The sequence below is a fragment of the Streptomyces sp. HNM0645 genome (assembly GCF_030056615.1).
In the GTDB taxonomy this organism is placed as follows: Bacteria; Actinomycetota; Actinomycetes; order Streptomycetales; family Streptomycetaceae; genus Streptomyces; species Streptomyces marianii.
Map to the genome: position 1 here is coordinate 115,344 of NZ_JASHLT010000004.1, position 56,376 is coordinate 171,719.

The following is a 56,376-nucleotide window of genomic DNA, read 5'->3' on the forward strand; positions in this document are numbered from 1 at the left end:
CCGGGATCAGCGGTCCCAGCAGGCGGGCGAACCGGCTCAACTGGGACAGGTCCGAAAGCAGAGCCGCTCCGGCCCCGGGGTACTGGACCTTCACCGCGACCTCGCGCCCGTCGTGCCAGACGGCGCGGTGGACCTGGCCGATGGACGCGGCCGCCGCCGGCTTGTCCTCGAACTGCAGGAAGAGTTCACGCCAGTCCTCGCCCAGCCGCTCGGCCAGTGCCTCGTGGACCGTGTGCGTCGGCATCGGGGGAGCGGCGTCCTGGAGTCTGGTCAGTGCGGCCCGGTAGGGCCCGGCCACCTCCTCGGGCAGGGCCGACTCGAAGACGGACAGGGCCTGCCCGAACTTCATCGCGCCGCCCTTCAGTTCGCCGAGCACCTTGAACAACTGTTCCGCCGTGCGCTGTTGCAGCTCGCGAGCCACGATCTCCGCGGACTTGCCGCCGATCCGCTTGCCCAGGCCCCAGGTGGCACGGCCGGCGAAACTCAGCGGCAGAGCAGCCAGCTTGGCCGTACGGGTGACCGCCTTCCGGGGAAGATCAGACATGTGCCCCTCCATTTCCCAGCTGCCGTGCCGTGTCGGCCATCTGGCACTCCGTCGACGCCGCTGCCCCGGCCATTGTGTCGTGTGTCGTCCCCGCCCCAGAGGCGCGCTCCCCCTCAGTCTGCCCAGCCGCCCCGCAAGGGCAGTCACGGTGGGCCTCGATGCGTCTCGAGCGCCACTCGAGCAGCGGCAGCGACACCTCCCACCGGGTCCCCGTGCTGGCGGGCAGTTCACCGTCCAGGAACGACAGGGCATGTGAGGCGGTCATACCCGCTACCGTCGTGGCGAGTCCGAGGTCACACGGCCCCGGGCCCGTCTCCCGGTGGCGGGGCGTGCGCCACTGGGCCGCCATCCGCGGCCACACCGGATCCCGGTCGGCCCGGCGCAGCGCCAGGCAGCCGGCGCACGCCGTGCCCCCGGGCAGCACCAGTGGACCCACCACGCCGGACGCCTCGGCAACACCCGCGTACAGATGGGGAGTCCCGGTGGCCAGCCAGTCCTCGGCGGTCGCCGGATCCGGCACATACGCCGCGAGGCCGTCGCGCGGTGCGACGATCACCAGCGAGAGCGGCGGTGGCTCCGCCGGCCCGCCGTCGGACCGGCGGGGAGCGCGCGGCGCTCTGCCCGGGGCGGACCGGCGCACGACCTGTTGAGCGGACACGGCCCTGCGCTCGCCCACCGCCTCCGCGGGCACCCCGCCCGGCGCCACGTCCCACGGCTCCACGCGGCCCCCGTCCAGCACCTCCACCTGCCCCACCCCGGAGGCGGACAGCACGGCCGCCACCGCCGCGCCCACCCGTCCCGCACCCCGCACCTGCACCCGCACGGCGCCCCGGGCGGCCAACCGGGCCGCACCGCCGCCCGGTTCGGGATGGACCACCGAGAGCGACGCCAGGTCGGGGCGCAGCCGGTCGTAGGCTCCCGTCCGCTTCCGCAGTGCTGCGGCCGCCGGGCCGCCGCCCGTCGCGTCGTCCACCAGGCCCGCCTCCGCCAGCCGCTCCAGCAGGGCGTCCACATGGCCGTCGGGAAGTCCTATCGCCCGGGCCTCTTCACACAGCCGGGGCAGCCCCCGCGTGCCGTCGAACAGCGACAGCAGACTTCCGGTCGCCGTGTCCACCGGCCCCAGCACCACGGCATGCGCCGCCGTCACTCCGAACTGCACATTTCGCAGGTCCCGCCATGCCTGCCGCAGCGCAGGCTTCACCACCGGATGCACATCCGCCCCCGTTCGCACGCCGTTCCGTACGCGCTCGGTTCATGCTCCGTGCGCGCTCCGTTCGCCCGTCCCGCCGGTGCCGAGTCCGGCGGGATCCATCTCGTACGGCATCAGAATGCACGTCCGTACCGTGCGGCGGAAAAAGTTGTCCACAGGTGTGGGGCATTAGTCATCCAAATGAGGCGTCCCATATTGTTGATCAAGCTTGGGTCGTTCCGACGGCCGGCCCCGAACCGCCCGGGGGCGGGACTTCCCCTGCTCCAACGGGTACCGTCGGGGCGTGTCCGCCGACCGACCGCTCCGTGCCCGGAGCCAGCAGCGCAGCACGACCGCCCAGCCGCCCCACCACTCCGCGACGAGCGCGGTCGAGGTCCGCCGGAGCGCCAGGCGCCGCAGAACGGTCTCCGCCTACCGGGACGGCGACCGGACCGTGGTGCTGATCCCGGCCCGGATGTCCGAGGCGGAGGAACAGCGCTGGGTGACGCTGATGCTGGACAAGCTCGCCGCCCAGGAGAGCAAGCGGACACTCGGCGACGGGGAACTCGCCGAGCGCGCCCGGCGGCTGTCGGAGCAGTACCTGGATGGCCGCGCAGGACCGGCGTCGGTGCGCTGGGTCACCAACCAGAACACCCGCTGGGGATCCTGCACCCCCGCGGAGGGCAGCATCCGCCTCTCGCACCGGCTGAAGGGCATGCCCGAGTACGTCGTGGACTACGTGCTCCTCCACGAACTGGCCCACCTCCTCGTGCCCGGCCACGGGCCCCGCTTCTGGCGGCTCCTGGAGTCGTACCCGCGCACCGAGCGGGCCCGCGGCTACCTGGAAGGCGTGGTCGCCGCGGACCGTCTGCCCCATCTCCCTGTCGCCCGCGGAGAGTGAGTCCCGCCGATCCTGTACCGAACGCGTCCCGGCTTGGCTCAATGTCGCCGCAAGCGGTTAGCCTGGCGCGACGCAATCGCATTTCGTCGGGATGGGGGACGGTCGTTACGCATGGCCAGGGAATTCCAACGCGGCCACAAGGCCAAGATCAGTGACCTGACGGCGGGGACCGATCTGTACGTGGGTGTGCAGATCTCCGCTCCCGGGCTGTCCTTCGACATCAGCTGCTTCGGTCTCGACGCCAACGAGCAGCTGTCGGACGACCGTTATTTCGTCTTTTTCAACCAGCCGAAAACGCCCGAGGAGTCCGTCCAGCTGCTCGGCTCGCAGGCCGGCGACACGGAGTCGTTCCGCGTCACGCTCGACCGGGTTCCGGCGCACATCCACAAGCTGTCGTTCACCGCGACGGTCGACGGCACCGGTCAGATGTCGCAGATCGGCCCCGGTTACATCCGGATCGTGGCGGGCGGGGAGGAGGTCGTCCGGTACTCCTTCACCGGCTCGGAGTTCTCCACCGAGCGCGCCGTGATGCTGGGCGACTTCTACCTCAAGGACGTATGGCGGTTCGCGGCCGTCGGCCAGGGCTTCGACGGCGGTCTCGACGCGCTGCTGAAGAACTTCGGCGGTGAGGTGGCCGAGGAGGAGCCCGCTGCGCAGCAGGGCGTGCCCGGGTTCGCCCCGCCGGCCGCTCCCGCTCCCGCCCCGTCGTTCGGTGTCCCCGCAGGCCCCCCGGCCCCGCAGGCTCCCCAGGCGCCGCAGCCCGGGCCCGCGTTCGGCGCGCCGGCGGCTCCCGCACCCACCGCGGCGAACCCGCAGATGCACGCGGCGCCGACGATCGCGGCCCCGATGACTCCGCCCGCCGGCACGGTACCGCCCCAGGCGCCACCGTCCCCGTACGGACAGCCCCCGCAGCAGCCGCAGTTCGGGCACGTCCCGGGGCCGCCGCCGGCCCAGGTGCCCGGAGCGCCGGCCCCCTACGGGCAGCAGCCCGCAGCCCCGTACGGTCAGCCTGGTGCACCCCAGGGCGTCCCGCAGACCGGCGCGGGCCTCCAGGCGGCCCTCCAGCCCTACAAGGAGCTGCCCACCGGTCAGCGGTGGACCCCGCAGAACCAGCAGCTCATGCGCGTCGACCTGGGCATGGGCGGCACGCCCGTGCTCGCCCGCCAGGGCAGCATGGTCATGTACCAGGGCAAGGTCGACTTCGGCTACAAGGGCGCCGGCTTCTCCGGCCGGATCGTCGGCAACGCCACGGGCCAGGAGATGCAGCTGATGCGCTGCAGCGGCCGCGGCCAGGTCTTCCTCGCCGAGGAGGGCGCGCATCTGCACCCCATCGAGCTCCAGGGGGACGCGATCTGCGTCTCCGCGGAGAACGTGCTCGCCTTCGACGAGTCGCTGCAGCACGAGGTCCGCCGCATCGAGGGACACGGCATCCCCGGCGGGGCGCTGTTCACGATGCAGTTCCAGGGCACCGGAACTGTCGTCGTCAAGACCCACGGCATCCCGGTGGTCCTCCCGGTCACGCCCACCACGTTCGCCGACTCCAACGCCGTCGTGGCCTGGTCGGCGGCCTCCCAGGTGATCCTCTCCAGCCAGGTGCGACTGCGTCGCAACGCCTACCCGGGCCACAGCGGGGAGACCGTGAACCTCCAGTTCCGGGGCGCCCCCGGCAACTTCATCGTCGTCCAGCCCTACGAGGTCTGAGGGAGCCCGGAGAATGAACCAGCAACTCGCGGGCTTCGCCCCGACACCCGTGGCGGCCCGGATGGAGAACCACGGCCGCACCATGCTCAAGGTCGCGATGGCCTCGGGCCAGGACCTGTTCGCCCGTGCCGGCTCGATGGTCGCCTACGAGGGCTTCGTCCAGTACGAGCCGAACCCGGCCGCCGTCCGGCAGGTCGCCGGCCAGTGGGTCACCGGCGAGGGCGCGCCCATCATGAAGTGCTCCGGTGACGGGCTGCTCTACCTGGCCGATTACGGCGCGGACGTCGTGGTCGTCAACCTCGACAACGACTCGATCTCGGTCAACGGCACCAACCTGCTCGCCTTCGACGCGCATCTGCAGTGGGGCGTCGAGCGGGTCAAGGGCCTCGCCAAGTTCGCAGGCCAGGGGCTGTGGAACGTCACGGTCGCCGGCACCGGGTGGGTCGCGATCACCTCGCGCGGCACACCGATCGTCGTCGACTGCGGCAGCGGCGAGGACGAGACCTACGTCGACCCGGACGCCCTCGTCGCCTGGTCACCGAACCTGAAGGTGAAGGGCAAGCGCAGCTTCAAGGCCTCCTCCCTCATCGGGCGGGGCAGTGGGGAGGCCTACCAGATGGCCTTCTCGGGCCAGGGCATGGTCGTCGTACAGCCGAGTGAGGACAGCACCGACCGACTGCGGGTCCGGGGCTGAGGGGGAGCGAGAACACATCATGCAGAGCCCGCTTTTCAGCCACGCGGAACAGCAGTCCCAGGAGCGCTACGTCGTCCAGAACCCGCAGCTCCTGCGGGTCGCGCTCACCGGGCACGACGACGTCCTCGCCCGCAAGGGCGCGATGGTCGCCTACCAGGGACTGATCGACTTCGACGGCGAGTACGAGTCGAGGAACCAGCGCAACGCCCGTGCGCGCACCGGCGAGGGCCTCGACCTCATGCGCTGCTCGGGGCAGGGCACGGTCTACTTCGCCAACCTCGCCCAGTACGTCCACGTGGTGGACGTCGATCAGGACGGCATGACGGTCGACAGCGCCTACGTGCTGGCGCTGGACTCCACGCTGAACACGGAGGTCATCGCCGTGGACAGTCAGTACGGCATCTCCGGTTCCGGGAAGTACCAGCTCAACATCTCGGGGCGGGGCAAGGTCGCGCTGATGACCTCGGGACAGCCGCTCATGATGCAGGTCACCCCGGACAAGTACGTCAACGTGGACGCCGACGCGATCGTCGCCTGGTCGTCCTCGCTGCGGGTGCAGATGCAGGCTCAGACCCACTCCACCGGCGTCTGGCGGCGGCGGGGCAGCACGGGAGAGGGCTGGGAACTGAGCTTCCTCGGTCAGGGGTTCGCCCTCGTCCAGCCCAGTGAGGTCCTGCCGCCGCAGCACTCCCAGGTCGGCCAGGGTGCACGGGCCCAGTTCGGTATGGGCCAGCACGGATCCCACAGCCAGAACCAAAGCAACGTCTGGAACTGAGCACGGCGACCGGCCGGAGCGGTCCGCGAGGACGACAGCCCCGGCCGGTCGGACACCGATCCGTCCGGTCTCGGTCCGTCCGCCTCGGTCCAGCGGCGGCCGGTCGCATCCCGACCTGCCCGGGCCCCGGCGCGACGGCATGCTCGCGGACCGGTACCGCGCCGTCCCGATCCCCGGCCCCGGGGAGCGGGACCGGTGGGCAGACGGTCTCCGGAGCCGGGCCCTGGTCAGAGCCGCGCCCGGGTCCGCTCCAGGAGGTGTAGGACCGACGCGTCGGCGACGCTCGCCACTTCCTCGTAGCCGAACCACCGCAGATCGAGCGACTCGTCACTGATCGCCGGAGCCGCGCCGGGCGGCGCCAGCGCCGCGTACTGCACGTCCAGGTGCCAGTGGCACGGCGCCGGGATCGCATGCCGGTCCAACGTCACGGGGCCGCCCGGCAGCAGGGTCAGCCCGGGGATGCCCGACTCCTCGGTCGCCTCGCGCAGTGCCGCGTCCGCGAGCGTGGCGTCCCCCGGCTCGCAGTGGCCGCCCATCTGCAGCCACCTGCCCAGCTTCCTGTGCAGGGTCAGCAGCACCCGCTCCCGCGCCGGGTCCACGACCAGAGCGCTGGCCGTGAGATGCCCGGCGCCGCACGCCTTCCACATGCCGTCGGGATGGTTTGCCAGATGGTCCAGGTACGTCCGGCGCAGCTCTTCCCCGCCGTCGTACTCCTCGAGCACACGGACGGCGTCGTCGTACAGGCTCACTTGTCGGTGTCGTCCCCGTCCCGGCCCTCGGCCGCCTCGCCGAGCATCTTGTCGAGCTCCGAGAAGTCGAGCTGCTCACGGTGGACGAACCCGTCCGGATCGTCGAGGTCCGTGGCCGTCGGCAGCATGTCCGGGTGCGCCCAGAGGCCGTCGCGGCCGTCCATGCCGCGGGCGTCGGTGAGCGAAGCCCACAGCCGGGAGGCGTCCCGCAGTCGGCGCGGACGCAGCTGGAGACCGATGAGCGTGGCGAACGTCTGCTCGGCGGGGCCACCCGAGGCGCGGCGCCGGCGAAGGGTCTCGCGCAGGGCGCCCGCCGACGTCAGCCTGTTCTTGGCCGCGTCGTGCACCACGGCGTCCACCCACCCCTCCACCAGGGCGAGCGCGGTCTCCAGACGGGCGAGCGCGGCCTTCTGCTCGGGGGTCTCCTCCGGCTGGAACATGCCTTGCTGGAGCGCCTCCTGCACCTGCTCGGGGTGCGCGGGGTCGAACTGCCCCACCACGTCCTCGAGCTTGGACGTGTCGACCTTGATCCCGCGGGCGTACCCCTCGACCGCGCCGAAGAGGTGCGAGCGCAGCCACGGAACATGGGCGAAGAGCCGCTGGTGGGCGGCCTCGCGCAGCGCCAGGTACAGCCGGATCTCGTCCTTGGGGACGCCCAGGTCCCTGCCGAACGCCTCGATGTTCAGCGGGAGGAGCGCGGCCTTCCCGGCCGGCCCCAGCGGCAGGCCGATGTCCGTCGAGCCCACCACCTCGCCCGCCAGCACGCCGATGGCCTGGCCGATCTGCTGGCCGAACATGGCGCCGCCCATGGAGCGCATCATGCCGATCAGCGGTCCGGCCATGGCCTGCATCTCCTCGGGCAGCACATCGCCCATGGCGACGCCGACGCGCTCGGCGACGGGGTCGACGAGCTGCTGCCACGCGGGAAGCGTCGCCTCGACCCACTCCGCGCGGCTCCACGCCACGGCGCTGCCGGCGCCGGAGGGCAGGGACGTCGCACCGTCGAGCCACAGATCGGCGAGGCGTACGGCCTCCTCGACCGCGGCGCGCTCACCGGGGCCGACGCTGGAGTCCTTCGTGCCCTCCTGCGTGCCCTGGGAGACCGTCTGCCGGGCGATCTGCTTCGCCATGTCCCAGTTCACCGGACCGCCCTCGTAGCTCAGCATCTGGCCGAGCTGCTGGAAGGCCGCTCCGAGGTCGGTCGGGTTCAGCGAGCCGAACATCGCGGCGAACGGATTGTCCGCGCCGCCGCCCGGGCCGCCCGGGAACCCGAACCCGAAGGGGTTGGCCGGGCCGCCCTGGCCGCCGGAGCCCTGCCCACCTCCGGCGGGGTCCTTCTTCTTGCCCTCGTCGCCGTTCTCCGGCTCCTCCGGCGGAAGGCCGAATCCGAATGGGGTGTCACTCACGGGTTTCCTCGGCTCGTAGGGCCACCGGCTTCCCGCCGGCGGCGAATGCCCGACAACACCACCAGCCTAAGCGGCGCCCGGCCGGCGGCGGAGGCGTCGACATGTGAAGCCGGACATGGACTGGATGCTCCACTGGCTCACGGCCTGCGGCAGGATGGACGCCACCTCGTACGTACACGTCTGTCCGCGCACGTACTGAAGACAACCGCTGGAGACGCCCGGTGAGTTCCCCAGATCCGCAGGTTCGCGCTACGCGAAACCCTTCGACCCCGGTCACGGGACGCGGCCCCGTGGTCGCGGTGACCGGCGCCGCCTCCGGCGTCGGTGACCTGCTGACCAGGCGCCTCGTCGCGTCGGACGACATCGGCCGGGTCATCGCGGTCGACGAACGCCGGGGCGACGTGCCCGAGGCGCACTGGCACGTCCTGGACGTGCGCGACCCGGCGATCGCCGAGAAGTTCCGCGGCGCCGACGTCGTCGTGCACCTGGCGCTCGACCTGGACCTCGAGACCGACGCGGCGGCACGGAGCGCGTACAACGTACGCGGTACCCAGACCGTGCTCACCGCCGCCGCGGCCGCGGGCGTCCACCGGGTCGTGCTGTGCACCTCGGCGATGGTCTACGGGGCGCTGTCCGACAACGACGTCCCGCTCTCGGAGGACGCGGAACTGCGCGCCACGGCGGAGGCCACGGGCGTCGGCGACCTCCTGGAGATCGAGCGCCTGGGCCGCCGCGCCCCGCGCGCGCATCCCGGCCTGAACGTCACGGTCGCCAGGCCCACCGTGCTGGTCGGTGGCACCGACACGGCGCTCACCCGCTACTTCGAGTCGCCGAGGCTCCTCGTCGTCGCAGGATCCCGCCCCACCTGGCAGTTCTGCCATGTCGAGGACCTGGTGAGCGCGCTGGAGTACGCCGCCCTGGAGAAGGTCGACGGGGAGTTCGCGGTCGGCTGCGACGGCTGGCTGGAGCAGGAGGAGATCGAGGAACTCAGCGGCATCCGGCGCATGGAGCTGCCCTCGGCGGTCGCCCTCGGGGCCGCGGCGCGGCTGCACCGGATCGGCCTCACCCCCTCGCCGGCGGGCGACCTCGCGTACACCATGCACCCGTGGGTCGTCAGCGTCGGCAGGCTGCACGACGCCGGCTGGCGTCCCCAGTGGACCAACGAGGAGGTGCTCGCCGCGCTGCTGGAGGAGGTCCAGGGCCGGCACACCGTCGCGGGCCGCCGTCTCGGCCGCAAGGACGCCACCGCCGCGGCGGGCGCCGCGGGCGCGACCGTCGCCCTGCTGGGCACGGCGGCCCTGGTACGCCGCGCCCGCAAGCGCCGGGGGCTCTAGCGGCTGCCGCCCCGGGCCGGGCTCCTGCTGTAGGAGGCTCCAACCCCCGTCGCCGCCCGCCGGTCGAAAGCGCTATTCCGCCTTGTCGGCGGTGTACGGCACGATGGCTGCATGGGACGCACGAACGATCACCCGGGCGAGCAGGCGGCGGAGGACCCGATCCGGCTGCTGGCGATCAGGGACACCCCGCTCTCCGTCGACGAGGTGTTCCGCGCCGTGGCCGATGCGGCTGCCGGTGGCACGGCGCTCTTCGTGGGCACCGTGCGCAACCACGACGGCGGCGCGGACGTCGACGCGCTGGGCTATTCGTGCCACCCCACCGCCGAGGCCGAGATGCGCCGTGTCGCGGAGAAGGTCGTCACCGAATACCCTGTCCGGGCCCTGGCGGCCGTCCACCGCGTCGGCGACCTGGAGATCGGGGACCTGGCCGTGGTCGTCGCCGTCTCGTGCCCGCACCGGGGGGAGGCGTTCGAGGCGTGCCGGAAGCTGATCGACGACCTCAAGCACGAGGTCCCGATCTGGAAGCACCAGCAGTTCTCGGACGGCACGGAGGAGTGGGTCGGCGCGTAATCGCGCCGTTCAGCGGCCCCGGGCCCGATTTGCGCAACCACCCCCCCGGCACGAGCGTTGAAGCGACAAACGGTTAATCTGCTGATCGGTCGGCTGTACGGGCAGTTGTTCCAGCTCATGGGGTAGGGAGGTCGTGATGGCGGCACTCGCTTGGTTGCTGATCCCGCTTTTCGCTGCCATCGGCGCGGCGATATGGGGAAGCTGGGCATCGAGGAACCGGACCACCGGCGATGTCGCGGAACTCGCCGGCTACGCACGGTTCCGGGACGCGATGGAGAAGTCCCATTCCGGGACGGACCCCGTCTGACGCCACCGATCCCCGGGGGCCTCGCCGGCCGCCCCGTCGCGAGTCCGCGTCGGGCCCCGTACGGACCGGCCCGACGGGTGCACTGACGGACCGGTCCCGTACTGTCGTTCCATGCCACGCCGCACAGCGACGATGCTCGCCTCCACCCTGGTCCTCATCGTGCTGCTCTGCGTGGGCGTGCTCATGACCCCGCCCTACTCGGAGATGACACCCGGTCCCACCGTGAACACCCTCGGTGACTCCGGTGGCGAGCCGGTGCTGCAGATCTCCGGCCGCAAGACCCATCCGACCTCCGGACACCTCAACATGACGACGGTCCGGGTCACGGGCGCGGACTACCGGATGAACCTGGCCGAGGTCGTGTACGGCTGGCTGGCCCATGACAACGTCGTGGTGCCGCACGAGACGCTCTATCCGGACGGCAAGACCGAGGAGCAGTCGAACCAGGAGAACGCGGAGGAGTTCAGCCAGTCCCAGGAGAGCGCCAAGGTCGCGGCCCTGCGCGAGCTGGGGATCCCGGTGGAGTCCCGTGTCGTCGTCTCCTCGATCCGCAAGGACAGCCCGGCGCAGGGCACGCTGCACGCGGGCGATGTGATCAAGGCCGTCGACGGCACGCCGGTGAAGAAGCCGGACGACGTCTCGAAGGCCGTCGTCAAGCACGAACCCGGCGACAAGGTGACCTTCACGATCGTCCCGGCCAAGGAGGCGGCCGCGGCCGAGAAGGCCGGCAAGGAGCCGACGGGATCCCAGGACGTGCAGGTCGGAACGGTGCGTTCGAAGCAGGCCAAGCGCACGATCGTGGGCATCACGGCCGGTACGGACCACACCTTCCCGTTCGCCATCGACATCAAGCTGGCGGACGTGGGCGGCCCGAGCGCCGGGCTGATGTTCGCGCTCGGCATCGTCGACAAGCTCACCCCGGCCGACCTCACGGGAGGCAAGTTCATCGCCGGCACGGGCACGATCGACGACCAGGGCGTGGTCGGCCCCATCGGCGGCATCGAGATGAAGCTCGTCGGCGCGCGGAACGCGGGTGCGGAGTACTTCCTGACGCCCAGCGACAACTGCGCCGCGGCTGCCTCCGACATCCCCGAGGGTCTGACGCTGGTCAGGGTGAAGACCATCGACGACGCGACGAAGTCCCTGAAGAAGATCCGCAGCGGGAGGACCGCCGGTCTGCCCAGTTGCTCCAAGAGCTGAGAAGAGCCCCTGGAACTCGCCCGGGGACGGGGTACCGCGGGACCGGGTTCCGCGGGGACGGAACGCGCAAGGAGGGAGGGGGCGTGCCGCGACCACGGCGCGCCCCCTCCGCGCTGCTACGCCTCGAACGTGGCCGAGAGGGCGTCCGCCAGCCCCGGCACCAGGTCCGCACCGGTCAGCACCTCGGTTGCGGAGTCCTTCTCCCGCAGCCGCAGTGCCGACTCACGGGCGCCGTCCCGCAGCACCGCCACGGTCATCCGGACTTCCTGGCGGTCCGGATGCGCGGCCACCCACTGGGCCAGGCCCGCCTCGTCGAGGCCCTCGGGGACGGAGGTCTCCGCCGACGGCGGCAGCATCAGTCGCTCCACGGTGAGTGCGCATCCCGCCACCGCGTCGGGCCAGGCGATCGTTCCGAGGAACTCGTCGAGCGGGGCGCCGGAGGGGATCTCGTCCTGCTCGACCGGGGTCAGCGGAGCGGCCGCTTCCCCGTCGTCGAGACCGAGCTGGGCGGCGAGGTCCGGCTCCTGGGTGCGCAGCTGTGCGGTGTCGACGAGGGCGAAGAGCCGGGCCGGCTGGTCCCAGCCGAGGCCGGACGCGTACTCGTCGATTTCGAGCACCGCGCGGGTCAGCGGGCTCGCGGCCATCGGGGGGCCGCCGGGGGAAACATTGGACATGCTCAATATCCTGCCTCCTTCGGCCCCGGAGTCGGGAACTAGGTAAAGCCTCAGTAAGTTGCATGAGTGGGCTCTACGATCGCGTGGGCCTACCGCACAGGGTGCCGGACGCATGGGACGGCACCCGGACAACGCATTACACGACCGCGACTTCGAGGGGCGCACGTTGGCTTTCCAGATGCCGGACCGCGGCGGAGGCCCGACCGGGCCACGGATCAGAGTGGGCCGGCCGTCCCGGCGCGTACGGACGCTGCTGATGACGCTCGGCGTGCTGGCCGTGCTCGCCATGGCCTTTGTCATGTTCGCCGGGTTCTGGACCGACTGGCTCTGGTACCGCTCGGTGAAGTACTCGTCGGTGTTCACCACGACCCTCTGGACCAAGATCGGTCTGTTCGCGGTCTTCGGCCTGCTGATGGCCGCCGCGGTCGGGTTGAACATCTGGCTGGCGCACCGGCTGAGGCCGCCGCTGAGCGCGATGTCGCTCGAGCAGCAGAGCCTCGACCGGTACCGGATGGGCATCGCCCCGTACAAGCAGTGGGTGCTCCTCGGGGTCACCGCGCTCGTCGGGCTGATCGCCGGAGCGTCCGCGTCCTCCCAGTGGCGCACATGGCTGATGTGGGTCAACGGCGTGCCGTTCGGCCAGAAGGACCCCCAGTTCGGGATGGACGTGGCGTTCTACGCCTTCGACCTCCCCTGGTACCGGTTCCTGCTGGGCTTCGGCTTCGCCGCAGCCGTGCTCTCCCTGATCGCCGCGGTCCTCACCCACTACCTCTACGGCGGGCTGCGCGTCACCAGCCCGGGGGCTCGGGCCACCGCAGCGGCCACCGGCCACCTTTCGGTGCTGCTCGGCTTCTTCGTCGCGCTCAAGGCCGTGGCGTACTGGCTGGACCGCTACGGCCTGGCCGTGAAGTCCAGTGACTTCAAGGCCGCGGGCAACTGGACGGGCCTGCGGTACGTGGACGCGAACGCGTATCTGCCCGCGAAGACGATCCTGTTCTGCATCGCCGTCATCTGCGCCGTGCTGTTCTTCGCGACGCTGTGGCGGCGCACCTGGCAGCTGCCGGTGATCGGCTTCGGGCTGATGGTGCTCTCGGCCATCCTCATCGGCGGCCTGTACCCGGCCATCGTGCAGAAGTTCCAGGTCCAGCCGAACGAGCAGGCCAAGGAATCCCCGTACATCAAGAAGAACATCGATGCCACGCGCAAGGCGTACGGCATCGACGCGGCGAAGTCCGAGAACTACGGGGGCAAGGGCGACCCGAAGCGGAAGACCGAGCAGCGCGAGCAGGCCGCCACGGCCGCAAGCTACCGGCTCGTCGACTCGAACATCGTCTCGCCCGCCTTCCAGCAGCTCCAGCAGGAGCGCAAGTACTACCAGTTCCCGGCGACCCTCGACGTGGACCGGTACACCGGCCCCGACGGCAAGCCGCAGGACACGGTCATCGGTCTGCGCGAGCTCAACATCAAGGGCATCCCCAAGCGCAACTGGATCAACGACCACTTCACCTACACCCACGGCTACGGCGCGATCGCGGCCAAGGGCACGAACACGATCACCAATGAGGACCAGGGCACGGTCGGCGCCCCGGACTTCATCGAGTCCGGCCTGCCCACCAAGGGCCAGCTCGGCACGTACGAGCAGCGGGTCTACTACGGCGAGAAGACCGAGCAGTACTCGATCGTCGGCGGCCCGCAGAAGGAACTGGACTACGAGAAGAACGGTGAGGTGACCACCAGCTTCAAGGGCAAGAGCGGGGTCGACCTCTCCGGACCCTTCAACCGGGCCGCGTACGCGGTGGCGTTCAGCGAGCCGCAGATCCTCTACTCCGGGGCCATCGGCGACGGTTCGCGGATCCTCTACAACCGCACGCCCAAGGAGCGCGTCGAGGCGGTGGCCCCGTGGCTCACCATCGACGGGGACGCCTATCCGGCGGTGGTCGACGGCCGTATCAAGTGGATCGTCGACGCCTACACCACGACGAACGGGTACCCCTACGCGTCGCGTACGACGCTCGGGGACACCACGGCCGACTCGCTGACCGACAGCCAGCGGGCCGTCGTCGCGCAGCAGAACCAGGTGAACTACATCCGCAACTCGGTGAAGGCCACCGTCGACGCCTACGACGGCACGGTCGACCTGTACCAGTGGGACACCAAGGACCCGGTCCTGAAGACCTGGATGAAGGCCTTCCCGGACACGGTCAAGCCGAAGAACGAGATCGCGCCGGACCTGCTGGCCCACCTCCGGTACCCGCAGGACATGTTCAAGGTCCAGCGCGAGCTGCTCACGCGGTACCACGTGACCGACCCCGAGCAGTTCTACACCGGCAGTGACGCCTGGCAGGTGCCGAACGACCCGACGCAGAAGGACGGCAGCGCGGTCCCGCCGTACTACCTGAGCCTGAAGATGCCGGGCGAGCAGGAGCAGAAGTTCTCGCTGACGACGACGTTCACGCCCAGCGGACGGCCCAACCTGGGCGCGTTCATGGCCGTCGACGCCGACGCGAACAGCAAGGGGTACGGCTCGATCAGACTGCTGAGGGTGACCTCGACCGTGCAGGGCCCCTCGCAGGTGCAGAGCGAGCTCAACAGTGTTCCGGAGGTCGCGACGTTCGTCCGTGACCTGCGGGGCACCGACTCCGAGATCGACTACGGCAACCTGCTCACGGTCCCGCTGGACGGAGGTTTCCTGTACGTCGAGCCGGTGTACGCCCGAGGCGGCGCCGCCAACTACCCGCTGCTGAAGAAGGTGGCGGTGTCCTACGGCGGCAAGCCGGTCTTCAAGGACAGCCTGACGGAGGCGCTGAACTCGGTGTTCGGAGTGGAGGGTGCCGAGCCGCCGCCCACGACGCAGCCGCCGACGGAGCCGGGTGACACCACGCCCCAGCCGCCGGCGACGGGCAGCGCGGCGCTGAAGCAGGCCATCGCGGACGCCCAGAAGGCGTACGAGGCGGGCCAGGAGGCGCTCAAGAAGAACGACTGGACGGCGTACGGCAAGGCCCAGGCGGATCTCCAGGCGGCGCTCGAACGGGCGGCGGCAGCACAGTCGCAGGCCCCCGGCGCACCGTCGCGTAAACCCGGAGGCTGACCGAACGGGTGGTTTGCCGGACGGGCTCCACCCCGCACCGTGGTACTGTAGGTACACAACGACGCGGGGTGGAGCAGCTCGGTAGCTCGCTGGGCTCATAACCCAGAGGTCGCAGGTTCAAATCCTGTCCCCGCTACTGAGATCGAGGGCCCGGATCCATCAGGATCCGGGCCCTCGGCGTGTGTCAAGGGCGGTTGTTCCCGAAGCGTGTCCCGTTTGGGGCGAGTTGAGTCCGGCGTCCTGAGGTGGCGGGTGTTTGGCTTGTCTCTCTGTGGGCATGTCGACAAAACGCTGAAGTGACCTCACTGGCTGCGGTATACCAGGTGTACGCGGGTTGCGGGTGGTGCGACGATGGAATTTATGGGGGACGGGACAACGCTGTTGGAAACGGGGCGGTTTGTGCACGAGCACGCCGCCACCGCGGTGGCCGCGGTGGCCGCGGCCGATGCGATGGCGATCGACGCCGTCGACCCGCTCGAGTCCCTGACCCCCATGGAACCCCTGCCCGTGACGGACGCCGAGGCGGAGGCCGAGGCTCGGCACCGCCGTGCCGCCGAGGCGGGGGACGTGGCGTCCATGAGCGTCCTCGGGGCGATGCTCCTGCGCCGGGGTGACCTGGACGGGGCGGAGCCGCATCTGCGCGCGGCCACCGCCGAGGGCGACCGCGCCGCCGCGAACAACCTGGGTGTGCTGCTGCACCAGCGCGGCTACGCCGACGAGGCGGCGGGCTGGTGGCGGATCGCGGCGGTCGCCGGTTCCGCGGCGGCGGCGCATGCGCTCGGCCGGCACTTCCGGGAGCGGGGCGACGAGCCGGCCGCCGAGTACTGGCTGCGTCAGTCCGCCGAGCAGGGGCACGCCCTCGGCGCCTACGCCCTGGCCGATCTGCTGGAGCACCGCAGCGAGCAGGGCGCCGAGCGCTGGCTGCGCGCGGCCGCCGAGCAGGGGCACCGTGAGGCCGCCTACCGGCTGGCGCGCGTGCTGGAGCGGCGGTCCCCGGACGGGGCCGCTCCCCGGGCCCGCCGCCCTGCCACCGCGGCGGCGGCCAAGGGCAAGGGCGGCCCCGCCGAGGCGGCCGAGGGCTCCGGCACGGCCGGCCGCACGGGTGCGGCCCGGGACGCGCAGAAGGCGAAGGGCGCGAGCCGGTCCAAGGACGCGAGCAGGTCCGCGCACGTGGAGACGGGCGGCCGCGCCGCGGAGGCGGCCCGCGTTCCCGCGGCCCGCGTTCCCGCGGCCCGCGCCGCCGAGCCTTCCGCGGCGACCGCGCCCGTGGCGCCGCCCGGCACCGCCGAGGACGCGGTACCCGGTGCGTCCGGGCATCCGGACGAGGCGGAGCAGTGGTACCGGCAGGCGGCCGCCCGCGGGCACCGCCGGGCCGCGCTGCACCTCGGCGGCATCCTGGAGCGCCGGGGCGAGCTGAAGGAGGCCGCGCGCTGGTACCTCACGTCGGCCAAGGACGGGGAGGCGCGTGCCGCCTGCGCGCTGGGATTCCTGCTGAAGGACACCGGCGACGAGGAGAGCGCCGCCGTGTGGTGGCTGCGGGCCGCCCAGGACGGCGACGGCAACGCTGCCAACGCGCTGGGTGCGCTGCACGCTGCACGCGGTGAGCAGCAGTCCGCCGAGCGCTGGTACCGCGCCGCGATGGACGCGGGCGATGTGAACGGGGCGTACAACCTCGGTCTGCTGTGCGCGGCCCAGAGCCGCACCGGCCAGGCCGAGCAGTGGTACCGCCGCGCCGCCTACGCCGGGCACCGCGAGGCCGCCAACGCGCTCGCCGTCCTGCTGCTGCAGGCCGGGGACCCGGCGGGTGCCGAGCCCTGGTTCTCCAAGGCCGCGGAGGCGGGCAGCGTGGACGCCGCGTTCAACCTCGGCATCCTGTACGCCGGCCGGGACGAGGACCGTACGGCGCTGCGCTGGTACGAGCGGGCTGCCGCGGCCGGGCACACCGAGGCAGCCCTGCAGGTCGGGATCGCCTGTCTGCGCGACGGCGACGAGCAGGCGGCCGAGCGTCATCTGCGCTGTGCCGCAGGCAGCGGAAGCGCCGAGGCGGCGTTCCGGCTCGCGACTCTGCTCGACGCGCGCCAGCCGCCGCCGGGCGCGCCCGCGCTCGGTGAGCCCATGGGCGAGAAGACCGAGTGCGAGGAGTGGTACGAGCGCGCCGCCGAGCAGGGGCACCGCCGGGCCCAGGTGCGCATCGGCATGCTCGCCGCGGCCCGTGGCGACGTGGCCGAGGCCGTCCGCTGGTACCGGGAGGCGGCGGAGGCCGGCAGCCGCAACGGCGCGTTCAACCTGGGGCTGCTGCTCGCCCGCGAGGGCAACGAGCGCGAGGCCGCCCTGTGGTGGGCCCGCGCCGCCCGCGCCGGGCACGGACGTGCCGCGCTGCGTCTGGCCCTGCTGGCCGCGCGCCGGGGCGAGCTCGCCGAGGGGCAGCGCTGGTGTGCCCGCGCGGTGGAGCTGGGGCCCGCCGAGGTCGCCGACCGGGCGGCTGCGCTGCGTGAGGCGCTGCACCAGGAGCTCACGGCCTGAGGGAGGGTGCGACACCCCGCTCACCAGCCCGAACGGCTGAACGGATATGGATTTGCTCTGATCCGCGGGGTGACGTACTGTTGGGTTCACCGACGCGGGGTGGAGCAGCTCGGTAGCTCGCTGGGCTCATAACCCAGAGGTCGCAGGTTCAAATCCTGTCCCCGCTACTGAAGGTCGATGGCCCGGATCCAGTGGATCCGGGCCATCGGTGTTCCCCGGGCGGTTTCTCGGCAGGGCCGCGGCCAAGGCCCGGGCGTGGTGGAGTTGAAGGGCCCCGGCGCGGGGTGGTCGGACGGCAGGACCGCCCGGAGAGTCGAGGGAAGAGCAGCGGGCGGGCCGTGGGTCGACCCGCCCGTGGGACGGTCTCGGGCGCCGCCCCTCGTGATCGACTCTGCGTGATCAGCTCCGCGGGTCGGTGCGTCTAGGCGCTCGCGCAGTTCGGGCAGATGCCCCGGTACGTGACCTCGACGTCCGAGATCGTGAAGCCGAACCGCTCCGAGTCGGGCAGGTCCGAGAGCGGATTGCCGTCGGGGTGCACGTCGCGGATCGCGCCGCAGCGTGCGCAGACCAGGTGCTGGTGCGGACGGTGGGCGTTCGGGTCGTACCGCTTGGCGCGGTGGTCCGTGGCCACTTCCAGGACCTCGCCCAGTGAGACGAGCTCACCCAGTGTGTTGTACACCGTGGCCCGGGAGATCTCCGGGAGCCGCTCGACGGCACGAGCGTGCACCTCGTCGGCGGTCAGATGGACGTGCTCACCGTCGAGGACCTCGGCCACGACGCGCCGCTGCGCGGTCATACGCCAGCCGCGTCCGCGCAGTCGTTCCAAGAGGTCGCTCATGTGTATCAGCCTAACAGTCGGGGGAGCTGGCCCCGAACGGATGTGAGTTTGGATGACTGCTTGACTTAGACAATGTCTATTGTAGGGTCGAAAACATCATTGGCCAAGGACAGGACTGGCCGGGAATGACGCAGTTTTCGCAGGAGGCGCACGTGACGCAGGGACCGCTCACCACGGAGGCCGGCGCGCCGGTCGCCGACAACCAGAACAGCGAGACCGCGGGCCCCGGCGGACCGGTCCTGGTGCAGGACCAACTGCTGCTCGAGAAGCTCGCGCACTTCAACCGCGAGCGCATCCCCGAGCGGGTGGTCCACGCCCGCGGCGCCGGCGCCTACGGCACGTTCACGGTGACCGCGGACGTCACCCGCTACACCCGGGCGAAGTTCCTCTCCGAGGTCGGCAAGCAGACCGGGACGTTCCTGCGCTTCTCCACCGTGGCGGGCAACCTCGGCGCCGCCGACGCCGTGCGGGACCCCCGCGGTTTCGCGTTGAAGTTCTACACCGAGGAGGGCAACTACGACCTCGTCGGCAACAACACCCCGGTGTTCTTCATCAAGGACGCCGTCAAGTTCCCGGACTTCATCCACACGCAGAAGCGCGACCCGTACACGGGCAGTCAGGAGGCGGACAACGTCTGGGACTTCTGGGGTCTGTCGCCCGAGTCGACCCACCAGGTGACCTGGCTGTTCGGCGACCGCGGGATCCCCGCCTCGTACCGGCACATGAACGGCTACGGCTCGCACACCTACCAGTGGAGCAACGAGGCCGGCGAGGTCTTCTGGGTCAAGTACCACTTCAAGACCGACCAGGGCATCAGGAACCTCACCCAGGCCGAGGCCAACAGGCTGGCGGGCGAGGACCCGGACAGCCACCAGCGCGACCTGCGCGAGGCCATCGAGCGCGGTGACTTCCCGTCGTGGACGGTGCAGGTCCAGATCATGCCCGCGGCCGACGCGGCGGCCTACCGGTTCAACCCGTTCGACCTCACCAAGGTGTGGCCGCACGACGACTACCCGCCGATCGAGATCGGCAGGCTGGAACTCAACCGCAACCCGGAGAACGTCTTCGCCGAGGTCGAGCAGTCCGTCTTCTCGCCGGCGCACTTCGTGCCGGGCATCGGCCCGTCCCCGGACAAGATGCTGCAGGGCCGGCTCTTCGCGTACGGCGACGCCCACCGCTACCGCGTCGGCATCAACGCCGACCACCTGCCGGTGAACCGCCCGCGCGCCACCGAGGCGCGCACCAACTCCCGCGACGGCTTCCTCTACGACGGCCGCCACAAGGGTGCCAAGAACTACGAGCCGAACAGCTTCGGCGGCCCCTTCCAGACGGACCGGCCGCTGTGGGAGCCGGTCCCGGTCTCCGGCGCCACCGGAAACCACGAGGCCCCGTCCCACTCCGAGGACGACGACTTCGTCCAGGCCGGCAACCTCTACCGGCTGATGTCCGAGGACGAGAAGGGCCGTCTGATCGAGAACCTGGCGGGCTTCATCGCCAAGGTCTCCCGGGACGACATCGCCGAACGGGCGATCGGCAACTTCCGTCAGGCCGACGGAGACTTCGGCAAGCGGCTGGAGGCCGCGGTCCAGGCCCTGCGCGGCTGACGAAACCAGCGCTGGATCGCTTGTCGTGGGTGGGCGGGCCGGACCTTCCCCGGGGAAGGTCCGGCCCGCTCGCGTGTCCGCGGTCAGCCGGCGAGGGACGTCGCCTCGGCCCGGTGCCGGGCCGGTGCCCAGCAGCGGATGATGTCGCGTACGGAGACGATGCCGACGGGCCCTGCGGCGTCGAGCACGATGAGATGGCGGAAGCCGCCGTGGGTCATGGCGTCCGCGGCCTCCTCGAGGGTCCATGAGGGGGCGGCGAAGACGACGTCGGTGGTGGTGTGGGCGGCGGCGGATTCGTGGTCGGGGTCCTGGCCCGCGCCGAGCGAGTTGAGGATGTCGCGTTCGGTGAGGATGCCGAGGCCGCTGGTGTCGGGGTCGAGGACGACGGCCGCCCCGACGTGTCGTGCGGCCATCAGTCGTGCGGCCTGCCTGAGGGTGTGTGCGGGGCCGATGGTGAGGACCACCGTGCTCATGGCGTCACGGACGAGCATGGACGGATCCACCTCCTTGATGAATCCTTCAACGAGAAGGGATTCACAAGTTCACAAATAGGGGGACTCTCAGAGTCGCAGTGATTCGGCGGGGCAACAAGAGGGGGCATGGCGCCCGCGGGGGGAGTGCGAGAGTTGTACTGGCCGGTTACCGCTGTGGACGGTCTCGGCTCAGCCCCGGTTGAGGTACTCCAGGAGCTCCCCGTGCAGCAGGCCGTTGGAGGCGGCCGCGTTTCCGCTGTGAGGCCCGTGGACCCCGTCGAGGCCGGTGAACGTGCCGCCCGCCTCCTGTACGACGACCGCCGTCGCCGCCATGTCCCAGAGGGAGAGCTCCGGCTCCGCGCAGATGTCCACCGAACCCTCGGCGACCATCATGTACGGCCAGAAATCGCCGTACCCGCGGGTGCGCCAGACCGCCCGGGTCAGGTCCAGGAAGCCGTCGAGCCGCCCTCGCTCCTCCCAGCCGCCGAGCGAGGAGTAGGCGAACGAGGCGTCGGACAGCTGTGCGACCTTCGAGACGTGCAGCCGTGTCGCGGAGGACAGGCTCCGCCCGGTGTAAGCGCCCGCGCCCTTCGCCGCCCACCAGCGGCGCCCCAGCGCGGGGGCCGAGACCACGCCCACGACCGGCTGGTAGCCGCCTTCGCCGGCCTCCATCAGGGAGATCAGCGTCGCCCACACGGGAACTCCGCGGACGTAGTTCTTCGTGCCGTCGATCGGGTCGACGACCCAGCGCCGGGGGCCGGTGCCCTCGATGCCGAACTCCTCGCCGAGGATCGCGTCACGCGGCCTGGCGCGCTGGAGCTGGTAGCGGATCAGCTCCTCGGCCGCCCTGTCGGCCTCGCTCACCGGAGTCATGTCCGGCTTGGTCTCGACCTTGAGGTCGAGTGCCCTGAACCGGTCCATGGTCGCCGCGTCGGCGGCGTCCGCGAGGACATGGGCGAGACGCAGATCATCGTGGTAGTCGGCCATGTCCGCACTCTATCCCCGGGCCGTCGCCGCCCGTTCGGCCCGTCCGGTCCCGGCCGTCCTGGCCGGAGGGCGCCGGGATCGCTGCAGGTGCCCTTGACAGCGGGTACCCGGGCGTCAACTCTGAGCGAAGAACCGCGGGGCCCCGGAGGCGCCCTGCCCGGGAGGCCCACGATGCCCACAGCGCGCGAGGCGCTGCTGAACGCCGCTCTCACCGCTCTGGCGGGCCGGCCCTGGTCCGCCGTCCGGATGGTCGACGTCGCCTCGGCCGCGAGCGTCTCCCGGCAGACGCTCTACAACGAGTTCGGCAGCAAGGACGGCCTCGCGAGGGCGCTGGTGCGGCGCGAGGCCGACATCTACCTCAAGGGCGTGGACCGGGTGCTCGCGGAGCGGGCGGGGGACGCGGAGCAGCTGGTCCGCCTGGCCGAGTGGACGGTGGCGGAGGCGGGCGCCCGCCCCCTGCTGCGCGCCCTGCTCACCGGCTTCTGGCACGAGGGGCTCCCCGCGCCGAGGCCCGTCGCCCGGTCCGGCGGTGGTTCGGGCGTCCCCGCCCAGCGGCGCGCGGACGCCGGTCACCCCGCCCCCGGCGAACTGGTCGCCGCGGTACGGGACCGTACGCTCGCCGCGCTGGAGCCGGGCCTCGGCCGCCGGACGGACGAGGGGGAGGCGGAGGCCGCCGAGCGCTGCGAGCTGGCGGTGCGGCTGGCGCTCTCCTGCGTGGTCGCGGGCCCGGCCGAAGGGGTGGGGCGGCTGGTCCGTGCGGCTCTCAGTGGGCCGGGCTGGAGAGCTGCAGACCGATGACGCCCGCGATCACCAGCCCGATCGAGACCATCTTCAGCGTCGAGGCGACCTCGCCGAGGAAGATCATCCCGTAGATCGCCGTGCCCGAGGCCCCGATACCCGTCCACACCGCGTAGGCGGGGCCGACGTCGAGTTTGCGCAGGGCGAGCGTCAGCAGTCCGAAGCTGCTCATCGCGAAGACCGCGAACGCGATCGTCGGCCAGAGCCGGGTGAAGCCGTGGGACAGCTTCAGGCAGATCGCGAACCCCGTCTCCAGGAATCCGGCGACGATCACGAGCAGCCACGCCATGGTCAGTGCCTCCCGCGTCCCCGGTCCCGCGCCCTGTGACTGCTTCGTCTCGCTTGGTGCGATTATGCACTTGCCGGTCGCGGCTGCCAGCAAACGTGCCCGGATCAGTCGCCTTCGCGTCGCTCCCGGGTCGCCAGCAGCCGTCTCAGGGAGTACAGGCGCGCGGGATCGGCGTGTCCCTCCCCCACCCACGCGTCCAGGGCGCAGTCCGGCTCGTCGTGCGAACACGCGCGCGGACAGTTCTCCGTGCCGGGCTCCAGGTCGGGGAAGGCGTGGATGACCCGGGACGGGTCGACGTGGTGCAGCCCGAAGGACCGTACGCCCGGAGTGTCGATCACCCAGCCGCCGGCGCCCGCCAGCGGCAGGGCGAGGGCGGACGTGGTGGTGTGCCGGCCGCGGCCGGTGACGGCGTTGACATGCCCGGTCGTGCGGCGTTTCCCCTCCGGGACCAGCGCGTTGACCAGTGTGGTCTTCCCGACGCCGGAGTGGCCCACGAACGCGGTGATCCGGCCGTCGAGGTGTTCGCGCACCACGTTCGCCGCCTCGCCGGCGTACAGCTCGTCGCGCGAGGTCACGACGTACGGGATGTCCAGCGCGCCGTACAGGTCCAGCAGCGTCGACGCCGGGGCCAGGTCCGACTTCGTCAGCACCAGCAGCGGCTCCAGGCCGCCGTCGTAGGCGGCGACCAGGCAGCGGTCGATCAGCCGGGGGCGGGGCTCGGGATCGGCGAGGGCCGTCACGATCGCCAGCTGGTCGGCGTTGGCGACGACCACCCGCTCGTACGGATCGTCGTCGTCGGCGGTGCGTCGCAGCACGGAGCCGCGCTCCTCGATCCGCACGATGCGGGCGAGCGTGTCCTTCCGGCCGGACAGATCGCCGACCAGACCCACCCGGTCGCCGACGACGGCGGCCTTGCGGCCCAGTTCCCGGGCCTTCATCGCCATGACCGTGCGGCCGTCCACGAGGCAGGTGAGGCGTCCCCGGTCCACGGTCAGGACCATGCCCTCGGCTGCGTCCTCGTGCTTCGGGCGGATGCTCGTACGGGGCCGGTTGCCCTTGCGGTTCGGGCGGACCCGGACGTCGTCCTCGTCGGTGTGCTTGCCGTAGCGGCGCATGTCGTGCCGTCCCGCGCTCAGTTCCCGGCGAGCATGTCGGTCCACATCCGCGGGAAGTCGGGGAGGGTCTTGGCGGTCGTCGCCACGTTCTCGATCTCCACGCCCTCGACGGCCAGTCCGATGACCGAACCGGCGGTGGCCATCCGGTGGTCGTCGTACGTGTGGAACACCCCGCCGTGCAGCGGGCGCGGCCGGATGTGCAGCCCGTCCTCCGTCTCCGTGACATCGCCGCCGAGCTCGTTGATCTCCTTGGTCAGGGCCGCGAGGCGGTCCGTCTCGTGGAGCCGCAGATGCGCGACACCGCGCAGGGTCGAGGGGGAGTCGGCCAGCGCGGCCACCGCGGCGATGCCCGGGGTCAGCTCGCCGACCTCGCCCAGGTCGACGTCGATGCCGTGGATCCGGCCGGAGCCGGTGAAGGTCAGCCCGGCGTCGGTGAGCTCGCAGGAACCGCCCATCTCGGTGAAGATCTGCCGCAGGGCGTCACCGGGCTGGGTGGTGCGCTCGGGCCAGTCGGGGATGGTCACCCGGCCGCCCGTGACCAGTGCCGCCGCCAGGAACGGCTGGGCGTTGGACAGGTCCGGCTCCACGGTCAGGTCCCGGCCCAGCAGCGCACCGCTGCGGACCCGCCAGACGTCCGGCTCGCCGCCGGTCTCCGGCTCGTCGACCTGCGCGCCGACCGTGCGGAGCATGTCGACGGTCATCCGGATGTGCGGCATGGACGGCAGCCGCGAGCCGACGTGCCGTACCTCCACGCCCTGGTTGAAGCGGGGCGCGGAGAGCAGCAGGGCCGAGACGAACTGTGAGGACGAGGAGGCGTCGATCTCCACCACGCCGCCGTCCAGCGCCCCGCCGCCGTGCACGGTCATCGGGAGCGCCCCGCGGCCGTCGTCGTCGATCCGGGCGCCCAGGACGCGCAGGGCGTCGATCACCCCGCCCAGCGGACGTTCGTACGAGCGGGGGTCGCCGTCGAAGCGGATGGGGCCGTCGGCGAGCGCGGCGACCGGCGGCAGGAAGCGCATCACCGTCCCGGCGTTGCCGACGTCGACCGTCGCGGGGCCGTGCAGCCCGGCCGGGATGATCCGCCAGGCCTCGCCGCTGTCGGGGCCGCCGGTCGCGGTGGAGCTGGAGGAGACCTGCTCCTCGATGCCGACGCCCATGGCGCGCAGCGCCTCCGCCATCAGCAGGGTGTCGCGCGACCGAAGGGGGCGGCGCAGCCAGCCCGGCTCCGCGGCCAGGGCGGCGAGAACCAGCGCACGGTTCGTGACCGATTTCGATCCGGGAACGGTGACCGCCGCATCGACGGGCCCACTCGCGTGGGGGGCGGGCCAGAGGACGGTCTGCACGGGGCTCTCGGTCATGGCCCTCACTTTAGTGGGCCCGCGGAGCGCCGGGTGTTCGCCGACCGGTCACCGGGCATCCCGACCGATCACAGACCGAGCAGCCAGCGACCGCCGCCGATCAGGGAGCACAGCGATACGGCATGGAAGAGAAACAGCCACATGGCGGGCGGGACGTGCGTCAGCCTCGCGAGCTGGTCGGCGTCCGAGTCCGGCGCGCCCCCGTGCCGGCGCTTGACCTGGAGCTCGAAGGCCGGGCGGACCCCGCCGAGCAGCAGGAACCACACGGCCGCGTAGGCGAACGCCGCCTGTACCTCCGGTTCGGTCAGCCAGGACACCAGGAGGAACGCCGCGCCCGTGAGGACCACCGTGAGTGCCCCGTACGCGTTGCGGATCATCACCAGCATCGCGATCAGCAACGCCGTGGCGACCCACAGCAGCAGCGTGATGCGGTGCGCTGCGAGCAGCCAGGCGCCGCCGAGGCCGAGCAGCGGCGGCGCGGTGTAGCCCGCGGCCGCCGTGAGGATCATGCCGAGGCCGGTCGGCCTGCCGCGGCTGACCGTCAGTCCGCTGGTGTCCGAGTGCAGCCGGATGCCCTCCAGCCGCCGCCCGGTGACGAGGGCGATCAGGCCGTGCCCGCCCTCGTGGGCGATGGTGATCGCGTTGCGGGACAGCCGCCAGGCCGTGTGCGGGACGACCGCGAGGAGGGCGAGCGCGGCCGTGCCTATGACCAGCCAGCGGTCGGGGGACGGCTGGGTGCCGAAGATTTCGGGTGTGACCATTTCCGGGGTGGCTCCTCGGGAGGCTCGGTGTCGTGGCAGTGTGGCACTCATGTGCGGACGGTATGCAGCGAGTCGCAGGCCCGAGGACCTCACCGGACTCTTCCAGATCGAGAAGTGGGAGCCGTCGGAGGCCCTGGCGCCCGACTGGAACGTGGCCCCCACGAAGGAGGTCTACGCGGTTCTCGAACGTCCTCTGAAAGACGCGGACGACCGCCGTCCGGTTCGTCAGCTGCGGAAACTCAGGTGGGGACTCGTCCCGTCCTTCGCCAAGACCCCCGAGGGCGCAGCCCGGATGATCAACGCCCGGGCCGAGACCGTCCACGAGAAGCCCTCGTTCCGCCGGCCCTTCGTCACCCGGCGCTGCATCCTCCCCGCGGACGGCTACTACGAGTGGGTCACCGGCACCGAGGAGCGGGAGCTGGAGGTGAAGGGGAAGAAGAAGCGGCCCCGCAAGCAGCCCTACTTCGTCACTCCTGCCGACGGCTCCGTCTTCGCGATGGCCGGGCTGTACGAGTTCTGGCGCGACCGGACCCTGCCGGACGACCACCCCCAGTCCTGGTGGGTGACCTGCTCCGTGATCACCACGGAGGCGGAGACCGGACCGCTGGGGGTCGCGCCGGCCGAAGGCCCGCGCTCGCTGTCCGACATCCACCCGCGGATGCCGCTGATGCTCCCCGAGGACCGCTGGGACGCCTGGCTGGACCCGGCCCGCACCGACCCGGACGAGCTGCGTGAGCTGCTGGCGCCGCCGCCCACGGGACTGATGCGCGCCTACCCCGTGGGCACGGCCGTCTCCAACGTCCGCAACAACGGGCCGGAGCTGCTGGAGGAGCTGGAGGCCCCCGAGGTCGGCACGCTCTTCTGATCTTTGCGGCGTTTCCGGGTCCCGCGGTGTGACACTGCTCCTGTGACACAGAGCGAGATCGTCGGGACACCCGCCGGGGACGCCCGTATCACCTGGCATCCGGCTCCCGGCCGGGCACGCGTCGTGCTGGCGGTGAGCCACGGCGCGGGCGGCGGCATCGGCGCACAGGACCTGCGGGCCCTGGCGGCCGGGCTGCCCCCCGCCGGGATCACGGTGGCCCTGGTGGAGCAGCCGTGGCGGGTGGCCGGCAAGAAGGTCGCGCCGGCGCCGAAGACCCTGGACACCGGCTGGCGAGGGCTGTGGCCGGCCCTGGAGAAGCGGGGCCTGCCGATCGTCGCGGGCGGGCGCAGCGCCGGTGCGCGCGTGGCCTGCCGGACCGCGCGTGAGCTGGGCGCCCGCGCCGTCCTCGCGCTGAGCTTCCCGCTGCATCCGCCGGGGAAGCCGGAGAAGTCCCGCGCGGNCGGGCGGGCGCAGCGCCGGTGCGCGCGTGGCCTGCCGGACCGCGCGTGAGCTGGGCGCCCGCGCCGTCCTCGCGCTGAGCTTCCCGCTGCATCCGCCGGGGAAGCCGGAGAAGTCCCGCGCGGACGAGCTCCTCGGCGCCGGGGTGCCGGTTCTGGTCGTCCAGGGCGGCAACGATCCGTTCGGCAGGCCGGAGGAGTTCCCGGCCGGTGCGTACGAACTGGTCGAGGTGGCGGACGCCGACCACGGGCTCTCGGTGCCCAAGCGGGCCGCGCTGACCCAGGAGGAGGCGCTGGGAACCGTCGTGGACGACGTCCGGAAGTGGATCGCCGCCCGGATGTGAGGCCGGGTGCGGACCGCGGCCGGGGCCGGTGCGTCGGCCGGGAATAGCGGAGGGCACGCGCTCTGTTGTGCAGCACGTCAGCACAGGAGCGTGGAGAGGGAGTCCGTCGCATGGGTTCGACCATCTGCCCGAACCGGTCGGGGGCCGCCGACCTGGACTGGACCGTGCTGCCTGCGCCGAAGGCGGCGACGATTCGGGCGGCGGGCGGAGCCGCTGGTCGTCTATCCTCCGATTCGAGCGGGTCCGGTCTCGGTCCCGTCACAGCGTTGGAGGAGGTGGGTCCGGTCACTGGGACCGACGACGGCCACACGGAAGAGACGGCCGCCGAGCGCAACGCGCGGTTCGAGCGGGACGCTCTCGGCTACCTCGACCAGATGTACTCGGCCGCCCTGCGCATGACGCGCAATCCGGCCGACGCCGAGGATCTCGTACAGGAGACGTACGCGAAGGCCTACGGTTCGTTCCACCAGTTCCGTGAGGGCACGAACCTCAAGGCGTGGATGTACCGCATCCTCACGAACACCTTCATCAACTCGTACCGCAAGAAGCAGCGCGAACCGCAGCGCAGTGCCGCGGAGGAGATCGAGGACTGGCAGCTCGCCCGCGCCGAGTCGCACATGTCGACCGGGCTGCGCTCGGCCGAGTCCCAAGCACTCGACCACCTGCCGGACTCCGACGTCAAGGAGGCCCTGCAGGCGATCCCGGAGGAGTTCCGCATCGCCGTCTATCTCGCCGATGTCGAGGGCTTTGCGTACAAGGAGATCGCGGACATCATGGGGACACCCATCGGTACGGTGATGTCCCGACTGCACCGTGGCCGCCGCCAGCTGCGCGGCATGCTCGAGGACTACGCCCGTGAGCGCGGGCTCGTTCCCGCGGGCGCCGGGGAGTCGACGAACGATCGGAAAGGCGCGGGCTCATGAGCTGCGGAGAGCCGCACGAGACTGACTGCGCGGAGGTACTCGACCACCTGTACGAGTTCCTCGACCGTGAGATGCCCGACGCCGACTGCACCAAGTTCGAGCTGCACTTCGAGGAGTGCTCGCCGTGCCTGGAGAAGTACGGCCTCGAGCAGGCGGTGAAGAAGCTCGTCAAACGCTGCTGCGGCCATGACGACGTGCCCGTGGACCTGCGCGCGAAGGTCATGGGGCGGATCGAGCTCATCAGGGCCGGCGAGACCGTGCCCGACCACGATGTGACGGCCGGTCCGGCGGACGTGCCGAGTCCGGCCGAGTAGCCGGCCCGGCGGGAGCGGGGCGAGACCGTGGGGTCTCGCCCCTTCGCCGTGCCCGGCCCGGTGCTCCCCGTGCGCCGCACGGGGAGCACGCACGCGCCTGTCACCCGATGGTGCCAATCGGCCGCAACCGAACGTCCTGACGTGGACGACTCGCTAGCCTGACGCTCTGTTCGGGGCTGCCGAGGAGGCTGACAGCGGGTGAGACGCATTCCGGGAGCGGCGCGCGCATACATCCTGTGCGCGGTGGTGGGCGCCGGAGCGTGCGTCCTGCCCGCCGTGTTCCCCGGGGCGGACACGCCCTGGACCACCGTGGCGCTGCTGGCCGGGCTCTACGCCCTGTGCGAGGCGCCGGGGCGCTGCCTCTTCCTCGGTCGGACGCTCGGCGGGTCCGTACCGGTCGGTGCCGGATCGTTCTTCCCCGTCCTGCTCGCCGCCGCGCTGCTGCTGCCACCCGCCGGGGCCGCGCTCGCCGCGGTGCCGGGGGCGCTGCTCGCCCGCGTCGAGCAGCGCCCGGGAGGCGTCCGGCGCCTCTGGCGGGCGGCACGGCTCACCCTGGCGGCGGCGGCCGCGTCCGGAGCGGCGGCCCTGTGCGGCGGCCCCTCCGCCCTCGCGGGCCCCGCGCTCCCGTACGCCCTGATTCCCGCCGTGGCCGCCGCGCTGACGTTCTGCCTCGTCGTGGCCGCGCTCGACGGTGGCATCCTCGCCACCGCCGAGCGGGTGCCGGCACGGGCCGCCTGGCGGGGGCTGCTGCCGGCCTCGCTCGGCCCGCACCTCGTGCACGGGCTCGCCGGGCTGATGATGGCGGTGCTCTGGCAGAGTCCCTACGGACCGCCGGCCGCGCTGTTCGTGCTGCTGCCCATGTACATCTCGTGCTGGGTCTTCGCGCAGTACCACCGCGAGCAGGGCGCCCACCGCTCCACCATCCGCGCCCTCGTCCAGGCCGTCGACATCAAGGACCGGTACACCCGCGGGCACAGCGAGCGGGTGGGCCGGGCGAGCGTGCTGATCGCGCGCGAGTTGGGCATGGACGAGGAGCGGCTCGAAGTGCTCCGCTTCGCCGGCATCCTCCACGACGTGGGCAAGCTCGGCGTGCCCACCCGCGTGCTCCGCAAGGACGGCCCCCTGACTCCCGAGGAACGCCGGGTGATCGAGCTGCACCCCGAGTACGGGCACGAGATCGTCCGCGGCATCGGCTTCCTCGGCGAGGCCCGCGCGGCGATCCTCCACCACCACGAGCGGCTCGACGGCAGCGGCTACCCGTACGGTCTCGCCGGCCGCCAGATCCCCGAAGTCGCCCGTGTCGTCGCCGTCGCCGACGCCTTCGACGCCATGACCTCGACCCGGTCGTACAGCAGGGCGCGGCCCGTGCCCACGGCGGTCGAGGAACTCCAGCGGTGCGCGGGCACCCAGTTCGACCCCAGGATGGTCCGGGCCCTCGTCCGCGCCCTCGACCGCCACGGCTGGGAGACCTCCGTCACGGCGGACGAGCCGGCCGTGCCCGCCCAGCCGCCCCGCGGACGGGCCGGGCTCCCGGACCGGCAGCAGGCGGCACCCGCCGCCCGGTACCGGCGGGGCGGATGAGGGCCCGGGCGCCGGGCGCCGCCACCGCCGTGCACGCGTCGGCGGCCGTGCTCGCCGCCACCGGGCTCGGGTGGACCGGTTGGCACGGCGTCGCGGAACCCGTCGTCGCCCTGGCCTTCGGCACGCTCGTCGCGGTGGGCGAACTCGCACGCTGGGGAGCCCTGCCGGGCGAGCGGGAACCGGCCCCCCTCGGCGCCGCGGGCGCGCTCGCCTACGCCCTGCTCGCGGAGAACGCCGGGGAGGCCACCACGCACGGCGTCCCGCAGGTCGTCGCCGTCGTCACGGCCGGCGCGCTCGCCGGCGCCGTCCCGCACGTCGCCCGGGGCCGGGGACCGGCGCTCGACCATGTCGCTCGCAGGGTGGTCACGGTCACGTTCGCCGCGGTCTGCTTCCAGCCCCTCCACGGGCCGGCCGGGTCCGCGGAGGGGCTCGCCGCGGGTCCCGGTCACGCCCTGGCGATGCTGCTCGTACTGGCGCTCACGGCCCTGTGCGACGCCGTGCTCGCGGCCGTGCTGGTACGTGCGCGCACCGGCTACCCCTTCGGGCCGCTGCTGCGGGAGGAACTGCGCTCGCTCCCCGGCATAGGCTCCGCCGTCTGTGCGACCGGGGCCGTCATGGCGCTCGGCACGGCCGTCGCCGGGCTCTGGGCGCTGCCGGTGTTCTGTCTGCCGCTGCTGCTCACGCAGTTGTCGTTCCGGCGGTTCGCGGCGGTCCGTACGACGTACCGGCAGACCATCGCCTCACTCGCACGGGCCACCGAGATCGCCGGCTACACCCCTCACGGGCATGCGCGCCGGGTCGCGGCCCTGAGCGGGGCGGTCGGCCGTGAGCTGGGGCTCTCCGGGCCGGACCTGACCGTCCTGGAGTACGCGGCGCTGATGCACGACATCGGCCAGCTCTCCCTGGTGGACCCCGTACCGGACGGAGCGACCGCCCTGCTGCCCGCGCAGGAGCAGCGCAGGATCGCCCTGCTGGGCGGTGCCGTCGTCCGCCAGACCGGGGTTCCGCGGGCCGTCGCGGTGGTGGTGGAACGGCAGGCCGACCCGTACCGCGAGCAACCGCTGCCCGCCCGTATCGTCCGTACCGTCAACGCGTACGACGATCTCACCGGTGACGGTGGAGGGAGCGCGCTCGCCGCACTGGAGCGGCTCCGGCTGGGAACCGCGCACGACCACCAGCCGGAGGTCGTGGAGTCCCTGGCCCGTGTGCTGTCGCGCGGGGGTCTCGGTCCCGCTCAGCCTGGGTAACCCATGGGTAATGAGCGGGCGTCCGACCGGGCATGGTTGGATGCGAAAGAAGGAGCACCGAGAGACAGCGGCACACAGACGCTGAGGCAAATGTCCGGGGGCAATGACCCGAGCGACCGGCAGGCGGGAATCGTGAGGATCTTCGGGAAGGTACGGCATCGGCCCTCCGCCTCTTGGCGGCAGGCCACCGACCGCGCGTTCACGCTGATCGGCGACGGCCGGTACGAGGACGCGGGCGCGCTGCTGACGCGCGCGGCGGACCTGGAGCCCTGGCTCTCCGAGTCCTGGTTCAACCTGGCGCTCCTCCACAAGTTCCGCCACGACTGGGAGCAGGCCCGCGCGGCGGGCCTGCGGGCCGTCGCTCTGCTGGACAAGGAGACGGGCGCCCCCGACTGGTGGAACGTGGGGATCGCCGCCACCGCCCTGCAGGACTGGCCGCTGGCCCGGCGTGCCTGGCAGGCCTACGGGCTGAAGGTGCCCGGCGGCCCCCGGGCCGCGGGCGGCGGGGCGGCGGCGGGCGCGGAGCCGGTCGGCATGGAGCTGGGCAGCGCCGCCGTGCGGCTGTCGCCCGAGGGCGAGGCCGAGGTCGTGTGGGGCCGCAGGCTCGACCCCGCCCGGATAGAGGTGCTGTCGATCCCGCTGCCGTCGTCCGGCCGGCGCTGGGGCGAGGTCGTCCTCCACGACGGCGTCCCGCACGGCGAACGCACCACCGCCGCGGGGCACAGCTTCCCCGTCTTCGACGAGATCGAGCTCTGGGCGCCCTCGCCCGTGCCGACCTGGGTGGTGCTGCTGGAGGCGGCGACCGAGGAGGACCGGGACGCGCTGGAGCAACTGGCCGCCGACGCCGGATTCGCGGCCGAGGACTGGTCCTCGTCGGTGCGGCTGCTCTGCCGGGCCTGTTCCGAGGGCGTGATGCCGAGTGCCGAGGGGGACGGGGAGCACCTGGATCCGCACGACCACAGCGAGCCGGGCCATCCCGGTCCGCTGGGCCACCGCACGGCCGGTGAGCTGTGGGTGCCGGAGCGGGAGTGCGGAATCGCCGCCCCCGCCGCGCTCGTCCGGGGTCTCCTCGACGGCTGGGTGGCGGACAGCCCCGACAGCCGCGAGTGGCGCGATCTCGAGGAAGTCTGCTGACCACTGCCGCCGGGCCGTAGGCTGTACGGGTCATCGAGACGGTTTTGAGGAAGGCTTACGGCGGAAATGGCGCAGCAGGAGACGGACGAGCAGACCAACGACGGCTTCGTCGTCGACACGGAGGACTGCGAGGAGCGCGAGCAGGCGTACCGTGAGCGGGGCAGTGCCCGTCCCATCACCGTCGTCGGCAATCCGGTGCTCCACAGGGAGTGCCAGGACGTCACCGAGTTCGACGACAAGCTCGCGGCGCTCATCGACGACATGTTCGCCAGCCAGCGGGCGGCCGAGGGCGTGGGCCTGGCCGCCAACCAGATCGGCGTGGACCTCAAGGTCTTCGTCTACGACTGCCCGGACGACGAGGGCGCGCGCCACGTGGGCGTCGTGTGCAACCCGGTGCTGCAGGAACTGCCGCCGGAGCGCCGGGCCCTCGACGACTCCAACGAGGGCTGCCTGTCGGTCCCGACGGCGTACGCGTCGCTCGCCCGCCCGGACTACGCCGAGGTGCACGGCCAGGATGCCGAAGGCAGGCCGATCAAGGTGCGCGGCACCGGCTACTTCGCGCGCTGCCTCCAGCACGAGACGGACCACCTGTACGGCCGGCTCTACATCGACCGGCTGTCGAAGCGGGACCGCAAGGACGCGCTGCGGCAGATGGCGGAGGGAACGCCGCGCTACGAAACGGTGCCCAACGACTGACCCGCGCCCGACGGCCGTTCCGGCGCGTCGGGAGTTCCTGCCCCGCCCCGAACACGGTGGCGGGGAGCGGGCGTTACCGCCATCGGGCCGGCAGACGACTGCTTCCCGGGCCCTGCTGACGTGTGTCGACGGACCCGGGCGTCCGACCCGCACTCGCTGTGCGCCCTCGCCCGGCAGGCCCGCGACCACGGCTTCAACCGCATCCTCGGCCCCCGCTGCCCGGGCCACGGCGACCGCACGCACGTCGACCACCGTGCGAGCCGCCTCTGGTCGGCGTTCGGCCGCGGGGTCTGCACGGCGGGCCCGGGGCCGAGGCGACAGGTGAGCCCGTCCCGTGAGCCGCGCCGGGCGGAACGACGCGACGACGACACGGGCGGGTGCCCGGACCGATCCGCGGTCCGGGCACCCGCCCGTGCACCCGGCTCCGCCGGGCGCCGTCCTCAGAAGTCCTCGTCCAGATCGACCGTGCCCTCCACGGCGACCTGGTACGCGGACGGCCGGCGCTCGAAGAAGTTCGTCAGTTCCTGCACGCCCTGCAGTTCCATGAAGGAGAAGGGGTTCCGGGAGCCGAACACCGGGGCGAAGCCGAGCCGGCTCAACCGCTGGTCGGCGACGCACTCCAGGTACTCGCGCATCGACTCGGTGTTCATTCCCGGCAGACCGTCGCCGCACAGGTCGCGGGCGAACTGCAGCTCCGCCTCGACCGCCTCCTTCAGCATGTCCGTGACCTGCTGGCCGAGCGCGTCGTCGAAGAGCTCCGGCTCCTCCTTGCGGACCGTGTCCACGACCTCGAACGCGAAGTTCATGTGCATGGTCTCGTCGCGGAACACCCAGTTCGTGCCGGTCGCCAGCCCGTGCAGTAGACCCCGCGAACGAAACCAGTACACATAGGCGAAAGCCCCGTAGAAGAACAGCCCCTCGATGCAGGCCGCGAAGCAGATCAGGTTCAGGAGGAAGCGGCGGCGGTCGGCCTGCGTCTCCAGCCGGTCGATCTTCTCGACCGAGTCCATCCACCGGAAGCAGAACCGGGCCTTCTCCCGGATCGACGGGATGTTCTCCACCGCGGCGAAGGCCGCGGCGCGGTCCTCGGGATCGGGCAGATAGGTGTCCAGCAGCGTCAGATAGAACTGGACGTGCACGGCCTCCTCGAAGAGCTGCCGCGACAGGTACAGGCGCGCCTCGGGGGAGTTGATGTGCTTGTACAGCGTCAGCACGAGGTTGTTCGCGACGATCGAGTCGCCGGTCGCGAAGAAGGCGACCAGGCGGCCGATCAGGTGCTGCTCGCCCGGGGTGAGCTTGGCGAGGTCGGCGACGTCCGAGTGGAGGTCGACCTCCTCCACCGTCCAGGTGTTCTTGATGGCGTCCCGGTAGCGGTCGTAGAAGTCCGGGTAGCGCATCGGGCGCAGGGTCAGCTCGAAGCCCGGGTCGAGCAGGTTCTTGTCGTTCATAGCAGCCGGCGCGGGGCGCCGTCCTCCAGTGGTGGTGTGCGGATGCGGGGCGGAGTTACTGGCAGGCCTCGCAGGACTCCGGGTTCTCCAGGGAGCAGGCAACGGCGTCGGGGTCGGCCGCCTGCTGGACGGGGATGGTGGCGGCGGCCGGCGCCGCGCCCGAGGCGGCGCGGGCGATCCGCGTCGCGGGGCGGGAGCGCAGGTAGTACGTGGTCTTCAGGCCCTGCTTCCACGCGTACGCGTACATCGAGGAGAGCTTGCCGATGGTCGGCGTCTCCATGAACAGGTTCAGCGACTGGGACTGGTCGAGGAACGGGGTGCGCGCCGCCGCCATGTCGATCAGGCCGCGCTGGGGGATCTCCCAGGCGGTGCGGTACAACGCCCGGACCTCCGCGGGGATCCAGTTCAGGCCCTGCACCGAGCCGCCCGAGTCGCGCAGCGCCTCACGCGTCTGCGCGTCCCACACGCCGAGCCTCTTCAGGTCGTCCACCAGATAGGAGTTCACCTGGAGGAACTCGCCCGACAGCGTCTCGCGCTTGAAGAGGTTGGAGACCTGCGGCTCGATGCACTCGTACACACCCGCGATCGATGCGATCGTCGCCGTCGGCGCGATCGCGAGGAGGAGCGAGTTGCGCATGCCGGTGGTGGCGACGCGCCCGCGCAGTGCGGCCCAGCGCTCCGGCCAGGCGAGCTCGGCGTCGTAGTGGTCGGGGTGCAGCACCCCGCGGGCGGTGCGGGTCCGCTCCCAGGCCGGGAGCGGCCCGTTGCGCTCCGCGAGGTCGCAGGACGCCTCGTAGGCGGCCAGCATGATCCGCTCCGCGATCCGCGTCGACAGGGCCTTCGCCTCGGCTGAGTCGAAGGGCAGGCGCAGGCTGAAGAACACGTCCTGGAGGCCCATGGCACCCAGGCCCACCGGGCGCCACTTGGCGTTGGAGCGGCCGGCCTGCTCGGTCGGGTAGAAGTTGATGTCGACGACCCGGTCGAGGAAGGTGACGGCGGTGCGGACGGTGTCGTCCAGCCGCTCCCAGTCGATCACGTCCTCGCCGTCGGCGGCGTCCTGCACCACGAACGCGCCGAGGTTGACCGAGCCGAGGTTGCACACGGCGGTCTCGCCGTCGTCCGTGACCTCGATGATCTCGGTGCAGAGGTTGGAGGAGTGGACGACGGTGCCGGGCTCCGCGGTCTGGTTGGCGGTGCGGTTGGAGGCGTCCTTGAAGGTCATCCAGCCGTTTCCGGTCTGGGCGAGGGTGCGCATCATGCGCCCGTAGAGCTCACGGGCGGGGATGGTGCGGCGGGCGAGCCCGGCGGCCTCCGCCCTGCGGTAGGCGGCGTCGAAGTCGCCGCCCCAGAGGTCCACGAGGTCGGGCACGTCGGCGGGGGAGAACAGCGACCACTCGGCGTCGGCGTTCACCCGGCGCATGAACTCGTCGGGGATCCAGTGCGCCAGGTTGAGGTTGTGCGTGCGGCGCGCCTCCTCGCCCGTGTTGTCGCGCAGCTCCAGGAACTCCTCGATGTCCGCGTGCCACGTCTCCAGGTAGACGCAGGCCGCGCCCTTGCGCCGGCCCCCCTGGTTGACGGCCGCCACCGACGAGTCCAGTGTGCGCAGGAAGGGCACGATGCCGTTGGAGTGCCCGTTGGTGCCGCGGATGAGCGAACCGCGGGAGCGGATGCGGGAGTACGACAGCCCGATGCCGCCGGCGTGCTTCGAGAGCCGTGCCACCTGGTGGTAGCGCTCGTAGATGGAGTCCAGCTCGTCCAGCGGCGAGTCCAGCAGGTAGCAGGACGACATCTGGGGGTGCCGGGTGCCGGAGTTGAAGAGCGTGGGGGAGGACGGCAGGTAGTCGAGGCGGCTCATCAGCCCGTACAGGGAGGCCACTTCGTCCAGCGCGCGCGGGGACTCGTCCTCGGCGAGACCGCAGGCGACGCGCAGCATGAAGTACTGCGGGGTCTCGATGACCTCGCGGGTGATGGGGTGCCGGAGCAGGTAGCGGCTGTAGAGGGTGCGCAGGCCGAAGTACCCGAAGCGGTCGTCGGCGGCCGGGTCGACCAGCGAGTCGAGGTGCTGGGCGTGGGTCTGCACGAAGGCGGCCGTACGGTCCGCGATCAGTCCTTCGCGGCTTCCGACGGCGATGGAGGCGGAGAACGCGGTCGCCCCCTGCCCGGCAGCCTCCTCCGCGATGGTGAGGGTGAGCAGCCGGGCCGCGAGCCGGGAGTACGCCGGGTCCTCGGAGATCAGGCCGGCGGCCGCCTCCGTGGCCAGTTCGCGCAGTTCGGCCTCGTCCGAGCCCGCGTGCCGGCCCCGGAGGGCGGCGGCGGCGACCCGGCCGGGGTCGGCGTCGGGCAGGTCCGCGGTGAGCTCGGTCAGGGTCCGCAGGAGCGCGGTGCCTGGTCCGTCGGCGAGCTGCGCTGAAGCAGGATCGGGCGGCGCGATGGTCACGGGGGGTGCTCTCCCTCGCTCGGCTGGGGGCCGGCGGGGCAGGGGCACGGACGCACACCCGGGCAGGGCGGACCGCGTCCACCGGCCTTTTCCGCGAGGCCCGGACGTCTGGGCACCCGAGCCGGACGGTCCGGGCGCACCGTCGGCAGGTCCTCGGACTCACGGGCGTACGAGGACCTGGAACAGGCCCCGCGCACGCCGTCACACCGTTGCGGGACAGTTCCGGATTCCCACCGGATTCCCCTGCGGCGACAGCGAGCATGAGCATACATGTGGGGGCGGTGAGTTGCGGAACCCCCCACATGTTGTGTCGTGGCCTCGCTCGGGACCCAGGGCACGGGTGGCCGGCCGGTCCGGTCGTCCGTGCGAAGCCGGGCCGCGGGCTCCACGGTCACGGCGACGGGCCCCCGCGTCTCCCGGAGGGAACGCGGAGGCCCGTGTGCGCCGTCGGCGGGGGCGCTCAGCAGCAGCGGAATCCCTTGCGGGGGTCCGCCTCCCGTTCGTCCATGCGGCGGCGTTCGAACTCGCGGCGGGACATGACCTCCGCGTCGGGGTCGTGAGAGCGTGCATGAGCCACGTAACGGTCGTACACCGACTCGCCCGAGACCTCGCGCACGTACCAGCGGACCCAGTCCACGGCCCGACGTACTCCGCTCACCGCAGCCATGACCCCCACGCTACTCACGCCTTGCCGTGCCCGCAGCCTCGGAGCCCGCGGCGCCGGCACCGACCGCCGCGAGCTCCGCCTTCTCCTCCTTGGTGGGGAACAGCCCGGCGGGCGCGACCAGTTTCGACTCGACGTACGGGACCTCGGCGAGCCGGACGGTCTCGGGCTCGCTGACCGCCTTGAGGCAGACCCGGCCGGCGTCGGCCAGGACCACCACGATGAGCAGGGCGAACAGTGCGCAGAGCACCCCGTCGACGGTCGAGTTGGTGACGATGGTGTGCATGTCGTCCATCGACTTCGCCGGAGCCAGCACCTCGCCGGAGTCGATGCCCGCCTGGTACTTGTCGCGCTGGGCGAAGAAGCCCACCTTCGGGTCGCCGGAGAAGATCTTCTGCCAGCTGGCGGTGAGGGTGACCGTGGCGTCCCAGGCGAGCGGGACGGCCGTGACCCACGCCCACTTGAGACGTCCGGACTTCACCAGCAGCGTGGTGCAGACGGCCAGGGCGACGGCCGCGAGGAGCTGGTTGGCGATGCCGAAGAGCGGGAAGAGCTGGTTGATTCCGCCGAGCGGGTCGTGCACGCCGACCCAGAGGAAGTAGCCCCAGCCGCCGACGACGACCGCGCTCGCGAACCAGACGCCCGGCTTCCAACTGACCTGCTTCATCGGCTTGTAGACGTTGCCCAGCGTGTCCTGGAGCATGAAGCGGCCCACCCGGGTGCCCGCGTCGACCGTGGTGAGGATGAACAGCGCCTCGAACATGATCGCGAAGTGGTACCAGAACGCCTTCAGCCCGGCGCCGCCGATGACGGCGGAGAAGATCTCCGACATGCCGAGCGCGAAGGTCGGTGCGCCACCGGTGCGGGAGAGCAGGCTCGCCTCCTCCACGTCCTTCGCGGTCTGTGTCAGCTGCTCGGGGGTGATGGTGAAGCCGAGGTTCGCGACCGCCTGGGAGGCGGAGTCCACCGTGGTACCGATGACCCCGGCGGGGGAGTTGATCGCGAAGTACAGTCCCGGATCGAGGATGGAGGCGCAGATCATCGCCATCACCGCGACGAACGATTCGGTCAGCATCGCGCCGTAGCCGATCATCCGGATCTGGGTCTCCTTCTGGATCATCTTCGGGGTGGTTCCCGAGGAGACCAGGGAGTGGAAGCCGGAGAGGGCGCCGCACGCGATGGTGATGAAGACGAACGGGAACAGCGAGCCGGCGAACACCGGTCCCTGGCCGTTGCCCGCGAACTCGGTGACGGCCGGCATCTTCAGCGTCGGCATCGCGATGACCACGCCCAGCGCGAGGAGCACGATGGTGCCCACCTTCATGAAGGTGGAGAGGTAGTCGCGCGGTGCCAGCAGCAGCCAGACCGGGAGTACGGAGGCCAGGAATCCGTAGATCACCATCCATACGACCAGGGTGCCCGGCTCCAGGGTGAAGAAGCCCGCCAGGGAGGAGTCGGCGACCCAGCCGCCCGCGATGATCGCGAGCAGCAGCAGCGCGACGCCTACGACCGAGACCTCGGTGACCCTGCCCGGCCGCAGTGTCCGCAGGTAGACGCCCATGAACAGGGCGATCGGGATCGTCATGCCGATGGAGAAGACACCCCACGGCGAGTGCGCCAGGGCGTTGACGATCACCAGCGCGAGCACCGCCAGCAGGATGATCATGATGGCGAAGACGGCGATCAGGGCCGCGACGCCACCGAAGGGACCGATCTCGTCCCGCGCCATCTGGCCGAGCGAACGGCCGTCACGGCGAGTGGAGAAGAACAGCGTGACCATGTCCTGGACGGCGCCGGCGAAGATCACGCCGACGATGATCCAGATCGTGCCCGGGAGGTAGCCCATCTGGGCGGCGAGGATCGGGCCGACCAGCGGTCCGGCTCCGGCGATTGCCGCGAAGTGGTGGCCGAAGAGCACCCGCCGGTCGGTCGGGTGGAAGTCGACACCGTTGTCAAGGCGTTCCGCGGGGGTGGCGCGGGTCCCGTCGGCCTTGAGGACGCGGTACTGGATGAAGCGCGCGTAGAACCGGTAGCCGATGGCGTACGACCCGAGCGCGGCCGCCAGCATCCAGACGGCGGAGACCTCTTCGCCCCGCGCGAGGGCGAGTACGCTCCAGCCGGCCGCGCCCACCAGTGCGACGAGGACCCAGACTGCGATGGACCGCGGAGTGGTTCTCCGCTGGGATGTGCTCGATGGTGCCGGCTCGGCCATGGTGTGGCTCCCGTCCCGTCGTGATCACCTGTAACGCGCAGGCAATCTAGGCGACCGTTCCGCCAGCGTCACCCCCGGCTCACATATCGGTACGGCAACGACTGGTGCGGAGGCCCGGAGTGAGGACCCGTCGAAGCGCGCAGGCCGGGCCGCCCACGGAGGGCGGCGCCGGACTGCGGGGCGGATCGCCGGGGCTTCCGGCGGTGCTGTGCTGGCGGGGCGCTCAGCCCGCCTCGGGCCGCTGCAGCCTGGCCACGAACTTGTAACGGTCACCGCGGTAGACCGAGCGTACCCACTCCACGGGCTCGCCGCCTGTGTCCAGCGAGTGCCGGGAGAGCATCAGCATCGGCAGACCGACGTCCGTGCCGAGCAGGCCCGCCTCGCGGGGGGTGGCCAGCGAGGTCTCGATCGTCTCCTCGGCCTCGGCGAGGTGGACGTCGTACACCTCGGCCAGCGCGGTGTAGAGGGAGGTGTACTTCACCAGCGACCGCCGCAGGGCGGGGAAGCGCTTCGCCGAGAGGTGCGTGGTCTCGATCGCCATCGGCTCGCCGCTCGCCAGCCGGAGGCGCTCGATGCGCAGGACGCGCCCGCCGGGCGCGATGTCCAGCAACCCGGCGAGCGTGTCGTCGGCCGTCACGTAACCGATGTCCAGCAGCTGCGACGTGGGCTCCAGGCCCTGCGCCTTCATGTCCTCGGTGTACGAGGTCAGCTGGAGGGCTTGGGAGACCTTGGGCTTGGCGACGAAGGTGCCCTTGCCCTGGATGCGTTCCAGCCGTCCCTCGACGACGAGCTCCTGGAGTGCCTGACGCACCGTCGTGCGCGAGGTGTCGAACTCGGCGGCGAGTGTGCGCTCCGGCGGGACGGGCGTGCCGGGCGGCAGCGTCTCCGTCATGTCGAGCAAGTGCCTCTTGAGCCGGTAGTACTTGGGCACGCGCGCGGTCCGGGTCGCCGTCCCGTTCTCCGGCTCGGTGCCGGCCCCGTCCGTGGCCATGGCCTGCCTTCCCGACTCGTGTGGTGCTGCCGTCACCGGCTCCTCCGTTGCTTGCGGCTCACATGGTGGCACGGTCCGGTCACGGGTCGTCGCCCTCCCTCAGGTGTCGGTCCGATAACGGACACGACAGCCCTTCTTATACACCCTTGACACCCCCAAAGGTCTAGGCCAAGCTCCCGGGTACTGGTCTAAACCATTAAAGACCAAGTCCCAGCCCCACGAGCAGTACTCGGCGTATGGCTCCGTATGTCCTCGCGGTGGGCGGGGGGTTGCAGCATCCCTGAGGAGGGTGGCGTGAAGCGCAAGCTCATCGCGGCGATCGGCGTCGCGGGCATGATGGTCGGCCTTGCCGCGTGTGGTGACGGTGACGAGGGCGGGGACAAGGCGGGGGCGGACGTCAGGGAGCTCACCGTCTGGCTGACGGTCGACGCCCAGAACAACTGGCCCGAGCTGGTCAAGGCGGCCGACGACGCGGTCGCCGAGAAGCACCCCGGCATAAAGATCAAGCACGAGTACTACGGCTGGCCGGACAAGAACGCCAAGCTCGACGCCGTCCTCGCCACCGACAAGGCCCCCGACGTGGTCGAGATGGGCAACACCGAGATGCTCGGCTACATGGTCAAGGGCGCGTTCGCCGCGGTGGACCCGAAGCAGTTCGACCAGTCCGACGCCTGGCTCGACGGCCTCAAGGAGTCCGTCACCTACGACGGCAAGACCTACGGCGTCCCGTACTACGCCGGTGGCCGTGTCGGCACCTGGCGCAAGGACATCGCCGCCGAGGTCGGCGTGAAGGCCACCCCGAAGACGTACGCCGAGCTGACCACCGCCCTGGACAGGATCCAGAAGAAGAAGGGTGCCAAGTTCAGTGCCTGGTACCAGCCTTCGCCCGACTGGTACGCCGCGATGTCCTTCGTCTACGGTGCCGGCGGCTCCATCGCGGAGAACGAGGGTGGCCAGTGGAAGGCCAACCTCTCCTCGCCCGAGTCCATCAAGGGTCTCAAGGAGTACAAGTCGATCCTTGACAAGTACATGCACGGCGACAAGACGAAGGACGAGTCCGACCGTCACATCGTCTTCGGTCAGGGCAACTCGGCCGCCATCTTCGGCGCGGCGTGGGAGGGCGGCGCCGCGGCGGCCCCGGAGACGGACAAGGTCGGCAAGCTCGCCGACAAGCTCGAGACCTTCGTGATGCCCGGCCCGTCCGGTCGGCCGCTCCCCGTCTTCCTCGGCGGCTCCGACCTCGCCATCCCGGTCAAGTCCAAGGCGCAGGGTGTCGCCGCCGAGTGGATCAACGCCTTCACCGGCGCCCAGGGCCAGAAGGGCCTGCTCGCCAAGGGCAACCTGCCCAACAACAAGACGGATCTGGCGACGCTGAAGAACGACCCGAAGACGGTTGTCCCGGCGACGGCAGCCGAGTCCAACTGGTTCGTCCCGATGGCACCCGGCTGGGGCCAGGTGGAGAAGGCCCAGACCCTGAAGACCATGCTCCAGGAGATCGGCACCGGCAAGAAGTCGGTCGAGGAGGCCGCGAAGGCGGCCGACGAGGCGATCGACAAGGTCATCAACACCAAGTGACCTTCCGGCAGGGTTCCGTCGTCGACGACGGAACCCTGCTCCCGTGCGAGGAGAGGGACCGCTGGGAGCGCCCGATGAGTGCCGCAGACACAACCACTGCCAAGGTGCCGCCGACGCGGCCGTCAACAGTCCCGGGCGCCGGTGGGGGGACCGGGGGAGCGGGGAGGCCGGCCGTGCGGCGGAGCGCGGCCGGCGGGGCCGCGCTCCCGTGGACCCTGCTCGCCCCCTGCCTGCTCGTCCTGCTGCTGGTCCTCGGCTATCCGCTGGCCCGGCTCGTCACCCTCGCGTTCCAGAAGTTCGGGCAGCCGCAGCTCTGGGGCTTCCAGGAGCCCGAGTCGGTCGGCTTCGCCAACTTCACCAAGATCCTCGGGGACGGGGAGTTCTGGGCCGTCGTCGTCCGCACGATCGTCTTCGCCGGCGGCGCGGTGATTCTCACCATGGTCCTCGGCATGCTGACCGCCCTGCTGCTGCAGCGGGTGTCCGGCTGGGTGAAGATCCTGGTCAACATCGCGCTCGTGGCGAGCTGGGGCATGCCCATCATCGTCGCCACCGCCATCTTCAAATGGCTGTTCGACACCGACTACGGCGTGCTCAACTGGCTGCTGAGCAGGCTGCCCGGCGTCGACATGATCGGGCACAACTGGTTCGCCGGCGGCCCGCAGGGCCTCGCCGTCATCATGCTGCTCGTCGTCTGGGGCGCCGTGCCCTTCGTGGTGATCACGCTCAGCGCGGGTCTCACCCAGGTGCCCAAGGAACTCGAGGAGGCGGCCCGGCTCGACGGCGCCGGCTCGTGGGGCGTCTTCCGCTACGTCACCCTGCCGGTCCTCAAGCCCATCATCGTCATGCTCACGACGCTCTCGGTCATCTGGGACATGGGTGTCTTCCCGCAGGTCTTCGTGATGCGGGGCGGCCGCCCGGAGGCCGAGTTCCAGTTGCTGACGACGTACTCGTACGACAAGGCCTTCGTGGTCAACGACTACGGCGGCGGCTCGGCGATCGCCCTGGTGACGGTCGTCCTGCTGCTCGGTGTGGTCGCCGTCTACATGCGCCAGATGCTCAAGATCGGAGAAGTCGAGTGAGCGCCGTGACCAGGAGCGCCGCCCTGAGCCGCCCCGGGAGGCCCGGCCGCGGCAGGCTCGGCTGGAACCTGCTCGGTCTGCTGGTCTTCGTCGCCGCCGGCTTCCCCGTCTACTGGATGCTGAACACGGCCTTCAAGCCCGCGAAGGACGCGATCGACCCGGACCCGCACTTCTTCCCCGGGACTCTCACCCTGGAGAACTTCTCGCGTGCCTTCGACATCGCCGACTTCTGGGGACCGGTCGGCCGCAGCCTCGTCGTCTCGCTGGCCGTGGTGCTCATCGGCATCGTGGTCGGGATGCTGGCGGCGCTCGCGATCTCACGCTTCGCCTTCCGCGGCCGCAAGATCGTGATCGTGGGCATCCTGGCCGTCCAGATGGTCCCGCTGGTCGCGATGATCATCCCGGTCTTCCTGCTCCTGAACGACCTGGGCCAGTACGACAGGCTCACCGGCCTGATCATCACGTACCTCACCTTCATCCTCCCCTTCACGGTGTGGACGCTGCGCGGGTTCATCGTCAACATCCCCAGGGAACTGGAGGAGGCGGCGATGGTCGACGGCTGCACCCGTACCGGCGCCTTCGTGCGGGTGGTCTTCCCGCTGCTCGCCCCGGGCATGGTGGCCACGTCGGTGTACGGCTTCATCCAGGCGTGGAACGAGTACCTGTACGCGCTGATGCTGATGAGTCAGCAGAACCAGACCGCCACCGTCTGGCTCGGCAACTTCACCACCAAGCACGGCACCGAGTACGCGCCGATGATGGCCGGCGCCACGATGATGGCCGTCCCCATCGTGATCCTCTTCCTCCTCGTCCAGCGCAAGATGGCCGCAGGTCTGACGGCCGGCGCAGTGAAGGGATGACGCCTTTCATGACAACGCTCGTGGACCGCACCGACACGCTCACCCGTGACGCCCTCGCCGTGCTGCAGCCCGGCTTCGTCGGCACCACCGCCCCCGACTGGCTGCTGCGCCGGATCGGCGAAGGTCTCTCCTCCGTCGGGCTGTTCGGCCGCAACATCGCCTCGCCCGGACAGCTCACGGCTCTCACGGCCCGGTTGCGGGCGGAGCGCGAGGACGTCCTCGTCGCGATCGACGAGGAGGGCGGCGACGTCACGCGGCTGGAGGTCCGTACCGGCTCCTCCTTCCCCGGCAACTACGCGCTCGGCTCGGTGGACGACGTCGAGCTGACCCGGGCGGTGGCCGCGGAGCTCGGCCGCCGGCTCGCCGGGTGCGGGGTGGACCTCAACTGGGCCCCATCGGCCGATGTCAACTCGAATTCGGATAATCCGGTCATCGGGGTGCGTTCCTTCGGATCCGACCCCGCCCTGGTGGCCCGGCACACCGCCGCGTACGTGCGCGGCCTCCAGTCCGCGGGAGTCGCTGCATGTACCAAGCATTTCCCGGGACATGGTGACACCGCCGTCGACTCGCACCACGCCCTGCCGCGGATCGATGTGGAGTTGGCCACGTTGCACTCCCGTGAGCTGCGGCCTTTCCGGGAGGCCATTTCGGCGGGTTCCAAGTCCGTCATGAGCGCGCATATCCTGCTACCCGCGCTCGACCCGGATCGCCCGGCGACCCTGAGCACGCAGATCCTCACCGGACTGCTGCGCCAGGAGCTGGGCTACGACGGACTGATCGTCACCGACGGCATGGAGATGCAGGCCATCTCCGCGGTCCACGGAATCGAACGCGGCAGCGTCCTCGCGATCGCCGCCGGTGCCGACGCGATCTGTGTCGGCGGCGGCCTGGCCGACGAGGACACCGTGCTGCGACTGCGCGACGCGCTGGTCACCGCGGTACGCAAGGGCGAGCTGCCCGAGGAGCGACTGGCCGACGCGGCCGCGCGGGTGCGTGCGCTCGCGGACTGGACCAGGGGGGCCAGGGGGGCGGCATCGGGGCCGGGCGCGGCTTCACAGGAGGGGACCGCGCCCGGCGCCGAGATCGGCCTGACGGCCGCGCGTCGGGCCGTGCGCGTGACGGTGGGGCGGTACCCCCGTGAACCGCTGACCACCGCGCCGTACGTCGCCGCGTTCACGCCCGTGGCCAACATCGCCGTCGGTGACGAGACCCCGTGGGGCGTCGCGGCGGAACTCGCCCGCCTGTTCCCCGGTACGGAGACCGGCACCTACGCGGACGCCGCCGTCGACGACGTCCTCCTGGCGGCCGGCGGTCGCCGCGTCGTGGCCGTCGTCCGCGACGCCCACCGGCACCCGTGGATGTCGCAGTCCCTGGACGCCCTCGTCGCCGCCCGCCCCGACACGATCGTCGTGGAGATGGGGCTCAACGCCGCTCCGCCCCGGGGTGCGCTCCACGTGGCCACCCACGGTGCGGCCCGGGTCTGCGGGATCGCGGCGGCGGAGGCCGTCATCGGTACCTGAGGGCCACGCGCCCGGCGGCCCCGCGGGGTGTCCGGCGGCCGCGCGGTAGCGGCGTACCGTCCCCGTCCGGCCGCCGGCTCCGAGGGCCCGGACGCCCCGGCGGCCGGACACCGGAGGAGGACGGCCGCACGCCGGCCGTCGAGCCCGGTCGCGAAGACGGCGATGCCGGGCCGCCCGATCGACGGGCGGCCCGGCATCGCCGTTCGGCCGCGCGGTGGCTCGACGGCCGGCGTGCGGCCCCGCCCGGCCCTTCGCACTCCGGCCCCGTGCCCGTGCTCTCGGGTGGGGCCCGGGGGCCGCACGTGCTACAGGCCCTGCCAGGCAGGCTTGTTCGCGTACGTGTGGCGGAAGTAGTCCGCCAGCTTCAGCTTCGACGCGGCGGCCTCGTCGACCACCACCGTCGCGTGCGGGTGCAGCTGCAGCGCCGAGGCGGGGCACACGGCCGCGACGGGGCCCTCCACGCTTGTCGCGACAGCCTCGGCCTTGCCCTCCCCGGTGGCCAGCAGTACCAGGTGCCGGGCTTCGAGGATCGTCCCGATGCCCTGGGTGATGACGTGGTGCGGCACCTGCTCGATGCCGCCCTCGAAGAAGCGTGCGTTGTCCACACGCGTCTGCTCGGTCAGCGTCTTGATCCTCGTCCGCGAGGCGAGCGAGGAGCACGGCTCGTTGAAGCCGATGTGCCCGTCCGTGCCGATCCCCAGCAGCTGCAGGTCGACGCCGCCCGCCGCCGCCAGCGCCGCGTCGTACGCCGCGCAGGCGGCCCGGACGTCGTCCGCGCCGCCGTCCGGGCCCATGAACGCCTCGGGGCTCAGCCCGAGCGGCTCCACGACCTCACGCAGCACCACGGAGCGGTACGACTCGGGGTGCCCGGCGGGCAGCCCCACGTACTCGTCCAGCTGTGCTATCCGGGCCCGGGAGACGTCCACGGCCCCGGCCCGGACCTCCGAGGCCAGCGCCTCGTAGACGGGCAGCGGTGTCGATCCCGTGGCCACCCCGAGCAGTGCGTCGGGCTTGCGGCGGAGCAGTTCCGCGATGCCCCGCGCGATGAGCTCCCCGCCTGCCTTGGCGTTCTGGACGATGACAACTTCCACGCTGGGCCTGCCGATCGATTGAGAGGTCATGTGGTATAGACCAATCTAGCAGAGTGGGGTGAACCCCGGTGAATCCCGGCCGGCGGGGGCGCGGTGCCCCGTGGTCGACGGACTCCGTCCGGCGGGTCGCCGGACCTCGTCCTGTTCGTCGAGGGGCTGCGCGGCGGGGACGGCGCGCCGGCGCGGGTGCTGCCTGGTCTCGCGGAGGAGGTCCTGGCCCGCTGGGGCGAGGTGCGGCAGCCGGCCGCCCGCCACCGCTTCGCCGAGCGCATGGTCATCACCTCCCGCGGTTACGGCCACCCCACGTCCGAGGAGGCGGCGCTGAAGCTGATGGAGACGAGCTGCATCCCCGCCCTCTCCTACTCCTGCGCCGATCTGCCGCACGGCCCGCTCGCCATGGTCGACAACGTCTCCCCGGTGATCGCGGTGGTGACGGACGGCCATGGCGGCGAGGCGCTGCGGCCGGTGCTCGACCGGTGGCGCGGCCGCGGCGCCGACCTCTTCGTCGTCGGGCCGGAGCCGCAGGTCGCGGCGGCCTCGGCGGATTTCGTGCCGCCCACCGCGAGGGTCGAGGAGGAGATCCAGCCCGATCCTGGAGGTCCTTCCGCTCCGGCTGCCGGCCTACGAGGTGGCCATCACCCGCGGCCAGGACCCCGACGCCCCGCGGGCCCTCGCAGCGATCACCGAGACGCGCTGACCCGCGCCGCCGGGGGTTCGGACCGCCGCCGGTCCCCGCGCCGGGGTTCCGCCGCGCTCCGGCCCCTGAACGACCCGCGGGCCGCGGCGCCGGGACGGGACCCTCAACCCGTCCGGCACCGCAGCCCGGAGTTGCCCGGCCGGCGGGTGTGCGGTCCCGGTCGGCCGTGTGGAGGCCCGCGGCGCAGTCAGGGCAGAGAGCGCCGGGTCCTCGGTCCGCCCTCCTGTGCGGGGAGGGCGGAGGTCTTCTGTTGTCCGCCGTCCGGGTCGCGTTCCGGCACGACGGTGTCATTGTGGACTAGACCATTCTGTCCTGTCCATCCATCTGCGCACACACTTTCCCGGCCCATCCTCCCCTACGGAGGCCCGTCCCGTCAGGTTCTCACCAAAGGTACGCTCACAACGTGCCCTCCATGAACGACCTCGTACGCCAGCACACCGCTCTGAGCGAGTCCGACCTCGAGTGGCTGCACATGCTGGTCTCGGAGTGGCAGCTGCTCTCCGACCTCTCCTTCGCGGACCTCGTCCTCTGGGTCCCCACCCTGGACGGCGCACGGTACGTCTCCGTCGCCCAGATGCGGCCGAACACGGGACCCACCTCCTACCAGGACGACATGGTCGGCCACCTGGTTCCCCGAGGCCGCCGTCCACTGCTCGACGCCGCGCTCGACGAGGGCCGCATCGTGCGCGAGGGCGATCCCGAGTGGCGCGAGGAGGTGCCGGTACGGGTCGAGTCGATCCCGGTCCGGCGCGACGGCCGGGTCCTCGGAGTGATCGCGCGCAACACCAACCTCCTGACGGTGCGCACCCCGAGCCGGCTCGAGCTGACCTATCTGCAGTCCGCCTCCGACCTCGCCCAGATGATCGCCGCCGGTGCGTTCCCGTTCCCCGAGCAGCAGGTCGACATGGACGCCTCGCCGCGCGCGGGCGACGGACTGATCCGCCTCGACGCCGACGGTGTCGTCCAGTACGCGTCCCCGAACGCGTTGTCCGCGTACCACCGGCTCGGCCTCGCGGCCGATCTGGTCGGGCAGCACCTGGGCCAGATCACGGCCGAACTCGCGCCGTCCCGGGGCCCCGTCGACGAGGCCCTGGTCAAGCTCGCCAGCGGTTACGCGCCCCGGGAGGCCGAGGTGGAGGGCAACGGGGGGGTCATCCAGCTCCGCGCCATCCCGCTGAAGCCCAAGGGCACCCGTATAGGCTCCCTCGTACTGCTCCGCGACGTCACCGAACTCCGCCGCCGCGAGCGCGAGTTGATCACCAAGGACGCCACCATCCGGGAGATCCACCACCGGGTGAAGAACAACCTCCAGACGGTCGCGGCGCTGCTGCGCCTCCAGGCCCGGCGGATGGACTCCGTGCGGGGCCGGGAGGCCCTCAACGAGGCGGTCCGGCGCGTCGGCTCCATCGCCATCGTCCACGAGACGCTGTCCCAGAACCTGGACGAGCGGGTCGAGTTCGACGAGATCGCCGACCGGGTGCTCGCCATGGTGGCGGAGATCTCGCCCGGCAAGGTCGAGTGCAGGCGCAGCGGCCGCTGCGGAATCCTTGACGCCGAGGTCGCCACGCCGCTCTCCATGGTCCTCACCGAGGTGCTGCAGAACGCGCTGGAGCACGCCTTCGCCCCGGGGGAGCACGGCACGGTCGAGGTGTCGGCGGTACGCGGCGGCCCCCGCTCGGCCGAGCGGCTGCTGATCACCGTGGAGGACGACGGCCGGGGGCTGCCCGCGGACTTCGACCCGCAGACGGCGGGCAACCTGGGACTCCAGATCGTCAGGACCCTGGTGGAGGGGGAGTTGGGCGGCACCTTCGACATGAAGCCGGCCACCGGGCGGGGGACCCGGGTCGTGCTCGACATTCCCGTGCAGAGCGAGAAGTAGCCGGGCCCCGCCCCGGGAGGCGCCGCCGCGGTGCTTCCGCGGCCGGGGCGGGGTGAGGGCTCCGGGCCGCCCGCTCCCCCCGGTGCACAGCAGCGAGCCCCGGACCGTTCGTGATGGTCCGGGGCTCGAAAGCTTCGGGATACTGCTGCGCGCTGCGGCTCGGGGGCGGTGAATGCGTACTCGCCGTACGCGCCGCCGGGCTCAGGCTGTTGGCAGGGGGCTTTCAGGCGCTCGCGTTGCGCGCCCGGTTGCGGGCGGCGCGGCGCTTCATCGCGCGGCGCTCGTCCTCGCTGAGGCCACCCCAGACGCCGGAGTCCTGACCGGACTCGAGCGCCCACTGCAGGCACTGCTCCATGACGGGGCAGCGACGGCAGACGGCCTTGGCTTCCTCGATCTGCAGCAGCGCAGGACCGGTGTTGCCGATGGGGAAGAACAGCTCGGGGTCTTCCTCGCGGCAAACGGCGTTGTGACGCCAGTCCATGGCTGCTACCTCTCTTGGTATTACGTGCAGGTTGCTTGTGAATGTGAACGCTTTCACGAATCCCCCCGTAAGCGAAGGTCCGACACCCAGATGAACTGGTTGTGGTCCAGGTTGAGGAGGGGTTCTGGCTCTCTGTGGAGGCCGGTCCTGCGGGCCGTCCCGATCGCCATGTAGAGATTCGCAAACCTCGGCGGCGGATACAACCCCTTCTGGAAAGTTTTTTTTGATTCCTCGGTGTCGACTAGGTCACAGCCGTACTTCCATGGGGTGGACCCGCGCCTAAACGTTCGAGTGGAAGGACTTTCGGCCCTTCCGCTCACACAATCACACGCAGTGCACGGCGTACGCCTGTGAACGTCACGCTGCTGCGCAGTCCGAGGTGGTCGCCGTCCATCTGGAAGGGGAGCGCCACCTTCGAATGCAAGGTGAAGTCCGTGAGGTCGTGAAAAGAGGCCACGTGCTTGCCGCGCGGGCCGCGATCCGGGGTCGAGGTGAGCAGCTGGGTCGCGTAGCGGGCCAGGGCGGCGGTCGACAGCCGGCCCAGGCCGAGGACGTCCAGGGCGCTGTCGAAGGACGCCGCCGGAGCCGCGTACACCGGACGATTCCCCAGGTAGGTCCAGGGAGAGGTGTTGCAGACGATGGACAGCACCAGATTGCGCACGGGGTCCGCCCCGGGACGTTCCAGGGTGATCGCGCCGCTTCGGCGGTGCGGGTCGGCGAGGAACTGCCGCGCCGCCTGGCGTATGTAGAGGGAGTGCGTGGAGATCCTGCCGCGCTCCCGCTGCTGCTCGACCCGGCCGACGACTCCGGCGTCGAATCCGAAACCGGCACAGAACGTGAACCAGCGCGGCGGAACGCCTTCGTCCGGGGTGTCCGGCGTACCGGCCGCTATACCGAGGCCGACCGTGCGGCCACTGCCCGTCTCCAAGGCGTCCAGGATCGCTCCGGTGGCCTCCACGGCGTCGTTGGGCAGCCCCAGGGCGCGGGCGAAGACGTTCGTGGAGCCGCCGGGGACGACGGCGAGGCGCGGCAGGGCGTCCGGGTCCGGGCCGGCGTGCAGCAGCCCGTTCACGACCTCGTTGACGGTGCCGTCGCCGCCCAGTGCGACGACCAGGTCGATGTCGTCGGAGTCGGCGGCGCGGCGGCCGAGGTCGCGGGCGTGGCCGCGGTACTCGGTGGTGACGGCCTCCAGCTTCATCTCGCTCGCGAGGGCGTGGATGAGTACGTCACGGGTGCGGGCACTGGTGGTGGTTGCTGCCGGATTGACCACGAGGAGTGCGCGCATGGCCGCCAGAGTACCTACCAAGGGGTACGCGGCCCAGTTCGGGGCAAGCGGTCCCGGTGCCGACCGTCCGCGGGGCGCACCGGACCCGGGGCTACCCTGCAGGGGTGAGCAGTGCTGAGCAGACCCCCGAGACCTCCCCCGGCGCACCCGCGAAGCGGCCCGGGCGGCTGACCGCGGCGGCCGCCCTGTGCGGGCTGGAGGCCCTGGCCCTGTTCGCCGGCGGCCTCTACATGCTGGTGTCGGGCCTGACCGGTGCCCCGGAGAGCACGTCGCAGGCCGAGACGGGCGGAGTGACGCTGATCGCGCTGGGCGCCATCCCCCTGCTCGCGGCGCGCGGACTGCTGCTCAGGCGCTCCTGGAGCCGTGGGCCCGCGATCATCACCCAGATCATGGCGCTGCCGGTGGCCTGGACCCTGCTCCGCTCGTCGGGCGCTCTGATCCCGGCGGGCATCGTGCTGGCGGTCGTGGCCGTCACCTCGCTGGCGCTGCTGCTCAACCCGCGTACGACGGAGGCGCTGGGTATCCGCGGCCGGGCATAGCCTCCGGCGGCCGGGGCAGGCGTGCGTACGCCCGTCCGGAATCGCCGGAGGGTCACTCCTCGACCAGGAGCTTCTCGCGGAGTTGTGCGAGCGTGCGTGCCAGGAGGCGGGAGACGTGCATCTGGGAGATGCCGACCTCCTGCGCGATCTGCGACTGCGTCATGTTGCCGAAGAAGCGAAGGAGCAGGATCCGCTTCTCCCGGGGCGGCAGGTCCTCCAGCAGCGGCTTCAGGGACTCGCGGTACTCGACGCCCTCCAGCGCCTCGTCCTCGGCGCCCAGGGTGTCCGCCACCGCCGGGGACTCGTCGTCGGTGTCCGGGACGTCCAGGGAGAGCGTCGAGTACGCGTTGGCGGACTCCAGGCCCTCCAGGACCTCCTCCTCGGAGATGCCGAGGCGCTCGGCGAGCTCGTGGACCGTGGGGGAGCGGCCGTGCTGCTGGGACAGCTCCGCCGTCGCCGTGGTCAGCGCGAGCCGCAGCTCCTGCAGCCGCCGCGGCACCCGCACCGCCCAGCCCTTGTCGCGGAAGTGCCGCTTGATCTCGCCCACGACGGTCGGCGTCGCGTACGTCGAGAACTCGACGCCCCGGTCGGGGTCGAACCGGTCCACGGACTTGATCAGCCCGATCGTCGCGACCTGGGTCAGGTCGTCGAGTGGCTCCCCGCGGTTGCGGAAGCGGCGGGCCAGGTGCTCCACCAGGGGCAGGTGCATCCGCACCAGCTGGTTCCGGAGCTCGGCGCGCTCGGGGGAACCCTCCGGAAGTCCGCGCAGCGCGATGAACATCGAGCGAGCCTCGCTCCGGTCGTTCGGAGCGTGGTGCCCGTGTTCCTTGAGGTCGTGCTCGTGCTCGCTCATGGCCGCCCTCTGCCAGTGCTTCGCCTGGGAGGTACCCCCAGCCTGCTTCTGCTCCGCCGCGGCCGGGAGGCCGTCACGCTCGTCCACCGGGTGCGGCCTGGCCTGCTGCTCCGGGATGCCCGCCGGTGCGCCGCCCGGCTCCGCGGGAGCCGTACGCCCGCCGTTCGGCGTTCCGGGAATCCGCTCCTCGTCGCGCACCGGACCGTCCCCGTCCCTCACGCCGGCCCGGGTCCCGCGCCGCGCTGTTTGTACAGGCTGATGGAGACCGTGCGGTCCTCCGCCACGGAGGAGTCGACCTTGCCGGCCAGTGCCGAGAGCACCGTCCAGGCGAAGGTGTCGCGCTCCGGGGCGCGTCCATCGGTCGTCGGGGCCGAGACCGTGACCTCCAGGGAGTCGTCGACGAGCCGGAAGACGCAGCTGAGAACGGATCCGGGCACGGCCTGCTGCAGCAAGATCGCGCATGCCTCGTCGACCGCGATGCGCAGGTCCTCGATCTCGTCGAGGGTGAAGTCCAAGCGCGCCGCGAGGCCGGCCGTGGCCGTACGCAGCACGGACAGGTAGGCACCCGCAGCGGGCAGCCGGACTTCCACGAAGTCCTGAGTCCCGGGCTCGCCTGCGATCTGGGACACCCTCACCTCCAAGGTGGCACAAGGTCGATCGAGACTCCGGGAGGGCGATCCCGGAGCCGAGTACTACGCGTCGGTGCGCAGCCAGTACCTCGATTGGCGACGCTATCGCGATCCATGGTGCCGTGTCGCCGGACCCCTACCCGACTCTGTCACTCATGGTAAGCACATGAGTACGCACAGTGGCTAGTGCTCTGCGGTCCTCAATTGCGAGAAATCGGCGGAGCTTTGACGTACCCAGACGTCAGACGATCGAACCGTCCGGAAAGCACCATCGCCAGTTCTCTCCGTGCTCCAGGGTACGCATCACCGGATGTCCCTCCTGCTCGGAGTGGTGCGACGCGTGCCGGCCGGGCGACGAGTCGCAGCATCCCACGTGTCCGCACGTCAGGCAGATCCGCAGCTGTACCGGGTGCGTCCCCGCCGCCCGGCACGCGAGGCACGTGTCGCTGAGGGGTTCGGGCTCGGGGCGCGGCAGGTCGAGAACATGCGGGCACTCGCTCATGATGGCCAGGTTACGACGTGGGTGAGCGGGCGAGGGGCGGATCATGGAGGCATTGTCGGTGGTGGCGCTGGTCGCGGCGAGCGCCGCGATCGCGGGGATCGCCCGCAGGACGGTGGTGCCCGCGCCCCTGCTGCTCGTCGCCGTCGGCCTGGTCGCCTCGTACCTGCCGGGCGTTCCCGAGTACACGCTGGACCCGCACATCGTCCTGCCGCTGATCCTGCCGCCGCTGCTGCACATCGCGGCCGTCGACAGCTCGTACCTCGACCTGCGGGCCAACGTCAGGCCGATCGCCCTGCTGTCCGTCGGTTACACCCTCTTCGCGACCCTCGTCGTGGGGTGGGTGGCGCACCTGGTGGTTCCCGGCCTGCCGCTGACCGCGGCGCTGGTGCTCGGCGCCGTGGTCGCCCCGCCGGACGCGGTGGCGGCGACGGCGGTCGCCCGCAAGCTCCGGCTGCCCGGCCGGATCACCACGATCCTCCAGGGCGAGTCCCTGGTGAACGACGCCACCGCCATCACCGCGTACCGGGTGGCGCTGGCGGCGGCGGTCGGCGAGGGCATCACCTGGGGGGAGGGCGTGCTGATGTTCCTCGTCGCGGCGGCCGGCGGCATCGGCGTCGGCCTGGTGCTGATGGTGCCGATCCACTGGCTGCGGACCCATCTCAGGGAACCCCTGCTGCAGAACACCCTGTCCCTGCTGATCCCCTTCGTCGCCTACGCCGCCGCGGAGCACGTCCACGCCTCCGGCGTGCTGGCCGTCGTGGTCGTCGCCCTCTTCCTCGGGCACCGGTCCTGGCAGGTGGACTTCGCCACCAGACTCCAGGAGGAGGCGGTATGGCGGATGGTCGCCTTCATCCTGGAGTCCGCCGTCTTCGCGCTGATCGGACTGCAACTGGCGCACGTGGTGCGGAAGCTCGGCTCGTTCTCGGTCCGGGAGGCCGCCTGGTACGCCGTGGTCGTCTTCGTCGTCGTGGTCGTGTCCCGCTTCGCGTGGGTCTTCCCCGGGACCTTCGTCCCGCGCATGCTGTCGAAGCGCATCAGGGAACGCGAGCCCGGGGTGGACTGGCGGACCCCGTTGATCGTCGGTTGGGCCGGCATGCGGGGCGTGGTGTCCCTGGCGATCGCCTTCTCCATCCCGATCCTGACGGCGGACGGGGAGCCCTTCCCGGCACGCAACCTGATCCTGTTCCTCACCTTCACCACGGTGATCGGCACCCTGGTCGTGCAGGGGCTCAGCCTGCCGGCGCTGATCCGCGCCCTGAGGCTCCCGGAGCGCGACCCGCGGAGCGTCACCCTGGCCGAGGCGCAGGCGCAGAGCGAGGCGTCCCGTGCCGCGGAGCAGCGCCTGGAGGAACTCGTCGCCGATCCGGGCAACGCGCTCCCGGAACCGCTGCTCGACCGGCTGCGCGCGGTCCTGGAGCGCCGCAGGAACTCGCCCTGGGAGCGTCTCGGGGCCGTCAACCCCGCCACGGGCGAGTCCGCGGACGACACCTATCGCCGCCTCACCCGTGAAGTGATCCAGGCCGAGCGCGAGGTGTTCGTGCGGCTGCGGGACGAACGGCGGATCGACGACGAGATGATGCGGGCGCTGCTGCGGCGGCTGGACCTCGAGGAGGCGGCCGCCTACCGTGAGGCCGCGGACTGAGGCCGGCCGGTGATCACCGCGGCGACGGTGGTCCCGGGCGGGAACGCGCCCTCGCCCGCGAGGGCGACGAGTCCGTAGAGCATTTTGGCGACATAGAGACGTTCCACGGGCAGTCCGTGACGTGCTTCGAAATCCCGCGCGAACGCGTCGAGGGCGGGCGGGACACGGGCGTAGCCGCCGAAGTGGAACCGCTCGTCGAGCGACCAGTCGCCGACCGGTCCGCCGAAGGCCTCCTTCTGGAGGGCGCTTGTCCGTTCGCCGAGGAAGCCCCCCTTGAGCACCGGGAAACCCAGGGCCCGCGCTCCGTCCCCGAGTCCGGCGGCGAGCCCCGCGAGCGTCCCGCCCGTCCCGCACGCCACGGCGGCCACATCGGCCTCGCCGCGGAGTTCGCGGCCGAGCACCGTGCAGCCCCGTGCCGCGAGGGCGTTGCTGCCGCCCTCGGGGACGACTTGGCACCGCTCCGGCCCCCCGAAGCGCTCCAGAAGCCCCGCGAGCACCTCCGGATCGGACGCGCGGCGGTACGTGGCACGGTCCACGAAGTGCAGCCGCATA

Annotated in this window: 50 protein-coding genes, 2 tRNA genes, 3 pseudogenes and 1 riboswitch (2 of these 56 running past the window's edge); of the genes and pseudogenes, 31 read left to right on the forward strand and 24 right to left on the reverse strand. The window is 71.5% G+C overall.

From position 1 onward, the window contains the following. Positions 1–544, reverse strand: partial view of an ABC1 kinase family protein gene (locus QMZ92_RS03815; protein WP_283295799.1) — the beginning only. Its footprint begins 878 nt before the window's first position; the window shows 544 of its 1,422 coding nt (coding positions 1–544); the start codon lies at positions 542–544; its stop codon lies off the left edge, out of view. Beyond that, complete coding sequence (locus tag QMZ92_RS03820) at positions 537–1,757, reverse strand: ThiF family adenylyltransferase (RefSeq protein ID WP_283295864.1); 1,221 nt, start codon at positions 1,755–1,757, stop codon at positions 537–539. The genes QMZ92_RS03815 and QMZ92_RS03820 overlap by 8 nt, the downstream gene beginning before the upstream one ends. Before the next feature lie 280 nt (positions 1,758–2,037). On the opposite strand from QMZ92_RS03820, the gene QMZ92_RS03825 reads away from it, so the two are divergent. From QMZ92_RS03825 to QMZ92_RS03840, 4 genes are all read left to right on the forward strand, one after another. Next, positions 2,038–2,634, forward strand: coding sequence for a M48 metallopeptidase family protein (locus QMZ92_RS03825; RefSeq protein WP_283295800.1), 597 nt, complete (start codon positions 2,038–2,040; stop codon positions 2,632–2,634). Positions 2,635–2,745: 111 nt separating this feature from the next. Continuing rightward, positions 2,746–4,335, forward strand: a complete 1,590-nt coding sequence (locus QMZ92_RS03830; RefSeq protein ID WP_283295801.1) for a TerD family protein — start codon at positions 2,746–2,748, stop codon at positions 4,333–4,335. 13 nt (positions 4,336–4,348) lie between these two features. Beyond that, positions 4,349–5,029, forward strand: a complete 681-nt coding sequence (locus QMZ92_RS03835; RefSeq protein WP_283295802.1) for an AIM24 family protein — start codon at positions 4,349–4,351, stop codon at positions 5,027–5,029. 19 nt (positions 5,030–5,048) lie between these two features. Beyond that, positions 5,049–5,804, forward strand: coding sequence for an AIM24 family protein (locus QMZ92_RS03840; protein ID WP_283295803.1), 756 nt, complete (start codon positions 5,049–5,051; stop codon positions 5,802–5,804). Positions 5,805–6,031: 227 nt separating this feature from the next. Here QMZ92_RS03840 and QMZ92_RS03845 read toward each other — a convergent pair whose 3' ends face one another. Together QMZ92_RS03845 and QMZ92_RS03850 are read right to left on the reverse strand one after the other, a co-directional pair. Continuing rightward, the gene (locus tag QMZ92_RS03845) at positions 6,032–6,553 is read right to left on the reverse strand and encodes an NUDIX hydrolase (protein ID WP_283295804.1); all 522 of its coding nucleotides are present in this window, start codon (positions 6,551–6,553) and stop codon (positions 6,032–6,034) included. Then, on the reverse strand, positions 6,550–7,959 hold the full coding sequence (locus QMZ92_RS03850) for a zinc-dependent metalloprotease (RefSeq protein ID WP_283295805.1): 1,410 nt from the start codon (positions 7,957–7,959) through the stop codon (positions 6,550–6,552). Before QMZ92_RS03850 ends, QMZ92_RS03845 begins: the two co-directional genes overlap by 4 nt. Before the next feature lie 221 nt (positions 7,960–8,180). Here QMZ92_RS03850 and QMZ92_RS03855 point away from each other — a divergent pair, with 221 nt between their 5' ends. From QMZ92_RS03855 to QMZ92_RS03870, 4 genes are all read left to right on the forward strand, one after another. Next, positions 8,181–9,293, forward strand: a complete 1,113-nt coding sequence (locus tag QMZ92_RS03855) for an SDR family oxidoreductase (protein WP_283295806.1) — start codon at positions 8,181–8,183, stop codon at positions 9,291–9,293. 111 nt (positions 9,294–9,404) lie between these two features. Then, positions 9,405–9,863, forward strand: a complete 459-nt coding sequence (locus QMZ92_RS03860; protein WP_283295807.1) for a molybdenum cofactor biosynthesis protein MoaE — start codon at positions 9,405–9,407, stop codon at positions 9,861–9,863. A gap of 136 nt (positions 9,864–9,999) precedes the next feature. Then, positions 10,000–10,170 carry a hypothetical protein gene (locus tag QMZ92_RS03865; RefSeq protein ID WP_283295808.1) on the forward strand — a complete coding sequence of 57 codons (171 nt, stop codon included), beginning with the start codon at positions 10,000–10,002 and terminating at the stop codon, positions 10,168–10,170. Positions 10,171–10,281: 111 nt separating this feature from the next. Further along, positions 10,282–11,370 (forward strand): YlbL family protein, encoded by a 1,089-nt coding sequence (locus QMZ92_RS03870; RefSeq protein WP_283295809.1) that lies wholly within the window; start codon positions 10,282–10,284, stop codon positions 11,368–11,370. Between the two features lie 116 nt (positions 11,371–11,486). On the opposite strand, the gene QMZ92_RS03875 is transcribed toward QMZ92_RS03870, so the two are convergent. Continuing rightward, the gene (locus QMZ92_RS03875) at positions 11,487–12,044 is read right to left on the reverse strand and encodes a PPA1309 family protein (protein ID WP_283295810.1); all 558 of its coding nucleotides are present in this window, start codon (positions 12,042–12,044) and stop codon (positions 11,487–11,489) included. 178 nt (positions 12,045–12,222) lie between these two features. Here QMZ92_RS03875 and QMZ92_RS03880 point away from each other — a divergent pair, with 178 nt between their 5' ends. From QMZ92_RS03880 to QMZ92_RS03895, 4 genes are all read left to right on the forward strand, one after another. Further along, positions 12,223–15,132, forward strand: coding sequence for a UPF0182 family membrane protein (locus QMZ92_RS03880; RefSeq protein ID WP_283295865.1), 2,910 nt, complete (start codon positions 12,223–12,225; stop codon positions 15,130–15,132). 62 nt (positions 15,133–15,194) lie between these two features. Then, a tRNA-Met gene (locus QMZ92_RS03885) sits at positions 15,195–15,268 on the forward strand. Between the two features lie 215 nt (positions 15,269–15,483). Continuing rightward, positions 15,484–17,655: a tetratricopeptide repeat protein gene (locus QMZ92_RS03890; protein ID WP_283295811.1), complete on the forward strand. Its 2,172-nt coding sequence runs from the start codon at positions 15,484–15,486 to the stop codon at positions 17,653–17,655. A 93-nt stretch (positions 17,656–17,748) separates the two neighbouring features. Continuing rightward, positions 17,749–17,822, forward strand: a tRNA-Met gene (locus tag QMZ92_RS03895). Between the two features lie 254 nt (positions 17,823–18,076). Here the strand turns inward: QMZ92_RS03895 and QMZ92_RS03900 are convergent. Continuing rightward, positions 18,077–18,493, reverse strand: coding sequence for a Fur family transcriptional regulator (locus QMZ92_RS03900; protein ID WP_283295812.1), 417 nt, complete (start codon positions 18,491–18,493; stop codon positions 18,077–18,079). A 125-nt stretch (positions 18,494–18,618) separates the two neighbouring features. On the opposite strand from QMZ92_RS03900, the gene QMZ92_RS03905 reads away from it, so the two are divergent. After that, complete coding sequence (locus QMZ92_RS03905; protein ID WP_283295813.1) at positions 18,619–20,097, forward strand: catalase; 1,479 nt, start codon at positions 18,619–18,621, stop codon at positions 20,095–20,097. An 83-nt stretch (positions 20,098–20,180) separates the two neighbouring features. On the opposite strand, the gene QMZ92_RS03910 is transcribed toward QMZ92_RS03905, so the two are convergent. Continuing rightward, the gene (locus QMZ92_RS03910) at positions 20,181–20,588 is read right to left on the reverse strand and encodes a CBS domain-containing protein (RefSeq protein WP_283295814.1); all 408 of its coding nucleotides are present in this window, start codon (positions 20,586–20,588) and stop codon (positions 20,181–20,183) included. 171 nt (positions 20,589–20,759) lie between these two features. Beyond that, a complete protein-coding gene (gene hisN / locus QMZ92_RS03915; protein ID WP_283295815.1) occupies positions 20,760–21,557 on the reverse strand; it encodes a histidinol-phosphatase in 798 nt (265 codons plus the stop codon). Between the two features lie 171 nt (positions 21,558–21,728). On the opposite strand from hisN, the gene QMZ92_RS03920 reads away from it, so the two are divergent. After that, positions 21,729–22,355 (forward strand): TetR/AcrR family transcriptional regulator, encoded by a 627-nt coding sequence (locus QMZ92_RS03920; protein WP_283295816.1) that lies wholly within the window; start codon positions 21,729–21,731, stop codon positions 22,353–22,355. On the opposite strand, the gene QMZ92_RS03925 is transcribed toward QMZ92_RS03920, so the two are convergent. From QMZ92_RS03925 to QMZ92_RS03940, 4 genes are all read right to left on the reverse strand, one after another. Further along, on the reverse strand, positions 22,321–22,644 hold the full coding sequence (locus QMZ92_RS03925) for a DMT family transporter (RefSeq protein WP_283295817.1): 324 nt from the start codon (positions 22,642–22,644) through the stop codon (positions 22,321–22,323). The genes QMZ92_RS03920 and QMZ92_RS03925 overlap by 35 nt on opposite strands. A gap of 104 nt (positions 22,645–22,748) precedes the next feature. Further along, entirely contained in the window at positions 22,749–23,759 is a 1,011-nt protein-coding gene (gene rsgA, locus QMZ92_RS03930; RefSeq protein WP_283295866.1) for a ribosome small subunit-dependent GTPase A, read from the reverse strand. 17 nt (positions 23,760–23,776) lie between these two features. Next, the gene (gene aroA / locus QMZ92_RS03935; RefSeq protein WP_283295818.1) at positions 23,777–25,117 is read right to left on the reverse strand and encodes a 3-phosphoshikimate 1-carboxyvinyltransferase; all 1,341 of its coding nucleotides are present in this window, start codon (positions 25,115–25,117) and stop codon (positions 23,777–23,779) included. Between the two features lie 68 nt (positions 25,118–25,185). Beyond that, positions 25,186–25,878, reverse strand: a complete 693-nt coding sequence (locus QMZ92_RS03940) for a M50 family metallopeptidase (protein WP_283295819.1) — start codon at positions 25,876–25,878, stop codon at positions 25,186–25,188. Positions 25,879–25,927: 49 nt separating this feature from the next. Between QMZ92_RS03940 and QMZ92_RS03945 the strand changes: the two genes are divergently transcribed. The 9 genes and pseudogenes from QMZ92_RS03945 to def all read left to right on the forward strand — a co-directional run bounded on the left by QMZ92_RS03945 (position 25,928) and on the right by def (position 33,440). Continuing rightward, positions 25,928–26,743, forward strand: a complete 816-nt coding sequence (locus QMZ92_RS03945; protein WP_283295820.1) for an SOS response-associated peptidase — start codon at positions 25,928–25,930, stop codon at positions 26,741–26,743. Between the two features lie 42 nt (positions 26,744–26,785). Continuing rightward, positions 26,786–27,202 (forward strand): annotated as a pseudogene (locus tag QMZ92_RS36255) (alpha/beta hydrolase family protein); the annotation flags it as partial. After that, positions 27,195–27,545, forward strand: a pseudogene (locus QMZ92_RS36260) (alpha/beta hydrolase family protein); the annotation flags it as partial. The pseudogenes QMZ92_RS36255 and QMZ92_RS36260, both read left to right, overlap by 8 nt. 275 nt (positions 27,546–27,820) lie before the next feature. Next, positions 27,821–28,468 (forward strand): sigma-70 family RNA polymerase sigma factor, encoded by a 648-nt coding sequence (locus tag QMZ92_RS03955; RefSeq protein ID WP_384076183.1) that lies wholly within the window; start codon positions 27,821–27,823, stop codon positions 28,466–28,468. Further along, positions 28,465–28,782 (forward strand): mycothiol system anti-sigma-R factor, encoded by a 318-nt coding sequence (rsrA, locus tag QMZ92_RS03960; RefSeq protein WP_283295822.1) that lies wholly within the window; start codon positions 28,465–28,467, stop codon positions 28,780–28,782. The genes QMZ92_RS03955 and rsrA overlap by 4 nt, the downstream gene beginning before the upstream one ends. Positions 28,783–28,980: 198 nt before the next feature. After that, a complete protein-coding gene (locus QMZ92_RS03965) occupies positions 28,981–30,363 on the forward strand; it encodes an HD-GYP domain-containing protein (RefSeq protein WP_283295823.1) in 1,383 nt (460 codons plus the stop codon). Beyond that, positions 30,360–31,610, forward strand: a complete 1,251-nt coding sequence (locus tag QMZ92_RS03970; protein ID WP_283295824.1) for an HD-GYP domain-containing protein — start codon at positions 30,360–30,362, stop codon at positions 31,608–31,610. Before QMZ92_RS03965 ends, QMZ92_RS03970 begins: the two co-directional genes overlap by 4 nt. A gap of 132 nt (positions 31,611–31,742) precedes the next feature. Beyond that, complete coding sequence (locus QMZ92_RS03975) at positions 31,743–32,744, forward strand: tetratricopeptide repeat protein (protein WP_283295867.1); 1,002 nt, start codon at positions 31,743–31,745, stop codon at positions 32,742–32,744. A gap of 66 nt (positions 32,745–32,810) precedes the next feature. Then, positions 32,811–33,440, forward strand: a complete 630-nt coding sequence (def, locus tag QMZ92_RS03980; RefSeq protein WP_283295825.1) for a peptide deformylase — start codon at positions 32,811–32,813, stop codon at positions 33,438–33,440. 440 nt (positions 33,441–33,880) lie between these two features. Here the strand turns inward: def and QMZ92_RS03990 are convergent, their stop codons facing one another. The 5 genes from QMZ92_RS03990 to QMZ92_RS04010 all read right to left on the reverse strand — a co-directional run bounded on the left by QMZ92_RS03990 (position 33,881) and on the right by QMZ92_RS04010 (position 41,192). Then, positions 33,881–34,888 carry a ribonucleotide-diphosphate reductase subunit beta gene (locus QMZ92_RS03990; protein ID WP_283295826.1) on the reverse strand — a complete coding sequence of 336 codons (1,008 nt, stop codon included), beginning with the start codon at positions 34,886–34,888 and terminating at the stop codon, positions 33,881–33,883. 55 nt (positions 34,889–34,943) lie between these two features. Continuing rightward, positions 34,944–37,325, reverse strand: a complete 2,382-nt coding sequence (locus QMZ92_RS03995) for a ribonucleoside-diphosphate reductase subunit alpha (protein ID WP_283295827.1) — start codon at positions 37,323–37,325, stop codon at positions 34,944–34,946. 127 nt (positions 37,326–37,452) lie between these two features. Then, a riboswitch (cobalamin riboswitch) is annotated at positions 37,453–37,593 on the reverse strand. 192 nt (positions 37,594–37,785) lie between these two features. Next, positions 37,786–37,992, reverse strand: a complete 207-nt coding sequence (locus tag QMZ92_RS04000) for a YbdD/YjiX family protein (RefSeq protein ID WP_283295828.1) — start codon at positions 37,990–37,992, stop codon at positions 37,786–37,788. 10 nt (positions 37,993–38,002) lie between these two features. Next, positions 38,003–40,201, reverse strand: a complete 2,199-nt coding sequence (locus QMZ92_RS04005; RefSeq protein ID WP_283295829.1) for a carbon starvation CstA family protein — start codon at positions 40,199–40,201, stop codon at positions 38,003–38,005. 223 nt (positions 40,202–40,424) lie between these two features. Next, positions 40,425–41,192, reverse strand: a complete 768-nt coding sequence (locus QMZ92_RS04010) for a GntR family transcriptional regulator (RefSeq protein ID WP_283295868.1) — start codon at positions 41,190–41,192, stop codon at positions 40,425–40,427. A 294-nt stretch (positions 41,193–41,486) separates the two neighbouring features. Here QMZ92_RS04010 and QMZ92_RS04015 point away from each other — a divergent pair, with 294 nt between their 5' ends. The 4 genes from QMZ92_RS04015 to QMZ92_RS04030 all read left to right on the forward strand — a co-directional run bounded on the left by QMZ92_RS04015 (position 41,487) and on the right by QMZ92_RS04030 (position 46,226). Beyond that, positions 41,487–42,767, forward strand: a complete 1,281-nt coding sequence (locus QMZ92_RS04015) for an extracellular solute-binding protein (protein WP_283295830.1) — start codon at positions 41,487–41,489, stop codon at positions 42,765–42,767. A gap of 74 nt (positions 42,768–42,841) precedes the next feature. Next, entirely contained in the window at positions 42,842–43,846 is a 1,005-nt protein-coding gene (locus QMZ92_RS04020) for a carbohydrate ABC transporter permease (protein WP_283295869.1), read from the forward strand. Further along, on the forward strand, positions 43,843–44,706 hold the full coding sequence (locus QMZ92_RS04025; RefSeq protein ID WP_283295831.1) for a carbohydrate ABC transporter permease: 864 nt from the start codon (positions 43,843–43,845) through the stop codon (positions 44,704–44,706). Before QMZ92_RS04020 ends, QMZ92_RS04025 begins: the two co-directional genes overlap by 4 nt. 8 nt (positions 44,707–44,714) lie before the next feature. Then, positions 44,715–46,226, forward strand: a complete 1,512-nt coding sequence (locus QMZ92_RS04030) for a glycoside hydrolase family 3 protein (protein ID WP_283295832.1) — start codon at positions 44,715–44,717, stop codon at positions 46,224–46,226. Positions 46,227–46,531: 305 nt separating this feature from the next. On the opposite strand, the gene nagB is transcribed toward QMZ92_RS04030, so the two are convergent. Beyond that, a complete protein-coding gene (gene nagB / locus QMZ92_RS04035; RefSeq protein ID WP_283295870.1) occupies positions 46,532–47,317 on the reverse strand; it encodes a glucosamine-6-phosphate deaminase in 786 nt (261 codons plus the stop codon). A gap of 135 nt (positions 47,318–47,452) precedes the next feature. On the opposite strand from nagB, the pseudogene QMZ92_RS04040 reads away from it, so the two are divergent. Beyond that, positions 47,453–48,014, forward strand: a pseudogene (locus QMZ92_RS04040) (SIS domain-containing protein); the annotation flags it as partial. A 412-nt stretch (positions 48,015–48,426) separates the two neighbouring features. After that, positions 48,427–49,893, forward strand: coding sequence for a sensor histidine kinase (locus QMZ92_RS04045; RefSeq protein ID WP_283295871.1), 1,467 nt, complete (start codon positions 48,427–48,429; stop codon positions 49,891–49,893). A gap of 223 nt (positions 49,894–50,116) precedes the next feature. Here QMZ92_RS04045 and QMZ92_RS04050 read toward each other — a convergent pair whose 3' ends face one another. After that, the gene (locus QMZ92_RS04050; protein WP_003953983.1) at positions 50,117–50,374 is read right to left on the reverse strand and encodes a WhiB family transcriptional regulator; all 258 of its coding nucleotides are present in this window, start codon (positions 50,372–50,374) and stop codon (positions 50,117–50,119) included. 316 nt (positions 50,375–50,690) lie between these two features. Then, a complete protein-coding gene (locus tag QMZ92_RS04055; RefSeq protein ID WP_283295833.1) occupies positions 50,691–51,659 on the reverse strand; it encodes a diacylglycerol/lipid kinase family protein in 969 nt (322 codons plus the stop codon). A gap of 104 nt (positions 51,660–51,763) precedes the next feature. On the opposite strand from QMZ92_RS04055, the gene QMZ92_RS04060 reads away from it, so the two are divergent. After that, positions 51,764–52,198 (forward strand): hypothetical protein, encoded by a 435-nt coding sequence (locus tag QMZ92_RS04060; RefSeq protein ID WP_283295834.1) that lies wholly within the window; start codon positions 51,764–51,766, stop codon positions 52,196–52,198. A 52-nt stretch (positions 52,199–52,250) separates the two neighbouring features. On the opposite strand, the gene QMZ92_RS04065 is transcribed toward QMZ92_RS04060, so the two are convergent. From QMZ92_RS04065 to QMZ92_RS04075, 3 genes are all read right to left on the reverse strand, one after another. Beyond that, complete coding sequence (locus QMZ92_RS04065; protein WP_138053255.1) at positions 52,251–53,270, reverse strand: RNA polymerase sigma factor SigF; 1,020 nt, start codon at positions 53,268–53,270, stop codon at positions 52,251–52,253. Then, entirely contained in the window at positions 53,267–53,680 is a 414-nt protein-coding gene (locus QMZ92_RS04070; RefSeq protein ID WP_138053254.1) for an ATP-binding protein, read from the reverse strand. The genes QMZ92_RS04065 and QMZ92_RS04070 overlap by 4 nt, the downstream gene beginning before the upstream one ends. 241 nt (positions 53,681–53,921) lie before the next feature. After that, entirely contained in the window at positions 53,922–54,182 is a 261-nt protein-coding gene (locus QMZ92_RS04075) for a UBP-type zinc finger domain-containing protein (RefSeq protein ID WP_283295835.1), read from the reverse strand. 43 nt (positions 54,183–54,225) lie between these two features. Between QMZ92_RS04075 and QMZ92_RS04080 the strand changes: the two genes are divergently transcribed. After that, a complete protein-coding gene (locus QMZ92_RS04080; protein WP_283295836.1) occupies positions 54,226–55,824 on the forward strand; it encodes a Na+/H+ antiporter in 1,599 nt (532 codons plus the stop codon). Here the strand turns inward: QMZ92_RS04080 and QMZ92_RS04085 are convergent. Further along, positions 55,803–56,376, reverse strand: the 3' portion of a protein-coding gene (locus tag QMZ92_RS04085; protein ID WP_283295837.1) for a 1-aminocyclopropane-1-carboxylate deaminase/D-cysteine desulfhydrase. 341 nt of this gene lie beyond the right edge of the window; 574 of the gene's 915 nt are visible here — the last part of the coding sequence; its start codon lies beyond the right edge, outside the window; the stop codon is at positions 55,803–55,805. The two genes, QMZ92_RS04080 and QMZ92_RS04085, sit on opposite strands and share 22 nt — an antisense overlap.

Coding starts and splice junctions, on each gene's coding strand:
- rsgA (WP_283295866.1), bottom strand. CDS start 23,759: ATGCGCCGCTACGGCAAGCACACCGACGAGGACGACGTCCGGGTCCGC.
- QMZ92_RS04020 (WP_283295869.1), top strand. CDS start 42,842: ATGAGTGCCGCAGACACAACCACTGCCAAGGTGCCGCCGACGCGGCCG.
- QMZ92_RS03910 (WP_283295814.1), bottom strand. CDS start 20,588: ATGCTCGTCCGTGACGCCATGAGCACGGTGGTCCTCACCATCGGCCCC.
- QMZ92_RS04030 (WP_283295832.1), top strand. CDS start 44,715: ATGACAACGCTCGTGGACCGCACCGACACGCTCACCCGTGACGCCCTC.
- QMZ92_RS04075 (WP_283295835.1), bottom strand. CDS start 54,182: ATGAGCGAGTGCCCGCATGTTCTCGACCTGCCGCGCCCCGAGCCCGAA.
- rsrA (WP_283295822.1), top strand. CDS start 28,465: ATGAGCTGCGGAGAGCCGCACGAGACTGACTGCGCGGAGGTACTCGAC.
- QMZ92_RS03905 (WP_283295813.1), top strand. CDS start 18,619: ATGACGCAGTTTTCGCAGGAGGCGCACGTGACGCAGGGACCGCTCACC.
- QMZ92_RS03875 (WP_283295810.1), bottom strand. CDS start 12,044: ATGTCCAATGTTTCCCCCGGCGGCCCCCCGATGGCCGCGAGCCCGCTG.
- QMZ92_RS03835 (WP_283295802.1), top strand. CDS start 4,349: ATGAACCAGCAACTCGCGGGCTTCGCCCCGACACCCGTGGCGGCCCGG.
- def (WP_283295825.1), top strand. CDS start 32,811: ATGGCGCAGCAGGAGACGGACGAGCAGACCAACGACGGCTTCGTCGTC.
- QMZ92_RS03890 (WP_283295811.1), top strand. CDS start 15,484: ATGGAATTTATGGGGGACGGGACAACGCTGTTGGAAACGGGGCGGTTT.
- QMZ92_RS03900 (WP_283295812.1), bottom strand. CDS start 18,493: ATGAGCGACCTCTTGGAACGACTGCGCGGACGCGGCTGGCGTATGACC.
- QMZ92_RS03940 (WP_283295819.1), bottom strand. CDS start 25,878: ATGGTCACACCCGAAATCTTCGGCACCCAGCCGTCCCCCGACCGCTGG.
- QMZ92_RS04080 (WP_283295836.1), top strand. CDS start 54,226: ATGGAGGCATTGTCGGTGGTGGCGCTGGTCGCGGCGAGCGCCGCGATC.
- QMZ92_RS04045 (WP_283295871.1), top strand. CDS start 48,427: ATGAACGACCTCGTACGCCAGCACACCGCTCTGAGCGAGTCCGACCTC.
- aroA (WP_283295818.1), bottom strand. CDS start 25,117: ATGACCGAGAGCCCCGTGCAGACCGTCCTCTGGCCCGCCCCCCACGCG.
- QMZ92_RS03880 (WP_283295865.1), top strand. CDS start 12,223: ATGCCGGACCGCGGCGGAGGCCCGACCGGGCCACGGATCAGAGTGGGC.
- QMZ92_RS03990 (WP_283295826.1), bottom strand. CDS start 34,888: ATGAACGACAAGAACCTGCTCGACCCGGGCTTCGAGCTGACCCTGCGC.
- QMZ92_RS03945 (WP_283295820.1), top strand. CDS start 25,928: ATGTGCGGACGGTATGCAGCGAGTCGCAGGCCCGAGGACCTCACCGGA.
- QMZ92_RS03860 (WP_283295807.1), top strand. CDS start 9,405: ATGGGACGCACGAACGATCACCCGGGCGAGCAGGCGGCGGAGGACCCG.
- QMZ92_RS04005 (WP_283295829.1), bottom strand. CDS start 40,201: ATGGCCGAGCCGGCACCATCGAGCACATCCCAGCGGAGAACCACTCCG.
- QMZ92_RS03840 (WP_283295803.1), top strand. CDS start 5,049: ATGCAGAGCCCGCTTTTCAGCCACGCGGAACAGCAGTCCCAGGAGCGC.
- QMZ92_RS03870 (WP_283295809.1), top strand. CDS start 10,282: ATGCCACGCCGCACAGCGACGATGCTCGCCTCCACCCTGGTCCTCATC.
- QMZ92_RS03925 (WP_283295817.1), bottom strand. CDS start 22,644: ATGGCGTGGCTGCTCGTGATCGTCGCCGGATTCCTGGAGACGGGGTTC.
- QMZ92_RS03920 (WP_283295816.1), top strand. CDS start 21,729: ATGCCCACAGCGCGCGAGGCGCTGCTGAACGCCGCTCTCACCGCTCTG.
- QMZ92_RS04000 (WP_283295828.1), bottom strand. CDS start 37,992: ATGGCTGCGGTGAGCGGAGTACGTCGGGCCGTGGACTGGGTCCGCTGG.
- hisN (WP_283295815.1), bottom strand. CDS start 21,557: ATGGCCGACTACCACGATGATCTGCGTCTCGCCCATGTCCTCGCGGAC.
- QMZ92_RS04055 (WP_283295833.1), bottom strand. CDS start 51,659: ATGCGCGCACTCCTCGTGGTCAATCCGGCAGCAACCACCACCAGTGCC.
- QMZ92_RS03970 (WP_283295824.1), top strand. CDS start 30,360: ATGAGGGCCCGGGCGCCGGGCGCCGCCACCGCCGTGCACGCGTCGGCG.
- QMZ92_RS03865 (WP_283295808.1), top strand. CDS start 10,000: ATGGCGGCACTCGCTTGGTTGCTGATCCCGCTTTTCGCTGCCATCGGC.
- QMZ92_RS04010 (WP_283295868.1), bottom strand. CDS start 41,192: ATGGCCACGGACGGGGCCGGCACCGAGCCGGAGAACGGGACGGCGACC.
- QMZ92_RS04050 (WP_003953983.1), bottom strand. CDS start 50,374: ATGGACTGGCGTCACAACGCCGTTTGCCGCGAGGAAGACCCCGAGCTG.
- QMZ92_RS03830 (WP_283295801.1), top strand. CDS start 2,746: ATGGCCAGGGAATTCCAACGCGGCCACAAGGCCAAGATCAGTGACCTG.